67 protein-coding genes (1 of these 67 running past the window's edge) are annotated in these 55763 nt (G+C 56.4%); 22 read left to right on the top strand and 45 right to left on the bottom strand.

What is annotated here, in order from left to right; all coding sequences use genetic code 11:
* On the top strand, positions 1-209 hold the 3' end of the coding sequence (locus HQL76_08960; protein MBF0109292.1) for a Fic family protein. Its footprint begins 907 nt before the window's first position; only the last 209 of its 1116 coding nucleotides appear in the window; the start codon falls outside the window, past its left edge; the stop codon is at positions 207-209.
* A gap of 550 nt (positions 210-759) precedes the next feature.
* On the opposite strand, the gene HQL76_08955 is transcribed toward HQL76_08960, so the two are convergent.
* From HQL76_08955 to HQL76_08775, 37 genes are all read right to left on the bottom strand, one after another.
* Complete coding sequence (locus HQL76_08955; protein MBF0109291.1) at positions 760-1197, bottom strand: hypothetical protein; 438 nt, start codon at positions 1195-1197, stop codon at positions 760-762.
* A 614-nt stretch (positions 1198-1811) separates the two neighbouring features.
* Positions 1812-3512 carry a hypothetical protein gene (locus HQL76_08950; protein ID MBF0109290.1) on the bottom strand — a complete coding sequence of 567 codons (1701 nt, stop codon included), beginning with the start codon at positions 3510-3512 and terminating at the stop codon, positions 1812-1814.
* A gap of 18 nt (positions 3513-3530) precedes the next feature.
* Entirely contained in the window at positions 3531-3797 is a 267-nt protein-coding gene (locus HQL76_08945; protein MBF0109289.1) for a hypothetical protein, read from the bottom strand.
* Positions 3797-4261: a hypothetical protein gene (locus HQL76_08940; protein ID MBF0109288.1), complete on the bottom strand. Its 465-nt coding sequence runs from the start codon at positions 4259-4261 to the stop codon at positions 3797-3799. The genes HQL76_08945 and HQL76_08940 overlap by 1 nt, the downstream gene beginning before the upstream one ends.
* A 94-nt stretch (positions 4262-4355) precedes the next feature.
* Positions 4356-5867: an exo-alpha-sialidase gene (locus HQL76_08935; protein MBF0109287.1), complete on the bottom strand. Its 1512-nt coding sequence runs from the start codon at positions 5865-5867 to the stop codon at positions 4356-4358.
* A 144-nt stretch (positions 5868-6011) separates the two neighbouring features.
* Entirely contained in the window at positions 6012-6746 is a 735-nt protein-coding gene (locus HQL76_08930) for a hypothetical protein (GenBank protein ID MBF0109286.1), read from the bottom strand.
* Entirely contained in the window at positions 6740-6979 is a 240-nt protein-coding gene (locus tag HQL76_08925) for a hypothetical protein (GenBank protein MBF0109285.1), read from the bottom strand. The genes HQL76_08930 and HQL76_08925 overlap by 7 nt, the downstream gene beginning before the upstream one ends.
* A 179-nt stretch (positions 6980-7158) precedes the next feature.
* Entirely contained in the window at positions 7159-8592 is a 1434-nt protein-coding gene (locus HQL76_08920; protein MBF0109284.1) for a hypothetical protein, read from the bottom strand.
* Positions 8593-8609: 17 nt separating this feature from the next.
* The gene (locus tag HQL76_08915; protein MBF0109283.1) at positions 8610-8756 is read right to left on the bottom strand and encodes a hypothetical protein; all 147 of its coding nucleotides are present in this window, start codon (positions 8754-8756) and stop codon (positions 8610-8612) included.
* A gap of 5 nt (positions 8757-8761) precedes the next feature.
* Positions 8762-9712: a hypothetical protein gene (locus tag HQL76_08910; GenBank protein ID MBF0109282.1), complete on the bottom strand. Its 951-nt coding sequence runs from the start codon at positions 9710-9712 to the stop codon at positions 8762-8764.
* Positions 9712-10632, bottom strand: coding sequence for a hypothetical protein (locus HQL76_08905; protein MBF0109281.1), 921 nt, complete (start codon positions 10630-10632; stop codon positions 9712-9714). Before HQL76_08905 ends, HQL76_08910 begins: the two co-directional genes overlap by 1 nt.
* Complete coding sequence (locus HQL76_08900) at positions 10632-11660, bottom strand: hypothetical protein (protein MBF0109280.1); 1029 nt, start codon at positions 11658-11660, stop codon at positions 10632-10634. Before HQL76_08900 ends, HQL76_08905 begins: the two co-directional genes overlap by 1 nt.
* Before the next feature lie 779 nt (positions 11661-12439).
* Entirely contained in the window at positions 12440-12955 is a 516-nt protein-coding gene (locus HQL76_08895) for an HNH endonuclease (protein MBF0109279.1), read from the bottom strand.
* 119 nt (positions 12956-13074) lie between these two features.
* Positions 13075-13725 (bottom strand): RloB domain-containing protein, encoded by a 651-nt coding sequence (locus HQL76_08890; GenBank protein MBF0109278.1) that lies wholly within the window; start codon positions 13723-13725, stop codon positions 13075-13077.
* Positions 13726-13747: 22 nt separating this feature from the next.
* Complete coding sequence (locus tag HQL76_08885; protein MBF0109277.1) at positions 13748-15082, bottom strand: ATP-binding protein; 1335 nt, start codon at positions 15080-15082, stop codon at positions 13748-13750.
* A 162-nt stretch (positions 15083-15244) separates the two neighbouring features.
* Positions 15245-16372: a hypothetical protein gene (locus HQL76_08880; protein MBF0109276.1), complete on the bottom strand. Its 1128-nt coding sequence runs from the start codon at positions 16370-16372 to the stop codon at positions 15245-15247.
* Between the two features lie 218 nt (positions 16373-16590).
* Complete coding sequence (locus HQL76_08875; GenBank protein ID MBF0109275.1) at positions 16591-17211, bottom strand: hypothetical protein; 621 nt, start codon at positions 17209-17211, stop codon at positions 16591-16593.
* Positions 17141-18742 carry a methyltransferase domain-containing protein gene (locus tag HQL76_08870; protein MBF0109274.1) on the bottom strand — a complete coding sequence of 534 codons (1602 nt, stop codon included), beginning with the start codon at positions 18740-18742 and terminating at the stop codon, positions 17141-17143. Before HQL76_08870 ends, HQL76_08875 begins: the two co-directional genes overlap by 71 nt.
* The gene (locus HQL76_08865; protein ID MBF0109273.1) at positions 18739-19065 is read right to left on the bottom strand and encodes a hypothetical protein; all 327 of its coding nucleotides are present in this window, start codon (positions 19063-19065) and stop codon (positions 18739-18741) included. Before HQL76_08865 ends, HQL76_08870 begins: the two co-directional genes overlap by 4 nt.
* Complete coding sequence (locus HQL76_08860) at positions 19065-19289, bottom strand: hypothetical protein (GenBank protein MBF0109272.1); 225 nt, start codon at positions 19287-19289, stop codon at positions 19065-19067. The genes HQL76_08865 and HQL76_08860 overlap by 1 nt, the downstream gene beginning before the upstream one ends.
* Positions 19290-19368: 79 nt before the next feature.
* Positions 19369-19545, bottom strand: a complete 177-nt coding sequence (locus HQL76_08855; GenBank protein MBF0109271.1) for a hypothetical protein — start codon at positions 19543-19545, stop codon at positions 19369-19371.
* Positions 19546-19580: 35 nt separating this feature from the next.
* On the bottom strand, positions 19581-19949 hold the full coding sequence (locus HQL76_08850) for a hypothetical protein (GenBank protein ID MBF0109270.1): 369 nt from the start codon (positions 19947-19949) through the stop codon (positions 19581-19583).
* A 107-nt stretch (positions 19950-20056) separates the two neighbouring features.
* Complete coding sequence (locus HQL76_08845; GenBank protein ID MBF0109269.1) at positions 20057-21007, bottom strand: hypothetical protein; 951 nt, start codon at positions 21005-21007, stop codon at positions 20057-20059.
* 16 nt (positions 21008-21023) lie between these two features.
* Positions 21024-22058, bottom strand: coding sequence for a hypothetical protein (locus HQL76_08840; protein MBF0109268.1), 1035 nt, complete (start codon positions 22056-22058; stop codon positions 21024-21026).
* Between the two features lie 4 nt (positions 22059-22062).
* Positions 22063-22428, bottom strand: a complete 366-nt coding sequence (locus HQL76_08835; protein MBF0109267.1) for a hypothetical protein — start codon at positions 22426-22428, stop codon at positions 22063-22065.
* Positions 22429-22543: 115 nt separating this feature from the next.
* Positions 22544-23152 carry a hypothetical protein gene (locus HQL76_08830; GenBank protein MBF0109266.1) on the bottom strand — a complete coding sequence of 203 codons (609 nt, stop codon included), beginning with the start codon at positions 23150-23152 and terminating at the stop codon, positions 22544-22546.
* 11 nt (positions 23153-23163) lie between these two features.
* A complete protein-coding gene (locus tag HQL76_08825) occupies positions 23164-23403 on the bottom strand; it encodes a hypothetical protein (protein ID MBF0109265.1) in 240 nt (79 codons plus the stop codon).
* Between the two features lie 154 nt (positions 23404-23557).
* Entirely contained in the window at positions 23558-25612 is a 2055-nt protein-coding gene (locus HQL76_08820) for a hypothetical protein (GenBank protein MBF0109264.1), read from the bottom strand.
* Positions 25609-25929 carry a hypothetical protein gene (locus HQL76_08815; protein ID MBF0109263.1) on the bottom strand — a complete coding sequence of 107 codons (321 nt, stop codon included), beginning with the start codon at positions 25927-25929 and terminating at the stop codon, positions 25609-25611. The genes HQL76_08820 and HQL76_08815 overlap by 4 nt, the downstream gene beginning before the upstream one ends.
* Positions 25907-26149, bottom strand: a complete 243-nt coding sequence (locus HQL76_08810) for a hypothetical protein (GenBank protein MBF0109262.1) — start codon at positions 26147-26149, stop codon at positions 25907-25909. The genes HQL76_08815 and HQL76_08810 overlap by 23 nt, the downstream gene beginning before the upstream one ends.
* 63 nt (positions 26150-26212) lie before the next feature.
* Positions 26213-27664 carry a terminase gene (locus HQL76_08805; GenBank protein MBF0109261.1) on the bottom strand — a complete coding sequence of 484 codons (1452 nt, stop codon included), beginning with the start codon at positions 27662-27664 and terminating at the stop codon, positions 26213-26215.
* The gene (locus HQL76_08800; GenBank protein MBF0109260.1) at positions 27642-27863 is read right to left on the bottom strand and encodes a hypothetical protein; all 222 of its coding nucleotides are present in this window, start codon (positions 27861-27863) and stop codon (positions 27642-27644) included. The genes HQL76_08805 and HQL76_08800 overlap by 23 nt, the downstream gene beginning before the upstream one ends.
* Before the next feature lie 190 nt (positions 27864-28053).
* A complete protein-coding gene (locus HQL76_08795) occupies positions 28054-28422 on the bottom strand; it encodes a hypothetical protein (protein ID MBF0109259.1) in 369 nt (122 codons plus the stop codon).
* A 277-nt stretch (positions 28423-28699) separates the two neighbouring features.
* Complete coding sequence (locus HQL76_08790) at positions 28700-29254, bottom strand: hypothetical protein (GenBank protein ID MBF0109258.1); 555 nt, start codon at positions 29252-29254, stop codon at positions 28700-28702.
* A 35-nt stretch (positions 29255-29289) separates the two neighbouring features.
* Positions 29290-29709 (bottom strand): hypothetical protein, encoded by a 420-nt coding sequence (locus HQL76_08785; GenBank protein MBF0109257.1) that lies wholly within the window; start codon positions 29707-29709, stop codon positions 29290-29292.
* Between the two features lie 166 nt (positions 29710-29875).
* The gene (locus HQL76_08780; protein ID MBF0109256.1) at positions 29876-31180 is read right to left on the bottom strand and encodes a hypothetical protein; all 1305 of its coding nucleotides are present in this window, start codon (positions 31178-31180) and stop codon (positions 29876-29878) included.
* A 177-nt stretch (positions 31181-31357) separates the two neighbouring features.
* Positions 31358-32026: a hypothetical protein gene (locus HQL76_08775; protein ID MBF0109255.1), complete on the bottom strand. Its 669-nt coding sequence runs from the start codon at positions 32024-32026 to the stop codon at positions 31358-31360.
* A gap of 209 nt (positions 32027-32235) precedes the next feature.
* Between HQL76_08775 and HQL76_08770 the strand changes: the two genes are divergently transcribed.
* From HQL76_08770 to lpxA, 17 genes are all read left to right on the top strand, one after another.
* Positions 32236-32445, top strand: a complete 210-nt coding sequence (locus HQL76_08770) for a hypothetical protein (protein ID MBF0109254.1) — start codon at positions 32236-32238, stop codon at positions 32443-32445.
* Entirely contained in the window at positions 32445-32717 is a 273-nt protein-coding gene (locus tag HQL76_08765) for a type II toxin-antitoxin system RelE/ParE family toxin (GenBank protein MBF0109253.1), read from the top strand. Before HQL76_08770 ends, HQL76_08765 begins: the two co-directional genes overlap by 1 nt.
* A 227-nt stretch (positions 32718-32944) precedes the next feature.
* Positions 32945-33742 (top strand): 30S ribosomal protein S2, encoded by a 798-nt coding sequence (gene rpsB, locus HQL76_08760; GenBank protein MBF0109252.1) that lies wholly within the window; start codon positions 32945-32947, stop codon positions 33740-33742.
* 79 nt (positions 33743-33821) lie between these two features.
* The gene (locus HQL76_08755) at positions 33822-34733 is read left to right on the top strand and encodes an elongation factor Ts (GenBank protein MBF0109251.1); all 912 of its coding nucleotides are present in this window, start codon (positions 33822-33824) and stop codon (positions 34731-34733) included.
* 10 nt (positions 34734-34743) lie between these two features.
* The gene (locus HQL76_08750) at positions 34744-35466 is read left to right on the top strand and encodes a UMP kinase (protein ID MBF0109250.1); all 723 of its coding nucleotides are present in this window, start codon (positions 34744-34746) and stop codon (positions 35464-35466) included.
* Positions 35459-36016, top strand: coding sequence for a ribosome recycling factor (gene frr, locus HQL76_08745; GenBank protein MBF0109249.1), 558 nt, complete (start codon positions 35459-35461; stop codon positions 36014-36016). The genes HQL76_08750 and frr overlap by 8 nt, the downstream gene beginning before the upstream one ends.
* Positions 36017-36232: 216 nt before the next feature.
* Positions 36233-36952, top strand: coding sequence for an isoprenyl transferase (locus HQL76_08740; protein ID MBF0109248.1), 720 nt, complete (start codon positions 36233-36235; stop codon positions 36950-36952).
* Positions 36953-36961: 9 nt separating this feature from the next.
* Positions 36962-37333, top strand: a complete 372-nt coding sequence (locus HQL76_08735) for a phosphatidate cytidylyltransferase (GenBank protein ID MBF0109247.1) — start codon at positions 36962-36964, stop codon at positions 37331-37333.
* Positions 37260-37745 (top strand): phosphatidate cytidylyltransferase, encoded by a 486-nt coding sequence (locus tag HQL76_08730; protein ID MBF0109246.1) that lies wholly within the window; start codon positions 37260-37262, stop codon positions 37743-37745. Before HQL76_08735 ends, HQL76_08730 begins: the two co-directional genes overlap by 74 nt.
* A 28-nt stretch (positions 37746-37773) precedes the next feature.
* Positions 37774-38997 carry a 1-deoxy-D-xylulose-5-phosphate reductoisomerase gene (locus HQL76_08725; protein MBF0109245.1) on the top strand — a complete coding sequence of 408 codons (1224 nt, stop codon included), beginning with the start codon at positions 37774-37776 and terminating at the stop codon, positions 38995-38997.
* Positions 38994-40079, top strand: coding sequence for an RIP metalloprotease RseP (gene rseP / locus HQL76_08720; GenBank protein MBF0109244.1), 1086 nt, complete (start codon positions 38994-38996; stop codon positions 40077-40079). Before HQL76_08725 ends, rseP begins: the two co-directional genes overlap by 4 nt.
* Before the next feature lie 48 nt (positions 40080-40127).
* Positions 40128-40397 carry a DUF4160 domain-containing protein gene (locus HQL76_08715; GenBank protein MBF0109243.1) on the top strand — a complete coding sequence of 90 codons (270 nt, stop codon included), beginning with the start codon at positions 40128-40130 and terminating at the stop codon, positions 40395-40397.
* A gap of 7 nt (positions 40398-40404) precedes the next feature.
* Positions 40405-40818 carry a DUF2442 domain-containing protein gene (locus HQL76_08710; protein MBF0109242.1) on the top strand — a complete coding sequence of 138 codons (414 nt, stop codon included), beginning with the start codon at positions 40405-40407 and terminating at the stop codon, positions 40816-40818.
* Positions 40819-40949: 131 nt separating this feature from the next.
* Entirely contained in the window at positions 40950-43250 is a 2301-nt protein-coding gene (gene bamA / locus HQL76_08705) for an outer membrane protein assembly factor BamA (protein ID MBF0109241.1), read from the top strand.
* A gap of 53 nt (positions 43251-43303) precedes the next feature.
* Complete coding sequence (locus tag HQL76_08700; GenBank protein ID MBF0109240.1) at positions 43304-43834, top strand: OmpH family outer membrane protein; 531 nt, start codon at positions 43304-43306, stop codon at positions 43832-43834.
* Positions 43835-43838: 4 nt separating this feature from the next.
* The gene (fabZ, locus tag HQL76_08695; protein MBF0109239.1) at positions 43839-44306 is read left to right on the top strand and encodes a 3-hydroxyacyl-ACP dehydratase FabZ; all 468 of its coding nucleotides are present in this window, start codon (positions 43839-43841) and stop codon (positions 44304-44306) included.
* Entirely contained in the window at positions 44293-45084 is a 792-nt protein-coding gene (gene lpxA, locus HQL76_08690; protein MBF0109238.1) for an acyl-ACP--UDP-N-acetylglucosamine O-acyltransferase, read from the top strand. The genes fabZ and lpxA overlap by 14 nt, the downstream gene beginning before the upstream one ends.
* A gap of 63 nt (positions 45085-45147) precedes the next feature.
* On the opposite strand, the gene HQL76_08685 is transcribed toward lpxA, so the two are convergent.
* Positions 45148-45582 carry a PIN domain-containing protein gene (locus HQL76_08685; GenBank protein ID MBF0109237.1) on the bottom strand — a complete coding sequence of 145 codons (435 nt, stop codon included), beginning with the start codon at positions 45580-45582 and terminating at the stop codon, positions 45148-45150.
* A complete protein-coding gene (locus HQL76_08680; GenBank protein MBF0109236.1) occupies positions 45572-45820 on the bottom strand; it encodes a type II toxin-antitoxin system prevent-host-death family antitoxin in 249 nt (82 codons plus the stop codon). The genes HQL76_08685 and HQL76_08680 overlap by 11 nt, the downstream gene beginning before the upstream one ends.
* A gap of 155 nt (positions 45821-45975) precedes the next feature.
* Here HQL76_08680 and lpxI point away from each other — a divergent pair, with 155 nt between their 5' ends.
* The 3 genes from lpxI to trxA are packed head-to-tail and all read left to right on the top strand — an operon-like array spanning position 45976 to position 48514.
* A complete protein-coding gene (lpxI, locus tag HQL76_08675) occupies positions 45976-46887 on the top strand; it encodes a UDP-2,3-diacylglucosamine diphosphatase LpxI (GenBank protein MBF0109235.1) in 912 nt (303 codons plus the stop codon).
* 35 nt (positions 46888-46922) lie between these two features.
* Positions 46923-48155 carry a lipid-A-disaccharide synthase gene (gene lpxB, locus HQL76_08670; GenBank protein MBF0109234.1) on the top strand — a complete coding sequence of 411 codons (1233 nt, stop codon included), beginning with the start codon at positions 46923-46925 and terminating at the stop codon, positions 48153-48155.
* Positions 48155-48514: a thioredoxin gene (trxA, locus tag HQL76_08665; protein MBF0109233.1), complete on the top strand. Its 360-nt coding sequence runs from the start codon at positions 48155-48157 to the stop codon at positions 48512-48514. Before lpxB ends, trxA begins: the two co-directional genes overlap by 1 nt.
* 49 nt (positions 48515-48563) lie before the next feature.
* Here the strand turns inward: trxA and HQL76_08660 are convergent, their stop codons facing one another.
* From HQL76_08660 to HQL76_08635, 6 genes are all read right to left on the bottom strand, one after another.
* A complete protein-coding gene (locus HQL76_08660) occupies positions 48564-49403 on the bottom strand; it encodes a tyrosine-type recombinase/integrase (protein MBF0109232.1) in 840 nt (279 codons plus the stop codon).
* A 636-nt stretch (positions 49404-50039) separates the two neighbouring features.
* Complete coding sequence (locus HQL76_08655; protein MBF0109231.1) at positions 50040-51077, bottom strand: peptidoglycan DD-metalloendopeptidase family protein; 1038 nt, start codon at positions 51075-51077, stop codon at positions 50040-50042.
* Positions 51078-51233: 156 nt separating this feature from the next.
* Complete coding sequence (locus HQL76_08650; GenBank protein MBF0109230.1) at positions 51234-51893, bottom strand: flagellar motor protein MotB; 660 nt, start codon at positions 51891-51893, stop codon at positions 51234-51236.
* A gap of 139 nt (positions 51894-52032) precedes the next feature.
* On the bottom strand, positions 52033-52785 hold the full coding sequence (locus HQL76_08645) for a MotA/TolQ/ExbB proton channel family protein (GenBank protein ID MBF0109229.1): 753 nt from the start codon (positions 52783-52785) through the stop codon (positions 52033-52035).
* 75 nt (positions 52786-52860) lie between these two features.
* On the bottom strand, positions 52861-53049 hold the full coding sequence (locus tag HQL76_08640; protein MBF0109228.1) for a hypothetical protein: 189 nt from the start codon (positions 53047-53049) through the stop codon (positions 52861-52863).
* A gap of 5 nt (positions 53050-53054) precedes the next feature.
* Positions 53055-54152 carry an SDR family NAD(P)-dependent oxidoreductase gene (locus tag HQL76_08635; protein MBF0109227.1) on the bottom strand — a complete coding sequence of 366 codons (1098 nt, stop codon included), beginning with the start codon at positions 54150-54152 and terminating at the stop codon, positions 53055-53057.
* Between the two features lie 305 nt (positions 54153-54457).
* Between HQL76_08635 and HQL76_08630 the strand changes: the two genes are divergently transcribed.
* The gene (locus tag HQL76_08630; protein ID MBF0109226.1) at positions 54458-55618 is read left to right on the top strand and encodes an iron-containing alcohol dehydrogenase; all 1161 of its coding nucleotides are present in this window, start codon (positions 54458-54460) and stop codon (positions 55616-55618) included.
* Positions 55619-55763 lie beyond the last annotated feature (145 nt).

Genomic DNA, 55763 nt, shown 5'->3' with positions numbered 1-55763 from the left:
CGACCATGCCGTTGAACGAGCGGCAGGTGAAGTTGCTCAACCGGTTGCTCGATGGCTTTCAGGGGAAGCTCACCAGCAGCAAATGGGCCGCCATCGCCAAGTGCTCGTCCGATACGGCGCTGCGCGATATCAATGAATTGATTGCGCTTGGAGTTCTACGCAAAATGGCCAGTGGCGGGCGAAGCACGGCTTACGAACTTGCCGATTGAGGGGGAGAAAAACCGGCCAACACCAAGGCGAAGAGGGCCAAGCAGAAAGCCAGCCGCGGAAAGAACCGCCGTTGAGGTTTCGATAGCGGAATGCCCCCCAAACGGGGGCGATGGTTCCGGATCAAACCTCTTGCCTGTCCTTGTTCAAGGCCCCATCACCTCGAATAGAATTATGATATACAATGTAGTCGCAGGGGCGATGAATTTCGCTGGACACTGAGACGGATGTTCACGAACATCAGAGAAAAAAGTGCAGCTTCGTTGGTCGGCAGAACCCAAATTTTCATGAATCGGGCAAATGCCATTGAAACTTCACCCTTTGGATGTGTTCTTTTCTTAGAGATGTCGCAATGCAAGACCTGATCCCACTTGTTTCTACGTATAGCCACTAAGGTCGATGGCTTGGGCCAGGAGTGATTCCAAATTGTCGTCCAGCACCTTCTCGTTCATGTTTTTTCTTTCTATAAATGATGAGATATGGTTTCTCAATAACGTCTTTAACATTTCCGGATTCTTCTCGGTTCCGTCTCTGATTTCGACTGTCCCAATATCAATGATCTCCATCCCAAACAGCCATGGCACTTTTTTCCTTCTGACATTCTTGGCAATGAGATTGAGGGTAACCGTTCAGACCCCCCCTGGATTTTTTCCCCTCTCCCTCTGGGAGAGGGGCAGGGGTGAGGGAACCGGCGCTTTGATCAACGGTAATTCCATAGAAAGATCTCGTCACGAAATCAAGCAATTGGAATGGCTCTTCAAGGATCACCACAGCCCTTTGAATGATGGAGTTTCTGTTTCCCCTCACCCCGACCCTCTTCCGGAGGGAGAGGGGGTCTGAACGGTTACGATTGAGGATTGTCCCGTTTTTATCAAACCCCTGATAGACGCCATCTTCAACATCAACGCCTTCTATGGAACATTCTGCATCCTTGACGGTTTTGTAAAATGAAAGATCGCCATCCTCGTTTACAATGATGGGGGGTTCCATCAGAAACGATCCCAGAAAGATTTGTCACCTTTTTTTGTTTCCCACGGGCGATGCCGATTTATTTCCTGCCTTTCAATAGTTTCCCCTGTTTCAGCACATGGAGGGGTCAAGTCTTGCATCATGACATGATTCCATGGAGTCGTTGTACGCCGTTGATGGGTCGGGTCTTGTAAATTATAGAGATGTTGAAGAGCATCCTGTTTTCCTTGAGCAAGGGTTGTGATCTCCGACGTGGATTTTGACAATTTGCCGTCCGATTCTTAGGAGGGATGTGACACAGTTTTTCCTTTCAACCCATTTTGGCGGAAATGTTTTCTGTATTCAACAGAAAACATGATTCCATTATACATGGCATCATGATGAAAGAACTCGGCGATCTCAACCTTCCGGACTCCATCCAGTGGATTGACCGAAGGGAATGGTTTTCCTTCTTGGCCATGGAGACTGCCTGAACCCGCTCCCTGGCCGGCGGACCGGAGCCAGCCGCAACACGCTCAAACCGTTTGGGGACATGATACGAATCTGAAAATTGGTAAATCTCGAACCCGGATCATGTCCCCTGATTTTGTTCCTCAATGTTTTCCAGGAGGTATACGGTTCCAGGGTTGCCTGGGTCAGGAGCGGCGTACCGAGGCCAGTCTTGCTTGAATGTTGTGGGTGGCGTCTTCGATGGAGGGGACGACTTTTTTGTAGGGGTTGAGTTTGGTGGTGGCGAGGGTTGCGGGTTGAAACTGGGGCAATCCCAGTTCCTTGCGGACGATGGCGGCACGTTGGCTTTCGGGGGTTGCCTTGGTTTCCAGGACCCCAACCTTGGCCATGTCGCCGAACAGGTCGATGGCGCCGGCCATCTGGGTTTTTTTCATGTCCATTTCTGCCTGGAGCCGGGTTTGTTCCTGGGCCTGGCGTCCGCGGATCTCTTCCAGGGTCGTGGCCTGCCCGAGGGCTTGCTCGGCGCGAAGTTTTTCCAGGGTCGTGGCTTGTTGAAGAGACTGGTTGGCGCGGAATTGTTCCAGGGCCATCGCCTGTTCCGAATCAAGCGATTTCAGGCGTACCTGTTGTTCCTCCTGACGGTCGAAGGACCATTGTTTTTCCTTGAGTTCCTCTTCCCGCCGCCACTTTTCCAGTTCCCACGCCTGAGCGGTCTGTTGCTGGGCCAGCGCCTGTTGCATGGCCCCCTGTTGGCTGGCGGATTCCTGGTTCATCTGGAATTGTTGCCGGGCGAGATCCAGGTTCAGGCCACTTTGAAGGCGGGCGATGTCCATGTCCACCAATCCTTTTTGCCGGGCCACCGCGACGTCGGTTTGGGCACGCAGACCGATTTCGTTCAGGGACTGCTGACTGGCCCGGTCCTGAAGGGCCAACTGATGTGTCGCTCCCATCTGTTCCAGCCCCCATTGATTCTGCATGCTGGCGATTCCCGATTCCAGGTTGGCAATCGCCGCGGATTGTTCCGAGGCCAGTTGCGCTTCCAGACGCCCCCGGGCGATCCCTTCGGCGATGCCCTGACGCGATGAGCCAAAATGGCCCATCATGACCGCCTCTCCCGACAGTTGCGGCAGCATTTCCTGTGAAAACGCCAGGCGTTGGGCATCGGCCTGTGTGTTTAGTTGGGTACCGAGGGCCTGCCGCGAATCCTGAAACTGCTGCGCCATTTCGGCACGCAACGCCCTTTGCATCAGGTCATGATCGACCGTGTCGGACACAACGGCGGAAGAGGCGGAGGACGGAGCGAAGGATGGCACCGGCAGGGTCGAAGCATTGTCAATCGGGCCGGTGGCAGGGGATGGGATACTGTTGCGGCGCATTTCTTCTCCGGGCGCCGCCAGTCGATGACCCAGAAGATCCTGCGCCTGCCGGGCGGTCTTGTCGTAGGAGCCTTCCCATTCCGGGGTGTCTCCGGGAAGGTTCGACACACCCAATTCCCCGGCCAGTGTCTTGTAGGCGCCGCTGCCCCCGTATCGGACCTCATGGAACAGCAACGAACGGGCGTCGGGGTCGTCGCCAAGTCTCTGTTCCAGCGTTTGCCGGGTGGTTGCGGCTTCGTTTTGCAACTGTTGCCGGATTTGGTTGAAATCTTGTTCCCGTGCCGCGGAGGATTGACCGTCGTTGCCCAGCTTCCCCAGCGATTTCAGGGTTTCCAGATGTTCCAGTTGCGCCTGGGCTGCTAGATGGCGGTTGTACAAGGTCCGGCCTTCCTCGTCCTGGCTCTTGTTCCAGTAGGAATCGATGGCATCCTTTAGTTTCGTCATGCCATCACGGGTTTCCTTGCCTCTTTGTGGATTCGAGGGACCACGGGTCAGGATGTTTTTGGGCATGTGATGGGTTCTCCCTGATTACAGTTTGATCCATTGGCCGTTGATGCGACCGTAAAAACCGGCTCCAGAGCCGGGATTCCAATGGGTGCCGTCGGCGCAGACCAGATTGCCGTCTTCGCATTTGCCTGGTTCCTCGTGCAAAACGACAAGTTTGGTGATTGTTTTGGCTTCGCGGGCGGCGTTGGCGATGCGGTTGAGTTCCTGGTAGGCCCAGGAAGCGAGGTGTTCGGGTTGACTGGGAGGAAGGTTGACGCCATAGACGGCGCCAAGGTTGGCGGTCTTCATCAATATTTTCCTTGAGGTTCGAATTCCAGGGCATAGCCCAGAAGATTCCAGGACAGGTCGGTGGTGCTTTGAAAGCGGATGCTGATGAATCGACCGGTCACGGCAAGATCGGTGCTGTTCTGACAGGCCTCGGCGAAATGGGCATGGGTGGCGGGATTGAACTCGTGGGCCGATTTCCAGGTGATGGCGTCTCCCAGTTTCTTCTGGAATCCCAGTTGGATTGCGATCGCTCCGCTCGCTTCGAGTTCCGGCCACAGATCGTTCAACTGATACTGGCCCGGTCCCATCCCGCCGATGGGGAGGCTGTCGCGGGTCAGGGTGGCGGTCAGGGGGGTGCCGTCGGCGGTTTCGCCGGCATCGCAAAGATAGATTTTCTGATCGGTCGGCGAGGCCATGAGCAGATCGGGTTCGGTGCGTCGGTAACGATCGCCGCTGCCGTAGGCCGAAAAATCGATGGATCCCATGATCAAAAGTCTCCGAAAAAATATTATGGATGGGTCCGGGAAGGGGAAACCCCTTCCCGGTGGGGTCTGGGGCAAAGCCCCAGGACGTTTATTCTCAGTGGCGACCGCACTTTTCATAGACCAACGTATATCCATGCATGGCCCAGGCGCAGTCGAGGTCGATGATGAAACGGATGGCGATATACCGTCCGGTTACCCGAACCGGGGCATGATCGGCGGTAAAGGGGTTGAGGACGACGGGTGGATGCCAGGTGACCGCCTCGTCGAGGGTCATCTGGGTACCCATTTGCAGGGTGACTTCGGTATTCATCGAGCAGTCGGGCCAGACTTCAAGGACGGTGATGATTTCTTCGGGTCCTTCGGGGGTCAGGCCGGTCCGTTCCAGCACTGAAGCGATGGAGGTCCCATTGCCTGTTTCACCGGCATCCATCAGGTAGAAATGGTTGCCGACGCCGGCGGCGATGTGGTCGGGTTCGATTCGGTTGAGCCGCGGGGCATGGTGAATGACCAGGGTATCGCCACTGATAAAACGCACCTTGCCCACCGTGGCGCTGATTCCGAGGGATGCGACGACGGCAATTCGACCATTGGCCCAGAGGGGTTGAATATCGGCGGGTGTTTTCCAAAGGGTGGCGGTGAAGATGTCTTCCCCTTGGCTCCAGGTGTTGCCATTGTCGCGGGAATGGATGTGGCGGATGGTGTGCAGTTCGCCCAGATAGACGAACAGATGAAGATTGCCGTTGGGGTCCTTGAGCAATCCCGGGGGGGACCAGAGGTCGAACACGAAGGGGGCGGCCAGGATGGTGCGGGATTGCCATGTTTTGCCGCCATTGTTCGAAAGCAGGGCAGTGAGGGTTTGGCCGTTGACGCAGGCGATGACCAGATGGCCATGGCCCGAGGCGATCAGACTGGCCGCGACCGCCTGTCCGGGATTCCAGGATTGATCCCAGGGGTCCCAGGTGGCGCCGTCATCGCGGGAGTGGGTCAGGAAGGTTTGCCGCTGATCGGCGATGATCGCCTCCGCCAGGATATGGAGGGTTCCCCTGCCGTCGATGGCCAATCGCAGATGGACGGCCCAGCCAAGATGGGGCAGGGGGGTTGCCACCTGCACCGGCGTGGCCCAGGTGGACCCGCCATCGGGGGAACGAACAAGAAAAAGGGTACCCATGTCATCGTCACGCAGCAGGAGGTATAACCGGATGGCGGCGCGGTCGGTGACGGCATCAATTTGACGGGAACAGGGACCCAGGGTCGGGGCGGGAGACTGGATCGACCAGGTGTCCCCTTCGTCGAACGAGCGGGCATGCCGGGGGGCATGGTCGGCATCGACGTAGAACAGATGGACTGTTCCTGCGGCATCGACGAGGAGCGCCGAGGCATGGCGATAGAATTCCACCCCTCCGGCAACCACCGGGACATCATTCCACGAGGCCCCCCGATCGGTGGATTGGGCGACATGGATGGCCCCCCCCTGAACCACTCTGGAGACATAAAGATTGCCTTCCCCATCGACCGCCACGGCGCATCCGCCGCACAGGCAACCTCCCGGTCCCGCCACATCGACCGCCTGACCCCAGGCGGCAACGGTGAAGTCAATGGCTCCCAAGCGAGTCCTCCAGATTCTTTTTTATCGATGAACGGATCGCCCCATGGTGGCCCAGGGGTGATTCGGATACGGTGATGACGGACGATGAGGAGCGCCTTGGCTCCCGGGGAGGGAACAACGGATGTGGCCCGATGTTCGTGCGAATCAGGGCAAATACTGGGGCAGATAAATGCGAATCAGCAGGGTGGAGACGGCTGTGATGGCGGATGCGAGAATGGCGATGATCATACCCTTGCGAAAATCGTGCTTCCTGTCTTCAGTGCGTTCTTGACGTCGCCTTCCCTCACGCGCCAGGAATGCGATGGTGATAGGATCTTCCTGGAGTGTTTGCAGTGATTTTCTGAGATCCTTTGCAATATCCAGGGTGTCGTGGTACGTCCTGATCGCTTCGGACCATCGGGCCGCAGCTTCGAATTCCTTGGCCTTGACATAGGCTGTCTTGCAATCCTGTTTGAGCCGATGAATGTTTTTGATGTTTTCGACCTTGTCCTTGAAGTCGGCAACCACTTCGTCGGCCAGAAGGATATAATCCAGAAGGCCCGCGAGAACCTCGTCTTCCTCAAGGATGCTGTTGATGGCGATTTTGTAGGAATCCAGGGTGGCGCGCTTGATATGGGATTCGTAGGCTTTGCGAATTTCGGCGACGGAATCGTCTGCTGTGGTGCCACAGGTCAACCCACGTGCAATGTGATGCAGGCAGGAAAACATTTCATTGGCAACATTTGCGGGACGAACCCCATTTTTTTCTGCGGTGGCGATACGGAAAACGACCTGAAACCGATCCCAATAATCATCGACCAGATCGGCCAGAGCTTCCTGGACGACCGGAGTTTGAAGCCGGGAGATGATGTGGGTACGGCGGGAATCCTGATCTACCATTGATCAAGGATGTCCATGGTGCGGCGATCCATTTCTTCCGCACTGATTTCCTTGCCGCTTTGAACATACCCTCTGCTTTGGAAAAGATCGGGTTGGTCTTTCTCAAAATGCGTTTGGAGAAACCGTTGAATCATGGACCGGCTGATGATCGGACCGTCACGATACCTTGTTTCCTGCCCGTTTTCGGAAACGTTTCCGGAAAAGAAACCGATTTTTGTGGAGGATGAAGGCATGAGAAACGATCCCCTCATGAAACGATTTAGACACGATTTAGATACGATTTAGATACGATTTAGCAAAATCCTACAGGCGGATCATGTTCGCGTCAAAGGATTTCATGACGTGTCAAGGGAATCCTTGCAATAACCAGTCCTGTTCTGTTTGTGTGTTGAAGTGGGTTATCGATCGCGGGTCACACTTCCGACATCGACGACACGTTGGGCAGGTCACGGATGCCCCAGGTGTTGTGGGCGTAGTTGTAGGTGAGGGCGAGCGAGCACCAGGAGGAGGCGCGTTCGGGGAAGCAGAACCAGACCTCGCGTTCGCTGCGGTTGACGCTGACGAAGGCGCGTTGGCCGTTATCGGGGTCGATTTGTTGTTCGAGCCAGGCGCGGTTGCGTCCGGTGAGGAGGCTTTGGGCGTTGTGGCCGTCGAACATGTAGATGTCGTCGCGGCTCATGCAATAATGTTGTCCCTCGACCATGGCGACGCAGTTGGCGGCGAGGAGTCCCACCGATTTGACCACGGGGGCGACTTTCCAGACATAGGGGGGGCCGACATAGGTCAGGGACCAGATCTGGTCATCCTTGTAGGCGATGAACTGGTCGCGCAGCGGCATTCCTTCGACCAGGGCCGATCCTGTTTCGTCGATGACCGTTTCTCCGGCCAGTCTGGTGGCATCGCCCACATCCCAGGTTTCAGGGACCTGCCCCGGCTCGGTGGGATGGCTCCAGCGGATGACCTGGGGAAAGGCGATTCCCCCCTTGGTGGGAAAAATACCGATGAGGAACGACTTGAAAAACCGCAGGCTGCGAATGGTCATGCCCGCAGGCCAGTTGGCAAGATTGGCCAGGCGGGTGGTGTGGGACAGGGGATTCCACATTTGCGGGGCATCGATGCCGTTGTTGAGATAGCCGACCCCGCCGAGGGCATCGCCGTTCCATCCCAGGTTGGGTTCGGCGTTGTAGGCGCTCTGGGTTTGGGTGCAGCCAATGGCGGTGACATCACCGACGAAGTCGGCGTTGGCTTCGAGGGTGAGCAGGGGATTGGTGATCGAGGTGGCGGAGATGGTTTCGGTGAAGGTTCCGTTGGCGTTGCGGGCGGTTCCGGCGATTCCCCCCACCTTGGGGGTCAGGGTGCCGGCGGAATAGCCGGAAATGGTGAACGATACCGTATAGGACCGTCCTTCCTTGATGTTGACATTCTGCGACAGGGCGCTGGCGCCGGTTTGCGAGCCGTTGCACTGGGCCTTGTCGGTTCCGGTGTTGATGGACCAACCCGTGCCCAGGGTCCACCAGGGTTTGGTGGCATCATAGTCGGTCATGGATCCGTCGTAGACCATGTCGGCGCCGGTCGCGGTACGGGTCACTTCGTGATGGGTGCCGTCCTTGACGGTGAAGACTGCGGCGGTACCGCAATAACAGAGTTGATCGTACATGGTGCGCAGAAAATTCGGGGCGGTACCGAGGGTGCCCAGGACCGCTTTGTATCCTTGCACCTTGCGGGCGGCCCCTCCGGTGAACTTGACGTTGATGCCCGAAGAGAAGGCGTTCGGCGGGAGGGTGTGGGCGGGTTTGTCGCTGATGATGCCGAACTGGTCCAGTTGTGTGACGGTGAAGAGGGGCATGGTGAAAGCTCCTGGAATTAAAGTTGCGAACTCCATCGGGTTTCCGCCGAATAACATCCGACAATCCCCGCGGGACTGCCCTCGATGGGAATGGCGTCGCCGACCAGGGTGAATGTTGCCGCAGGGATGTCGGGCAGGGAGGAGATGATGCCGTAATAGGGCATGGGGGTTATTCCTTTCGGGCAAGAATGTTGACGCTGGAGGCATTCAACAGGGCCATGTAGGTACGTCCGTTCCAGGTCAGGGTATCTCCCAGGCACAGGCTTCCCGATTGCACCCCCCAGACATCGCAGACGCTGGACAGGTTGCCGTGGTAACCGGAAACGCCGCCATTGGAGGCTTGATCCCATTCGATGCCGGTCAGGATCAAGGGGTACATCACCACCGCCATGGTGGCCGAATCGACGAGGGAGTGTTCACAGGTGCCGGTATTGAGGGAATCGGCGATGCCGTGACCACCGGGAACGCCAAGGGCGAGGGCGCAACCGGTTTCCAGGAGTCCCGTGGAGCGGCGTTTGCATCGGATGGGGCTGAAGCCGGTATCGTAGCTGCCATACCAGGCCAGATTGGTCCAGCCCCAGGGACCGACGGCGTTGGCGGCGCTGCACCAGGGCATGGCGCGGGTATGTTCGAACAGACCCGACGGACCCGAAAAGGTGCTGCCGCCGACCAGACCCGAGGCGGTGATCCCCAACATCATCATGAAGCGGGCGCTGGCGAAAAGGTATAGAATGCCGCTGCCGTTGGGGTCGAATCGTTGGGCGTAGATGCCTGTGCCGGAGAGATAGGCCAGTCCGGTTCCCGCATGGGTTGATGCATCCCAGGTTTCGTATCCGTGGCAAATGTTGATCGATGCGCCCGAATCGAGGAGGGAGCCGACTTTGGCATATTTGGTTCCGGCGTTGTCGGCCCAGGGGGCTTTCAGCACCTGATAGTCGCCGCCCGGCTGGGCATCGTGAACGCTCCATCCGGCGGGGATGGTGGTGACGAGTTCCGATCGGGCGACATTGCATTGGGATGACAGGTTGGCAAGATTTGCCTCGCCGGTCAGGAGCTTGACCATGTCGGCGACAAAATTGGCGTAGGTGGCTCCGGGATTGTAGGCATATTTACAGTACATCAGGCTTTCCTTGTACAATATTTGACCCCGATGCTGTTGCTCAAAGCGATGTAGGTGTTGCCGCCGGCGAGGAATTCGTCGAATACGGCGAACACCCCGGTCGGGATCATCCATACGTCGCAGAGCGCGGAAAAATTGCCGAAAATGCCGGGAAACGCGGTGGTTCCCCGGTTCCACCGGGTCATGATCAACGGCAGGAGTGGAATGTATTCACCCCCCTGGCCATCGGTGATAAGTCCTGTTTCGCTGAACGCGCCGACATAACTGACACAGGTGCTGGCCAGGGTCGAGATGGCCGAAGCCCCGGTGCCGTCGGTGGTGGAACGGCGTTTGATCCGCGGCGGATAGAGATCGCCGGAGCCGTTGGCAAGACTGAAGTTGACGAATGAACAGGGGGGATATCCTGCCGCGACGGTATCCCAGGCCATGGTTCGGCTGCGTTCGAGAAGACCGCTGGGAGAGTTACCGGTCGAACTGCCGAGGGTTCCGGCCATGTTGGAAAACAGGAGGGCATGCCGTGCCGACGATGACAGGTAGATCTTGGCGCTCGATGTGCTGATCCTCTGGCAGTAGGTGGTGTTGTCGGAATAGTAGGCCAGATTGGTGCCGGTATGGGCAGTGGCATTCCAGGTTTCGTAAACCTTGCCAAAGATGTATCCGGTGGTATTGGTATCGAGCACCAGGTATTTGCAGGTGGCGGCATCGTCGGCGAAGGGGGCCTTGAGGCATTTGGCATTGGTGCCGGCGGCGTTGTCGTGAAGGCTCCAGCCGGCGGCGACGGTCGTCACCAGTTGCGAGGCGGCGGTATCGCAATCGCTCGACAGGTTGGCAAGCGAGGTTTCGCCAGTCAGCAGTTTGACCACGTCGGAAAGAATATTGGCTTTGGTGGCGGCGGCTTTGTAGACGTAACGGCACCACATCAGGCGGCACCTCCGGTGTTGCTCATTTCGGTGGGATGAGCGTTGGCGCGATGGGCGAGCATCACCCGGGCCTTGGCGAGGGCGGCTTCCTGTTGAAATTTTTGCAGACTTTCGTTGTCCTTGAGATGATAGGCGACGCGAAAGGAGGCCTCGGCGATGAACCAGTCGGCGGCATGGCGGAGCCAGGCGTTGGAGTTTCCGGTGGCCAGGGTCGAGAAGGGGGCTTCGCGATGGTAGCCGACGCTGAACAATTCAAAATCGGCGGATGGCACGGGATAGAGGATCAGATCGCGTCCGCGGATGGCGTAGTGGGTTGGCGTTCCGGCGCTTTCGGTATTGAGTTTGCTCCACAGGTATTTGTAGGTGCCGCGCAGGAGTTCGGCGGTTGGCGCGGTACTGCCGGAAGCGCCCCAGTAGATGCCGCCGTGTTCATAGACCCGCAACAGTTTGGCGTCTCCCTCTCCCCAGACCGACACATTGTCGATGGATCCGATAAAATCGGCATCGGCGGAGAATTCGAGCCGCGGGGTGGTTCCCGCCCCGGCCATGATTCTTTCTTCATAATGACCATTGCCGGAGCGAGTGGTTCCGGAGGTGGCGGCGATTTTTGGGGTAAGGGTTCCCGCCGTCATTGCCGACAGGGTGAAGCGCAGGGTGTAATAACTGTTCTGCGTGACCGAAATATCCTGTTCCAGATCGGAAGTGGTTGATTGGGAACCATCGGAGGTGGCCTTGCCTCCCGAGATGGTCCAACCGGTTCCTTTGGTCCAGCCGGTATCGCTGGAGAAGGAACCATTGGTGGTCAGTTCGCTCGCCCCCAGGGCATCCATGGAAACCCGGGTCGTTCCGGCGCGAACGGTCGTCTTGACCTCGCGGATCAAAAACCATGGAAGAAAATCTCCCCCTTCCAACGCCTGGGTCTGGGACAGGTTGAGTTCATCCTCGATGATGGTGTCAAGGTCGCTGCGATTGCCAAAACGTGATCCAATCAGGGAAATGGCATTCCCTTTCGTCAGTCCGACGGTCATGGACGATCTCCTGTGTGGTGTATGTGTTGATGCCGGAATGGTGATCCTTGGGGGACAACGACGATCGACGATGGACGTGTCAATGGATGAACCATCGGACCAGGCGTGTAATCGTTCAGACCCCTTCCCGTATTAAAATTATTGAAAGAAAAAAGGGGTCTGGGGGATTGCCCCCAGGGTTTTGTTTTTGACTTTGTTTTTCCACGCGCCATTTCACCCGAAGCAAGATTCCCGCGTGGTTTTTGCGGGAATCTTGCATAGACGCGCCCTTTGGCCTGCCCTTCTTCGCGGTTTTTGCGAAGGAAGACAAACCCCTTGCGTGTTGAAAGGCCTGAAAACTTGCAATGTGTCCTGGTCTTTTCGCAAAAACCGCGAAAAGACTTGAGCAAGGGGGCGCGTCTTGCGCGAATTTCCGCAAAAAACGCGGAAATTCGCTTCGGGTGAAATGGCGCGTGAAAACAAAGTCAAAACAAAAAGAAAAGTCAAAACCCTGGGGGAAATCTCCCAGACCCCTTTTTTCTTTCAATAATTTTAATACGGGGAGGGGTCTGAATAGTTACCCAGGCGTTGATGCGCAGCCGCCTGGCCCGATGGCAGAAAATGGGCGCATTCAGGAATGAGTCTCCTGCAAAAAGTCTGGGGAAAATTTGGACAACATATTGATATAGTTCAGAAAATCCGCATTTCGAGTCTGAAAATAAAGTCTAGCAATTTCAATCAGTTACGGACTTTTTGCAGGGGACTCAGGAATGGTTGACCTGTGCAAGTCGCTGGAAACATCAAGGTAAATTTTTTTCATTGTCTTTAGAAAATGATTCTATGAAGTCTATTCCTATGTTGGTGATTCTGTATATGTCTGGGCTTGACTTCATTTCCATCAGGTAAACACCACCTTGAGTCACAGTCCTTGACAGAAAACCAGATTCAAGAAGCCTTTTAATCAGTAAAATTAAGTATGGTGGAAACTGTATGCCAGTGTTTTTATTGTCTCTGATTAAGTACGTCTCGTAAAGAAAGTCAATTTCGAATTGCGAGTATTTATCGTGCGCTTTCCTGAGATTATTTTTGTAAATGGCCAATGATTTTCTGTCAATCTCATTCTTATGTACTCGACGGTGGCAATTTGGGCAGAGGGCAATCAGATTCTCATATTCATGCTTCTGGCATTTTTCCCAAGGCACGATATGGTGAACATCTACATCGATATGCCGACAAGTCGGAATTGCGCACCGATGCCCAGCTTCGACAAGAACTTTACGTTTTATTTCAGTTGGTATTTCTGGTCTTCCGTTCATGCTTGAGCACCAAATAGGCAATAGGTTGATTGACGATTGATAATGATAATTGCATGGTTCCTTTTCCAGAAATAATAAATCTGGTACCTCGTGCGCATGGAGTTAATCAGGCGGTCCGATCAGATGGATGCGGTGGTTGCGTTGATGAAGGCCTTGATGGACTCGATGACTCGATAAACATGGGTGCCCGTGGATTTGGGCCAGGCAGCGTCGGGGCAAAGATCTGATTTTTTGGCTATGGCGATGGCCTTATCAACTGCGTTCATGTAATCGTCGCACGTTATTTTTCCCTTTTCATAGGATTTTCCAAGGGCTTTGCTCAACGAGTCTTCGAGATGGCGTTGTTCGACCGGTCCTCCGGGTGGGCGTTGACGATGGCATAACAGCCAGATCTCGAAACTGGGATTGCTTATGGCAAGACGATATTTTTTCCTCTTCGCTTCCGTGGCAATACTGTCCAGATCGTTTCCGCCTCTGCTCTCGGCATCCAGTACCAGCCAGAATTCATCATCTTTCTTTATGTCGTTCTTCTGGATGTAGGTATCGATTCTTCCAAGTATCTGTTTTGGTGAAGACCTCTGCTTGCCACCGGCTCCAAGAATGGCAATCTTTATTTTTCTGTTTCCATTTGTAAATTTTTCCTTGAAACAATTAAAATACAATGGTTCCGTTTCACTTCCTTCCGTTGCAATGACAAAGAGTCGTGAATCCCGTGTGCTCGACCCGGTCCGACCCTTTAATCTTTTTCTTGATGTCAGTGATTTGGGCACAAAAAAGCGATCCCTTGTGTGTCTACCAACCCAGGGCGGAAGGGTCACCGATGAAAGGGATGGCGCCAAACCGACCCTGGAGGTAACCCCGGGCAATATTGATGTCCGGTCGGGCTTTAAAACTGGTCAAGGGATAGAGTTGTGATCTTCCCTTGGCATCTTTCTCGACAAACCATATCTCATCGCGGCGCAATAAGTCAAGATCAAGAAGATTGCTTTCATGCGTGGTGAAGATTAGCTGATTCCTGTCGCATCCGATGATCTTGAGAAAATGCTCAATGAATGCACGGGAAAGGCTGGGGTGGAGGGTGCGGTCCAACTCGTCGATGACATAAACGTTTTCCATCGCTTCTTCTGCAAACAGCAGGGGAAGCAATTGAATCAGACGGCGTGTTCCGGCAGATTCATCACTCAATTTAAAAAACACGGGATCGTCACCAGGGACCTCATGGAGTGTTTGCATTCTTATCGATCGAATTTTGTCCTTCGAAAAATAATGCAGCAAGCCCCCATGATCGGAACTGTCTTCGAGTATTATTTCTTCCTGATCAACATCTTTCCCGAACTCGAAAGTGTGTAGAAGAAAATCTAATTTTTGTGATGGCTTTCCAGATCTTTCTTCCGTATGAATACCATTGATGCCCGTATCGAAAGACTTCATCGACTCGCCGACAAAATTTCGAAAGCGTTCATTTTCCAACGCAAGAAGTGCGACCGGAAGAATGGGCGCACCAGCCTCCCAAATATTCAATGAATGATTGAACCAGTCATGGACCGGGGATAGATAATCCAGATTATCGTTGATTGCCCTTGTGAGGAACAACTGGTTTCCCCGGACGCTCTGGGTCAGAAATTTAAGGAAACTCCGACCCTTTGTATTACCGCGTTGCAAGGTCCTGCCAATGTTGAATTCGCTATTCCCCTGTCCATCGACCCGGCGTTCGAACAATTTGACTTCGTGTCGGTTCGCGGGTTTTGAAAAAAGCCATTCTTCAAAGATTTGTTTTTCGTCGCATTGGAAACCGTAGGTATATATGGTTTCTTTTGTTGAAAAAACAAATTCGAACCGGGTTGGTTTTTGTCGCAGGTCAACATCCAGGCGAAAGGGAGTCACGGGGATGGCCTGACCAGGTTCGGTGGTTCCCTTGGTGATGATGGTCTTGGCGCATTGCATCGCCTGGACAAGCCGTGATTTGCCGTGGGCATTGGCGCCATACAACGCCGCAATCCGCAAGGCGTTGAATTTGTCGGCGGGGCACAGATGTTCGGGATGATTTTTATCCTTGGTCGCCACCAGGTTCAACTCCGCCTCGTCGGCGAAGCAGAACAGGTTTGTGACTGAAAAGCGCAGGAGCATTGGGATTCCTTGGTGTGGATCGCCGGTCACAAAATGGATGATTTGGAGTCATTTCCTCCTGATTCTAGCAAATTTGACAAGAACCCTGCCAGGAAGTTCGAATCATGAGGAAACAAACGCACCAGACCGGAGTGCGGGAAGGACCCTTTTGACTTGGGACGGTCATTCGGCAACGGTGCGGACGTTCTTGCCATTGAATTGGTGTTGGTCGTTGCGCATGCTGAGGAGCAGGTCTTTGACATACGGCCAACTGGCAAGTGCAACCGTGGCCGCCCCTTTCTCGTTGGGATGGGTTTCATTCGGAATGATCAAATGTTCCATTCGCTTTTTCAGTATTACGCCGTCTTTGCCGTCCGCTCCCAAAACGAGTGGATACAGATCACCATAAGCGATTCCTGATAACTTGAAAAAGTCATGGCACTGATTAGAGAAATGATAAGTAGGATCATCAATCCTCTCCTCTGGATTAAAAAAACCGGTGGTTAATACAAGCAGAGGAATCTTTCGTTGATCGGTCCATTTTTTCAGGCGTATAAACAAAGCCTGTCCCAAGCGGACTGCATCGGCGGGGGTCACATTGGCCATTCGGTTGACTGCACCACCAATAACCATTCTTTCCGATTTTCGATCTGCGACATTCTGATTGAACGTTACAAGGAAATTGCGAACGAACTGTAAAGCATGCGACCTTTCCAATATCCATTGTAGTACATCACTATAAACAGTGCTTTTGTTTAATATAGACTTAATTTTCTCATAATATGATATTTCAACGGTTGATCGAACCAGTTCAAACCCATCTGTATCGGCAAGAAAATACATCCTGTTGCGAAAACTGCGGCCTATATCATCAACATTCAAGTAGACGATGAGTGCATCAGGGTTGATCATATCTCCGAACGTCTCAACAAAACCAAGATGTGAATCTGTTCCCGACCCACCCACGCCGCCGTTCAAGAATTGAACGACTCCCCGACCATATTCAGTATCTGCTCGATTTTGGAGATGCTGAACATAGGTATCTTCTTCATTGAGTAGCCAGCCAAAGGTAAATGAATCGCCAATCACCAGGATTTTTCGGTTACTGTGTGCTAACGTCTTGCTTCTCAGGCCGAAGGGGCCGGTATGGTAGATGACTGTTCGGTCGCCAAACTGATGTTGGGCATTATGGAAAGCCCGATTTAACATCAATCCATTTTCGTTGCGTTCCAGCCATGTACCAGAACGATTTTGTGGCGCGGCAAAACGTATCATCACCTCGGCGACGAAGAGGAAAAGAAACAAGGACAAGAAGAAAGTGATTATCCAATAAATTCTATTGCGATTAATTGTATTCCGTGTTGACATTATGATGTCCAAAATTAAAATGATGATTAATTGAAGAAATTTCCTCCTGATTCTAACAAAAATGACAAGAACCCTGCCAGGAAGTTCGAATCATGAGGCGGTGAACGCACCAGACCAGGGAGACGGAAGGATCTTCCTGGCCTGGGCGTTTGCCGGGATGGTCATTCGGCAACGATGCGGACGTTCATGCCATCGAAGTGGCGTTGATCGTCGTGCATGCCGATGCGGGCTTTTTCCTTTTCCGCCAGTTCCAGCCACAATCCGGCGCGGTTGGGATCGACGCGGGCCGCGGCTTCGTGGATCAATACTTCCGGGGCGTGGACCAGCCAGGGGTTGGTCGTGGTGTTGGTCGCCAGGGATCCTCCCGACTTGAAATGAATCAAACGAAAACTGGTGGCGGTGTCGGGAACGGGAAACAAATGAATGGTCGCCCCGAGAAGGGCAAAGTGGGTTACCGTTCCTCGGTCCATGGTTTGGGCATTGAGGTTTTCGTAGGTGTCGCGCTGCAAGCCGATCCAGGGATTGGCACGGGTGCTGTCGTAACGGAACAGCCCCCCCTGGTTGCCAAGACGGAGAAATCCCGCCGGCAGCGCCAGGGTCGCGGCTTCCGCCAAAACACTCAGGGAATCATCGATGGCAAGGAGAAACCAGGGCAATACCGCGTTCCACTCCAGGGAGGTCTGCGCCATTTCCAGTTCCATTCGGATCCGTTCATCCCAGCCCGGCACATGATCCAGTCCGGTTCGGAGTCGAATCAGTTCGATGGCCTCGTTTCTGTTCATGAAGTTCTCCCAGAAGAAAAAGGATCGCCGCCGTGACCCGGTCGGGACGGATCGCCGCGGAGCACCATGCGGCGCCGGTTTCCGGGTCGCGGTGGCAACGCTCCCAGTCATAGTGCAGCCGGTGACAGGGATGGCAGGTCACCTCCGCCGGGGGTTTCAGGTTGACGGTCCGCTGCCAGTGGCTGGAGATGTTTTCGACCGAAGAGTGGGACAAAAACAATACCTTGCCAACCTCCTCCAGCCCCAGGGCATTCATCACCCCCGTCTCGGGACCGACCACCACATCCGCGCATTGGGCAAAGCTCAAGGTTTTCCGTATGTCCCAGCGACCGCTGCGACGATGGACGCGGCGTTCGTTGCGCCATCCTTCCTCCAGGACACGGCAAAACTCATCGCCCACCAGTATGAAATGGAGGGTGGGCTTTTCGAGAAGCAGCGCCGCCAGGACATGATCGACAAATGGCCACGCCTTGTGGAGCGACGATCCGGCCAGAACCCAGAGAATGACCGGACCCCGACCCAGTCCCCGGCGCATCCGTTGCGCCTGCCGCCGTTCCTTGTCCGAGGGGTGAAAACGAAGATTGGATCCCGGTGGTACGCCGGCGATGGCATGGATCACGGTCATTTGATTGTGGTTGAAAAACAGATGACGCGCCCGGTCGGGCCACCGGTCGTTGACGCGGTGGGGCAAGGTCAGCAAGGTCCCTTCGACCGATTCGGACAGGTTGATCACCCGGTCGAAGCGTTGTTCCAGGGCGCGCCAATAATCTCCCAGGCAGGCGTTTGGCACCTGCTCGGGATCCTGCAACCACCAGCCGTCGATGTGGGGATCGTGTGCCAGGATGTCCCGCCCCCGACCGGTGGTATTGACCCAAACCTCGTATCCCTGGTTCTTGAGTCCCGGAAATACCGACGAGGCCTGCAGAATATCGCCATAGCCGCCGTAACGGATCACCAGGGCCCGTTTCTTCCCTGAAAGTGAAGGGGCGGCGGCCCAGCCTGGGTGTCGTGTTTTCCGAAAGACCTGAAGAAAAGAATATTCGTTACCGGCGCTACGAACTTCGTTAAGCGCTACCACGGCCCCGGATCCACCCTCCGAGGTCAGGCGGCGCATCAGGTTCAGGGTATCCTGTTCATTGAAGTTGCGCCGATGGGCCGGGTTGCAACCTGGTTGTCCGACGCGGGGATAATGGTCCTCGTGGGGCAGGTACAACACCAGATGGCCCCCAGGTTTGATCACCCGCCACCATTCGGCAAGGATGGCCTCGGTGCGCGAGGCGGGAAAATCCTCCAGGGCATGCGATGAATAGATGTAGTCGAGGCTGTCATCGGCAAAAAAGGCAAGGTTGGCGATGTCTCGGGCCAATGCCGCGCCATGGGGGGAAAGCGTCCGATCGATTCCCAGGGCTTTGGGCCAGATCCGTTCCGGACCGCATCCCAGGTCCGCTCCGATCCCGCGGGTGAAAGGGACGACAAAGTAACGGATCTTGGCGGTTTCACTGATCGAGGGGGTCAGGGGATTCCAGGTCATGACTGCTCCATGATGCGGCGATGGATTCTTTGGATCAATTCTTCCTTTCCCGATCGTCCGGGATGCAGCGTGTATTCGTCGCGGGCGATGCGTCGCAGCTCGGACCAGGAAAGACGCGACAGTGCGCGCACGGTGTTGGCGGCGGCGTTGGCGGTCAGTTCATGACGGGCCAGGTCGGGATCATGGAGAATTCTTTGCCAGATCGGTCCGGCAGGGGCGGCAATGGCCTGTCCACGATGATTGAACACCCATTTTCCCTGAACGAAGGCAATTCCGGGGGCCCCCCATACTTCGCCATAGGGGCGGGACCGGTCGAGGAGCATCACCACAGATCCTCCCGACCTCCAAGTTCCGCAGCGGGGGCGCCATCCTCATGGTAATGGCGGCGGTCGGGGAAGGACGACATCGGGTGGACGTTGCCTTGCCAATCGGTGTACTTCGGGTTCATCGGTTTTTTCCAGCAACCGTCGCGGGTGATCCGATTCGAATTCGGTGTCGCTTCGGCGGAGGGTGTCTCGGGGGACAGGGAGGCGATCAGGTGCATCATGAGGGAGACTCCTGCTTCGTGGTGGGTGATCCCCCTCTCGCCTGGGGTGGAATGCCTCGGTCGAGAGGGGGGGCTTTCGTCAACGGATGGTCAATTCCTTCGTGCCATCCCGACTGCGGATCGTCCTGGGACCAATCCCCAGAGGACGACCACCGGGGGCTTCGTCTCCGGAGTCAAGGTCAAGCGGCTCTTGCCGTTCCAGGCCCGTGGCGGCGGGAAGATCCTCGCCGGGCCAGGCATGACTGTCGTCGATCATGGAAGAAACTCCTTTTGGGGGACATGGGGATACAATCAGGCGGTCTGGACGGCGTCGGGGGTCACTTCGTATTCATAGACGATGATTGCCTTGCCCGTGGCGTCCGCTTTGGATTTGACCGAAAATCGACCCAGGGCGGTCATGCTGGCGTCCAGGGTTGCCGAGGCGGCGGTGGCTCCGGCGGCACTGGTGCCCAGGGTGATGGCGCCGATGGAGGAGGTGCCGGAATAAAGGTCGAAGCCGTGATCGGTGGTGGTGCCGGCGGTGGTGACGACGGAATGGACTTTCTTCAAACGGGCTTTCTGGAAAGAGGCAAAACGGGCGTATTCGGTTGTGGCCCCGCCGCCGACTTCTCCGGCGCAATGTTCACGGCGTACCTGAAAATCGGGATCGCTGTAGGACATGAGGTCGATCTCCTCGATGGAAGAAAAAAGTGTCGATGGGTCCGGGAAGGGGGTTCCCCTTCCCGGCGTAGGTTGTGAGGCTTACGATTTCAGGGTTTTTTTGTCGTTCAAGCCGCCGAATCCCACATCAGGATGCGGGCCTGGGCCGCCTGGGAATGGCAAATGCCAAAGCCGCCCAGGTAGTACCAGGCAATGCCCCGGTCGCGACCAAAATCACCCGGAATCTTGCCGCGAATCTCCTCGGGAACGCCGACCGCCTCGGCAACGGTATCCCGACCGAGAAAATAAACGGCATCGTTGCCGTTGGACCAGGCGCTCCCCGCCGTGGTCCCGGTCCCCTTGGCGATACCGTTCTGTTCGATGAAACGGACCCCTTCGTAGCGACCGATTTCACCGTTCATGATCATCTTGAACCCCGATTCGATGTATTGATGCAGGGATTCCAGATCCTTCTTCAGTTGACGAAAGGTCGCGGGCCGTCCCAGGGCGTAATAATCGCCGTTGTCATAGGCGGGAATCGAACGCTCCTTCATCAGATCGACGATCGCCTGCACATGGCCCTTGCCAAAGGCGACATTGTTGGTCTCCGTGGCGGTGCCGTTGGTGGTCAGGGTGACGGTCGATGTGGAGGTCCCTGAGGTCAGGCGCAGCGGGGTGATGGCGAACTGGGCATGAGCGGCGGCGTCGAGGGTACGGTTGGCATCATGCTTGAGCACCTGGTGGATGACCTCGGTCACCGGATGTTCCGAAAGATTGTCGAGTTTCTCGGTGAAGGGGACGCTGTTGCCATATTCCTGGACGGTGAGGGTCCCCTGGGAGATGGAAAACTTGGTTTCCGGCATGGTGCTGGTCTCGACCAGCGTTCCCCCCTGGGCCGCCACGTCGCCATAGACGTTCCAGTGGAAGGTGTCGCCGCGATTCTTGCCAAAGGCCTCCTTGATGTCGCAGAACTGGCGAAACTTGGAGAGCGGTTGCACGGCAAAGCGCAATTTTTCCGACAGGTTGTCGGCATACATGTATCCGCCGTCGGCGGATACGCTCCATACTTGTCCAGCCATGTGTTTGATCCTCCATTCATGTCAGGCCCCGCGCCTGTTTCATCTGCCGGATCTTGTCGGCATAGGTCGGCGGCGCCGGGGCATCGGTTCCCGAGGAAACCTTGCGGTGAATTCCCATGGGTGCCTGTTTGTTCGTTGCCTCACGCTTGTCCATGAGCCGCTGTCCGGTATCGCTGGTCCGGCTAAGCCTGGCCGTGGTCAACTGGAGCAACCATTGGTTGATGGCCTCGGTGGCGTGATCAAAATAATCCCGCGTCGGCAGGCCGGGTTGGGCCTCCATCGTCTCCATGACGATGTTCGCATGCATGCCCGACAATCGGGCATCGCGGGCAATGTGCGGCTGCGCGTCGATGAGACGTTGCTTTTCACTCCGAACCTCCTGCCGCAGAAAGACATATTCCGCCAGTTGCTCCGGATCGACCGGGGCAATGGCTGGCCGCGGCTGTTCCGGTTCGCTCTGCTGGAGGTATTCTTCCATCTCCTGGATCGACGTGGTTTCCGTGGCCGACTCCCGTCCCTGGGATGGGGGTGGGGTCGGTGCGACGGCCAGTGAAGGATGTCCCGATGGGACCAGGGATGATTCCCTCTGTTTGAGCCGTTTGAAGATCGAGGCCGCCGCTCCAAGTCGCTTGCGTGCGGCGGCCTCGATCTGATAGCCGCGGACCACCGTGTCGAGCGGCAGCAGTTCGGTTTTGCCATCGATGGTGACCGGCACCCGTTCGTCGGATCGGACCGGCATTGTTTCCGCATGCCCATCCCTGGTTCCGGGGGGCATGGATCCGTTTTGCGACGGGGTTTCCTTGTCGCTTTCATCGGATCGGTCGGCGGCAGCGGCTTCCGGGAAGGTTGGCTCCGGTCTTGCCGGCGTTTCGTTCCGTTCATGATTGCGTCGGGCGATCCGGTTCAGGGCTTCCAGACGTTCATCGACCGGTGGCGTCTCTTCGGGGGGATGGGGGGCGGCTGGGGACGGGGTTTCCGTATCCCAGGGCGGGGTTTCAGGGCGTTCCGGTTCCGTTTCAGCGTCCAGGGGGATGGCTGATGTGTCGCTCATGGGGTCACTCCTCCAGTGTCAATCCGTTCAGGTTGATTTCCGCCTCTTCGCCATCCCGGATCGCTTCATCGATCCAGGTGATGAAGGATCGGGCGCGCCAGATGCGGTTTTGCAATTGCCGGACACTGCCGGTCTCTTCATGATGGACCTGTTCCAGAAGATCTCGCGCCTCCTGAATTTCCTGGGCGGCCCGACCCAGGAGATAACGGCCAACATCGGATGTGAAAAATTTCTGGCATTGCAATCCAAGATCGACCTCCGCCAGCCAGATGCGCCGGCTGTCCTCCTGGACCAGCGCATCCATCAGCCGTCCCGCTCTGGCATTGGCAACCCATTCGTTCGCAATCGTTTTTTCTGTTTTTCGCGCCATGTTTTTTCCGAATGTTGGAAGTGAAAACGAAAACAGCCGGGCGCATGGGTTGCGTCCGGCTGTCGAGAATGCTGACTAAAATTGATTGATTTGCTTACGAAGAAACTGTGCGTCGCTACCGTGCGAGTAACGTCACAAGAATGGAAATCAAGGCGAGTGCAATTGTCCACCGTGCATACAAATCGGAAGTCCGTTTGGTGTCGATCTGTTTGTTCAATTCGATACGGACACTGTCCGATAATGCGACGATAGGGGCCAGTTTGTTGCAAGCTTCCTTGGTGGGACCCAGGAGTTTCTCGCGATTGTCCTTCAGGTCATCAATATCTTCCGGGTTTTTGACGACGGACTTGAGCAGGCTGTGCGCCTCATGGAAACGTGACAGATGCTTGGCGTAGTCTGGCCAGACCGCGGGGATGGACACTTCTTCGTAGTCATTCTGAAACGTTCTGAATTTGTCCAGAAGATAAAGCAGTACCGCTTCAACGGCATCATAATGGGCCCGTTGACAGTGACGTAGGGCACGGAAATACTGTTCGCGCTGTTCCTTGGGCGAGGATGCCAGAAGCCCTTTGAGAAGATGATTGCCGGCATACCGGAGTTCGTTGATGGCGGGAATGATGATATTCCCGCTCATTTGTTCGGCCAACTTGATTTCTATTTCCGCGTTACGAAACAGTTCCGAAATGGTGTTCAGCAGGTCTTCCGGATTTCGTCCTTCGTCCATGGTCTGGTCAATCATCCGCGAAGGGAAAACTGATGATCCCGCAACGATTTCCTGAGGTCCTCAATATCCTTGGCTGTCGTATAGCGACCAAATTGAAGGCTCAGGTTGCCCCGAGACAGGGTCGCTACCAGACGGCGTTCCATTTCCTGCGCTTGTTTCAAGGGATCGATACGGGGGCGGGATTTTAATTGGCGGACATCAAAGGAATCCTTGATCAAAGACAACACTGCACGCAACCGACGCATGAACACGCCACAATCTCCTGAGTGAGGGGGATCCTTCTGACCCGATGAACCCTTCACCTGTACATTACGGAGTCGAAATTGTCAAGATTTTCCTGAATTGGAAATTTATTTTGCGACATGTCTTTCGATTTTCCGAACCATTATAGACCATGACTTTCGATCATCCCAGGTTTCGACGCAACCCCTGGGTCGTTCCCGTGGCGAGGGCGGCCTGGATGCGCAGGCGTTCGAGGTGGGCTTTGGTGGCCAGTTCTGTTTTCTTCAGGGCGTCGGTGCGCATTTTTTCCTCGCGTCGGGTTTGCAGTCGGGCCGCTTCGATCTGGCGTTGCAGATGGAGGGCTTCCCGTTGGACGTTGACCTTGTCCTGTTCCACCTCCACCAGGGGATCGGGCAGGGGTTCGGAGGGGGGGGTGTTGAGTTGGGGATAGAAGCGGATGCCATCCTTGTATCCCAGAAGACCGAACACTTCGGCGATCAACTGTCGGGCATCGGGGGCCATCCCCAGAAGATCGGAGACGGTACGCGCCCCGAGGAGGAATCGTTCCAGACGGTTGTGGACGTTGGTGGCGCCGACGCCGACGTTGATGCGGACGGTCAATTCCTGTTCCAGCAGGCGGTCGATGATGGGATGGAAGCCAAAACGTTGCACCAGGGGGGAACGCCGTCCCGCCATGGCGAGGATGAATGTGTCGGTCTCGAAGCGTTGTTCCAGTTGGACCAGTTGTCGCAGCACCGGTTCCGCCCAGGTTTCGACAAATACCCGCAACAGGTATTCGGTCGTCAGGTTGGCGTCGGCGGACAGGATGTTCATCCCGCCGACGGTTTCGTTGAGTTGCCGGTTGACGTTGACGCTCCCCTGGTCGAAGGTGCCGATGGCCGAATCAAAGTCGGCGTTGAGCAACTGTTGTTCCTCGTAGGCGCTGGCGGTGATGTCGGGGGTGTGATGGACGACGACATCCGATTCGGGGTTGGTCATCATCGTGACCGATCCGGGAATGTTGCGGGTCAGGCTTTTCAGATCGACGCCGCTGCCGCGCCGGGCGAAGTAGCGTTTGTTCAGAACCAGTTGCACATTGTCGAATCTTTGATTCTGCACCTCGTTGATCGCCGATTGGATGTCCTGGGCCAGTTCCACCAATCCCGAGGGGTAGGGACGATGGGCCTCGATGATGCAGGTACCCATCACGAACGGGCGGCCATGGGGATAGACCTCGGTCACGGGGACCGGATCGCTCAGGAGGGTCTTGGCGCCGAGCGTGAAAAAGACCCAATCGTGGTCGGCGTGACGGATAAAATTTTCATGAACGTTGACGATGGCAAACCCATCGGCGCCGGACCGTTGTTTTGTGGCGACCCGTTCCTGGCGTTGCTGTTGGATGCTGTCGTTGAAGGATTCCGTTTCCGCCACGGCTGCCAGCAGTTCTTTTTCGTCGAGTGACCGCCACTGTGTACCCATTCGTTTCTTGATGTCGTCGATGCGCATGGGGATGATGTGGATGACGAACGGCGAGGAATGGATGGGATCGCGCCAGTCCGATGCCGGATCGAGGCGGATGTTTTCCGGTTCCAGCAGTTCGATTCGCGGACGGTCAACGATCGGGACCCGTTCCAGGTAGCGTTCGGTCATCGGCGCACCCTGGGGCGTGTGAATCGCCAGTCCGGTCATCGGATCGGTGAGGACCTTTTCGACCTCGCGGAGTTCTTCGACATAGTCCCAGGTCTGCTTGGAAACGCAGATTCCATGGACCATGGCATCCTGAAAGGCGCCGATGACCGTCTGAAACCAGGGAATATCCTTTTCCAGACGATGCTGGAGAATTTCCTTGAATACTTCGGCGCTCGCCAGTTGTCGCGGGTCGGAATCGTCGCGCGGTTCCAGATTGACCAGTTCGGCGTTCTGGAAAAAGGCGGCGGCGGCGTGGGCCTCGTTGCGGCGGATGGCGTTGCGCGTCTTGGGGCGAAACAGGGTCGAGCGCCTTTTGTACATTTCCGAATGATATTTCGATCCTTCGGGATGGTGCGAACGAAAATTGGCCAGGTTGCGTCGCCATTGCCGGCGCAGATTGCGTTCCATCCATTCCCGGCTTTCTTCGTAGGCTTCCTGGGAAAGTTTGCGCCAGGTGGCGTCGTCGATCGTTTCGTGGTCCGGAGAATCCATCGATGGTTCCGTTTCCCAGGGGTCCTGGTTTTGCGGGCGGGTTGGGGTTTCGTTCATGCGTGTACATCTCCCATGGCTTCTCCGGTGATGAAACGGGGCAGTTCGTCGAGGCGATCCCCATCGGCCCTTCCCCGGGCCAGCCGGTAGCGTTCCAGGATTTCGCCGCCGGCGTGGACGACCTGTTTGAAAAGGGGATCCGGGTCGAGTGCCGACAGGGGAATGTCGAATCCCCATCGTCCTGAAAGATCAAGATTGCGGATGCGTGCCAGTCCTCCGGTGATGGCGACGGCCCAGCGATAGCCGGGATAGGCGTTCCACAGGGTTTCGCCGATCTGGGCCGCGAATCGTTGTTCAGGGGTTTCCGGTTTGATCATGGCCGTTCTCCTTGTCGTGGGACATGCAGTGCAGCGCATCGACGAGCCGCCGAAGGGCCGCGCCTGCCGCCATCATGGGGGGTGGCTGGGGGGACGGCCTTTGGGGATGACTGAAACGGCGTCCATTGGAAAATTCATAGGCGGTGGCGGGCTGGATGTCCTTTTCACGGGCAAGGTCAACCATCGTTTCCCAATCGCTTTTCGTGGCGTTGCCATTCATCGTTCGTTTCTCCAAGGAAAAGGGGGCACCATTGGGGCGATTCCGTTCTTTAGCGTCGGATGATCACAAGGTTCCGACATCCTCCGGGTAACATGCCGCCTCGTCTTCGTGAAGGGGGGCGATGATGCGGGAGAAGGTCAATGCCAGGGCATCGCCACAATCGGGAGAGGAAAGGCCGCGCCGTTTCATCATCTCTTTTTTTTCCAGGCGGATCTGCTGCATCGGGGAGAATCCATATTCCACCGCGGACAGTTCACCCAGCAATTCCGGATCGTCGGGAAGCTCCATGCCGTTGACCAGCGCCTCGCGCATGCGTCCCCACATTTCGGCCCGCTGATTGAAATATTTTTGCGGCGCCATCGCACTGCCGCCGGCGTTGATTTCAATGATGTCGAATCCCTGTTGCCGCAATTGATCGACCACCGATCCGCCAACGCCGACGCCATCGACGAAGACGGCCTGGGGACGCCATTGTCGGATGACCTGGGCGGCCCGGGCACTGGTCTGGGTGGTGTCGAGACCACGCATTTTGATCAATGGCAGCAGTTTCCTTCCCTGACGCAGGGCAAAGACCGTCTGGTCCTCGCCGAACCGGGCGACATCGATGCCCAGCAGGCGGGGTTGGCTTTCATATCCTTCTGCCTTGATGTGACGGCACCGCTCGATCGCCGCTCCCGGAATGAACTGGTTGGAGCCCGAACGGGGAAACAATCCCCGTACCCGCACCCGGGCAAAATCGGAATCTTCGCCGTAGTCGTCGATCCATTGTTGAATCTGTTGTTTGTTGGTGAGGCGGCAGGTGCGCGAATCGATCTGGCGGGTGATCCATCGATGTTTGAAGCGGCCAAAACAGGCGTGAAATCGACCGCTTGCCAGGGTTGGATTGCCGAAACAACACCACAATATTTCCGTGTTGGCATCGGTCATCGCCCCTTCCGCCACTTCCCACACCGAATCGGGAATGGCCGAGGCCTCGTCAAAAAACAAGGCAACCCGTTTTCCTTCATTGTGCAGGCCGGCGAAGGCTTCGGTGTTGCGTTCACTCCATGGGACCATGTCGATGCGCCAGGTTTTTTCAAACCGGGCATCGGCGGCAAACAGGGCGGTGGCAGTCATTCGGAACAGGTCGCCACCCAGGCACAGACGTCGCCATTTGGCCAGTTCGGCCCAGGTTTTCGTTTTCAACTGGTTTTCGGTATTGGCTGTCACGACCCCCTTCGTCTCCTCGAAGGTCATGATCGACCAAAGCATGAGCCACGCCACCAATGCCGATTTGCCAATCCCGTGGCCGCTCGCTACCGCCACCCGTACCGGTGCAAGATTGCCGGTCCCGAGTGCCGTGGTGATCGATTGCAAAACATCTTTTTGCCATGGGTCGGGGCCTTCATGCTCCGTGAGTTCACCGGTTCCCCATGGAAAACACAAGGAGACGAACCGGAAGGGATCTCGGGAACAAGAGGCCAGAAGCTCCGCCAATTGTTGTTGCAGTTCCTCAGGTGTCTCCAGATGTTTCATGATTCCTCCGGCGTGCCGACATCAGACGGGTGGCAAAATCAATCTCGCCTTTGTGTTCCACGCGATCGACGAACATCGATAAATGTTTGCCGATGAGTTCAGTCGCCCGGACCGCCGCGGTGAACTGACCCGCGGTCGCGGCCTCCTCGCGCAGGCGCATCAGTTCTTCCAGGATTCTCTCGGGATCGATGGCGCTCATGGCTTGCGGTCCCGCGAGATCATTCCGATGGTCAGCAATGCCGCCAGGAGGGTGCAAATAATGGTGACAACCGTCAGAAAGGAGTCAATCATGAACATGTTTCCCGGTATCGAAGGAAAAAACAGGTCTTGGGAAAGCGCCCCAAGGATTTTGATCGAAGGTGATTTTTTTCCGGATGCATTCTGTACGTTCAGTTTTCCCGACCGCGACGTTGCCGATCGCGGCTTTCGTGGATGTCCAGTTTATCGAGGATCGCGTCCAGTTTGGTCGCGGCAACCGCCTGGGCCTGTTCCAGGGCGCCAAAGCGATCGTGCAGCACCCGGATGTCCTTGTCGAAGGCCGTGATTTGGCGTTCATGGCCGCTGATGCGTTCGCGGTATTCTCCCGCCTCCATGGTGATGTCGATGATCAGGCTGCCCAGCGCCAGAAGCATGGCCCCGACACCCGACAGACTCCATCGAACCCAGGAGGGAACGCCCAGATTGTTCTGGCTGTCGCGAAAATCGGCATACTGCGATTCAAGGAGGGAGCGGATTTTGGCAATGTCGTCGTTGCTCATGGTGGCGGTCCATTTCTTTCATGCGTTTGATCGGTGCGGGGTTGTGTACGAGGACTAAAGGCTCCCGGAAAATCCGGGAACAGGGGGCAGGATCGATGATGAAAGGGATAACGACCGGTGTTTCCGCCAAAGAAGCGGGGGCGGACCATTGCCGCGACGGAAAGGATCCGGAAGACAGGCTTGAAGGGTGCGAATACAATGATCCATCGTTGGTGTGACTTTAGCGTGTTTTGCGGGGGGTTGCAATAGAAAAATTCTTACCTTGCAAAATATCTTCTTATGAAAGATTTCTTCTCAAGGTTTCGAGTGCTTTTGATTCCAGGGTGTTCAACGTGGTCTCAAGTGTTTCGAAGCGTTCCTTCCAGGTGTCACGCCATGTTTTTTCATCGACTCCGAGGATGCGGGCGAAGCCGCGACCGGAGCGGGGACGACGGATGCCGGTTCCCTGGCAGGCGGGACAGGAACGGAAGGGATGATTTTTGTCGCGGGTGCGGATGACGGTTCGGCCATCGATTTCGTGACCGCCGCACCGGTGACACAATCCGGGATCGACCCAGTCGCGCAGGGCCAGTTCGATCAGTCGTCGCACACGGCGAGGATCCTGGGTTTTCCATTCGTCGGGCCAGAGTTCGCGCATGGCCCTCCAGACCAGCTCTTCCCAATAATGGTTCTCTCCGGTCCATTTGACACGAATCATCAGGGATTGCAGCGGTTGACGGGGCATGGCTCCGGCCACGTCATCCCAGGTCAGGGTGGGATTGCCTCCTGCGACGGTATGTTCATATCGGGTGATGCGGGTGGAAAGACGGGTCAAGGCGCGTTTGGGATTCATGGGGGCTCCTGGGGAAAACGGTTCGATGAAATCGTTCACAGGGCGACGCCGGAGGCGGCAATGTTGGTGCATGGGCGCTGGTGGGTGGTTCGGCGGCGTATTGGAGGTTTTATTGCCTGAGGAATGCAGCCGTCCTCTTTCGGAAACCGGAAGGTTGGTTTTTCGATCCGCTGGTGATGCCATCCGGTGACCTGATAGAAACGACGGTCGTTGATCTTGTATTCCGTGAGAAGTTTCTGCGCCTTGAGTTCGTCGATCCATTGACAGAGAAGGTCGATGCCAATGTCGTCACCGGGGAAGATTTGCATTTTAAGTCGTTTGGGGGTGGCGGGACAGATACCCGAATCGTCACAGAAATTCCAGATGCCGATGAAAAGAAGACGTGCGGGATAGGAACAGGCGACAATCTGATCGCTGGTCCAGAATTCGGGTTTGATCGTGCGAATGCGTGACATTTGTTTTTCTCCAGCAGTGTGGTCTCAAGGGATCATCCTGGTTGAGCCGGGCGGATGCGATCCATTGAACAATGTCTGGGAAAAACTGACAAGATGAAGAATTTCAGTAACTTTTCCGTGGATCCCAAGGATTCGGGAAGGAACGGGGGCCCCGAGGTTTTTGTGTTCAGGGGGTCTGGGCGGCGAGACGGGATGAGAGCTCTTCGTATTTTTTGTGCATCTCAAGGTTTTCGAAAGGCACGACCTCCGGCACCTGCAATCCCATGAGGGTATCGAAACCTTGCTGGCTGGCCTGAAGCAGGTCCATGAGTTGACTGCCGATGCGCACCGTGCGATAGGTGTTTTTTGCGACCTCCAGGTCCTTGATCGACCGGGAGCGCGCCTGTTCCACCTTGATCCGTTGCTCGTGCAGATGTTGCAGATAGAGTCGGGCGGTCTTCAGGGTCAGAAGTTGGGCGGCCAGATTTTTTTCATAGAGTGTCCGATGGTGGGGTTGTTGGCTGTGTTGCATTTCTTGTCGGGTTTCGGCGGTCAGTTGCGTGGTTTCGTCGGTGATGTTCATGATTCCGGCGATGTAGCGCCGTTCCACATGATCGATGTAGCGCCGCTGCATGTGTACGACACATTCCAGCAGGACCATGTGCATGCCGTAATAACGGCGTGCCGCCTGAAGATTTTCTCCTGATTCCCGCGTCAGGGTCATCAATTGCTGGGTGATCTGCTTGAGAATGTCGAATACAGCGGCCATCTGGAGGATGTCTTCGGAATCGATGCGGGCCAGCAGGACATCGAGTTGTTCGGGGGAAAGGGTGATGCCGATGTGCTGCAATCTTGTTTGCAGCGCCTCTTTTTTACGGTTGATGTCGCGTTTGAGGTGCAGAATTTCCGTTTGGGTGTTTTTGATGTTCCGGTCCAGATCTTCCTGGGTCGTTTTGACCAGATGCTTGACGGGAGCGGTGATCCGGGCTTCCTTGTCCCGCAGAATCGATTCTTCAAGATCGGTGATGCGTTGGCGATGATGATTGATTTCGGTGATCGATGCGTCGATTCCGGGGTCGGCGAGAATGGCCAGGAGTTCATCGAGAAGTTCATCGAACTCCTGGCGAACGGAATTCTTGTCCGCGCCGAGGAGGCTCGATTCGGGGGCCTGTTCCCAGGTTTCGTGGGTGGCCAGGGCCCGGTCGAGTTTGCCGAGCGCCTCTTCCCAGACCCGGTCGAAACGTTCCTGGTCGGGATCACGGGGTTGGTGCCCCATCCATTCCCTGGCGCGGGTGACCGCCTTGTCCTTCAGTTCTCCAGTGGCATCGAGCGCTTTTTTTCCGACATCGGTGGTATCGTTCAGGACTTCCTGGCCCGCTTTCCGGGTTGCATCCCAGGCGTTTTGCACCTTGTTTTCCCACTCGGCATGGGCCTCAAGCGCCAGGAATGCGGTCCAGGCCATGACGATGGCGCGAAAAAGAAGAAAAATCATGCGGATCGCTTTCTGTCCCGCGCTGGAGGGTTGGTCGATGTCTTAAGAAGGGTTAACAAACTCCGTTTTCCGATCGATGTCAATGCCTGTCCCGGACGCAAAACAAGCGATTGCGGGACATGGGAATGGCCGGAATCGGGGATGTTTTCGGCATGGGGGGGCGGGACGCCCCCGGTTTCAGCCGAAGGCGATGAGCGCGGGGTCGGTGGCGAAATCGGTGGTGGCCTCACGCAGGAGTTCCTGAAAAAAAAGGCATTCGGCGCATTTTTTCAATTTTTTCTCTCCGGCAAGGGGACGGCCATCCTTGCACAGGGTTTCGTCGATGAAGGCACAGAAACGCCCACCATTGCGTCCACCGAGATAACCGTCAAACTGGGTGGAAATTCCGGCGGCGCAGTAATGTTCCTTGCCGCATTGGTTGACCTCCCAACAATTGCGCCGGGAGGAATGGCTGTTTTTTGGGGTGCCCGCGGGAACTTCAAGAATGCGCTGGACCGTCTGGGCCATCTGCAATCGTTTCAGGGAAGAAGACTCGGCGAGGGCATCGAGACGGGCGATTTTTTCGAAGATGGAGACGCCGTTTTCGAGCCATACCATCACGTTGCCCGCTTCGGAGGACAGGACCATGGCGCGTGAGTAGAGTTCGTTTCCATCGGCATCGAATCGGACATAACACCGTTGCCCCTGGGTGAGGTCGCCCCGGAGGGACAGGGTTGCGGTTCGACCGCTCAGGCGTTCGAGCATTCCCTCAAGAGTTTGCGCCCCCTTGACGGTCATGCGGACGGAGTACCTTTGTTTCAGTGTGATTTCTGCGCCCAATTGGAGGGGATTCGTTGTGGTATTCATCTTGAGGTTACCATGGCCCGAAAGTTGAATCGATCATGATATCCATGTGTAACATTGGTGAATGTCTTCATTCAAATTTGTTCTTTTATTAGATGATCAGCCATATTTATGGTCCTGGGGGGGCAGTTATTTTGTGACCGATGGGTTTCAGGTTCCTGAATGGTCCATTTTGGCATATTATTGTTGCGAATCGAAACAAGGAGTCCAATATGCCAGTGAATGTCAGAATTTCCGATGAATTGGTTGCCGAGGCCAAACGTTACGGACAGATCTTTCATCGATCGCTGCCCAGGCAGATCGAATATTGGTCCCGGATTGGCAAAATCGTCGAAGATAATCCCGATCTCTCCTATTCCATGATCAAGGACATCCTTCTTGCCCGGGAATTGCAGGAGTTTGAGGAATATAAATTCGAGTGATGCGTATTCTTCAAAGCCGTCTTTTCAAGAATGCGGTCAAACGGTTGCATGTGAACCAGAAATGCGACTTGGATGAAGCTGTGCGTGCCATTGCCGCCGATCCAGCCATGGGTGATGCCAAGGTGGGCGATTTGGCTGGAGTTCGGGTTTTCAAATTCAAAATGACCAATCAGTTGACGTTGCTTGCTTATGAATACGAAGAGGAGAATGGGGCGCTCAAACTGTTGGCCTTGGGAAGTCATGAGAACTTCTACCGGAATCTGAAGCGATAGCACTTCGACGGCGCCTGCTCTGAAAAAAAGGGGATGACGGCTTGATTGTTTGGCAACCGGTGGCTATACTCATTGGGTTTAAGTGAAGCGGACTAACCGACACACGGCGGTGTTTGTCGGTCCCGGTGCCTCATGTTTTCGGGCTTTCAGGAGCCGCATGGGGTTGGACCTTGTCGTCAAAACCAACCCGCCGGTGGACCAACCGAAATCAAGACAGGAGATCGACCGTGGCAAAATTTTCCGTTCGGGAACTGCTGGACGCCGGGTTCCATTTTGGTCACCAGACCAAGCGTTGGAATCCCAAGATGGCCCCCTATATTTTTTCGTCGCGCAATGGGATTCACATCATCGATCTGCATCAGACCGTCCGTCTGTTGCGGGATGCGTTTGTCTTTGTCAGGAACGAGGTGAGCCGGGGCGGGGTGGTCCTGTTTGTCGGCACCAAACGGCAGGCGGTGGACATGATTTCCGAGGTTGCCGAGAAGACGGGGCAATATTATGTCAACCATCGCTGGCTTGGCGGGACGCTGACCAACTGGAAGACGATCCAGGGATCGATCCGCCGCCTCAAGGACATCGAAAAAATGAAGACCGACGGCACCTTCGATGCCTTGACCAAGAAGGAGGTCCAGGGTTACGAACGTTCCCGCATGAAAATGGAACGTTCCCTGGGCGGCATCAAGGAGATGAACCGTTTGCCGAGTCTGATCGTCGTCGTCGATACCAACAAGGAATCCATCGCCGTCAAGGAGGCCAACAAGCTGGGGATTCCCGTGGTGGCCCTGGTCGATACCAACTGTCACCCCGATCACATCGACTGGATCGTTCCCGGAAACGATGATGCCATCCGCTCCCTGAAACTGTTCCTGACCAAGATGGGCGAGGCGATTCTCGAAGGGATCCAGGTCCGCGGTGACAATCCTGTCTATGAACGCGAGGAGGATACCTCCATTCAACTGACTCCGACCCACTCCAAGCTGATCGAAGAGGCGGACCAGGACGAGGAGATGATCGAGGAACGCTGACGGATACCGGTGTTGCCGGCGTGTCAGGGATGGTGGTGTGTGTCATTATTGCTCACGGTGCGATCAAGGATGGATGACGATGTCTGTAAGCGCAAATCTGGTTAAGGAACTTCGCGAGAAGACGGGCGTTGGGATGATGGATTGCAAGAAGGCCCTGGCGGAAACGGGCGGCAATCTGGAGGCGGCGATCGACTGGCTGCGCAAGAAGGGGCTTTCCGCCGCCGCCAAGAAGGCGGGGCGGGTGGCTGCCGAGGGCAAGGTGGTGGCTGCCTCCGGGGGGACAGCCGGGGTTCTGCTGGAAGTCAATTCCGAGACCGATTTTGCCGCCAAGAATGAAAAATTCATTGCCTTCGCCCAGACCGCCGCCGAACTGGCCCTGGGAGAAAGGATCCAGGAGATCGATATCCTGGCCCAACGGCCCTATCCCGCGACCGGACGGACGGTGGCGGAAGAGTTGACGCACCAGATCTCGACCATCGGCGAAAACATGAACCTTCGGCGCGTGGCGTTGCTGGAGGTGGCCCGGGGATGCGTCGCGACCTACATTCACATGCAGGGCAAGATCGGTGTTTTGGTCGCGGTGGAAGGGGAGGGCGATACGGAAAAGCTGCTCGATCTGGGACGCAAGCTGGCGATGCATGTTGCCGCGTCGGCCCCGCCCTATCTGGACCGGACCACGGTTCCCCAGGAGGATTTGCAACGGGAACGCGGCATCCTGATCGAACAGGCGCGCGCCTCGGGAAAGCCGGACAATATCATCGAAAAGATGGTTGAGGGGCGCCTGTCCAAGTTCTATGCGGAAAATTGCCTCCTGGAACAGCCGTTCATCATGGAACCCGATGTGAAGGTGGGCAAACTGGTCGAACAGACGGCCAAACAGATGAAGACCGCCCTGAAAGTCGTTGGCTTCAAGCGGTTCGTGCTGGGGGATGGTCTCCAGAAACGGGAGGATGATTTTGCCGGGGAAGTCGCCAAGGCGGCCCAAGGGTGAGGACAGTGCCTTGACCAGACTCGATTTTCCCAGAATTCTGCTCAAACTGTCGGGTGAGGCGTTGATGCGTGGCGGAGACGCCATCGACGCTGGTTTTTTGCGACAACTGGCCATTGATCTCAAGGCGGTCCACGATGCGGGGGTTGAGGTTGCCGTTGTCGTTGGCGGCGGCAACATTTTTCGCGGGTTGGCGGGGAGTTCCCGGGGAATGGAGCGGACCACCGCCGATCAGATGGGGATGCTCGCTACGGTGATCAACGCGCTGGCCCTTCAGAGCGCCTTTCAGGAACAGGGATTGGATACGCGGGTGCAGTCGGCCCTTTTCATGCCCCAGGTGGCCGAACTCTATACCCGAGCGGGCGCCGTGGAACACCTGGAGCGGGGACGGGTGGTGATTTTCGCCGCGGGGACCGGCAATCCCTTATTTACCACCGATACCGCCGCCAGCCTCCGGGCCGCCGAGATCGGCGCTTCCTGCCTCATGAAAGCCACCAAGGTGGACGGGGTCTATGCCGAAGATCCGGTTCGCAATCCCCAGGCCGAGCGGTTTGATCGGCTTTCCTATGACGAGGTATGGAATCGCAACCTGGGGGTCATGGACATGACGGCGATCACCCTCTGTCGTGACAACCGGATTCCCATCCTGGTGTTTTCAATTTTCCAACCGGGGGCCCTTTTGCGGGCGGTGCGTCGGGAAGGGAGCCATACATTGATCGGGGAACATCATGGTTGATCCGCTGTTGCAGTCCCTGGAAACACGAATGAAAAAGGCCCTGGCCACCCTGAAGGAGGAGTTGGCGGGGGTGCGTACCGGAAGGGCTTCTTCCGCATTGTTGGAACATATCCCCGTGGAGGCCTATGGTTCGACCGTGCCGCTCAACCAACTGGCGGCCATCAACGTTCCCGAACCCCGCCTGATCACGGTGCAACCTTGGGATAAAAGCACCACCAAAGTGATCGAAAAGGCGATCATGGAATCGGAACTGGGGCTCAATCCCATGAATGACGGTACGTTGATCCGGGTTCCCCTGCCGGAATTGACCGAGGAACGACGCAAGGAACTGGTCAAGGTGATTCACAAGCAGGGAGAGCAGGGCAAGGTGGCCATGCGCAATGTCCGTCGCGATGGCATGGACCAGGCCAAGAAAATGGAGAAGGCCAAGAAGATTTCCGTGGATGAGCTGCGCCAGATCGAAAAGAAAATTCAGGATCGTACCGATGCATACATCAAGGAAATCGATCAGGCCGTGGCCCAGAAGGAAGCCGACATCATGCGGATTTGATGAGGTTGGATTCCGGTTCGGGGGTTTATGCCCTGGATAAAGAACAAATCATCATTAGTGAAAAGGGGGGTGGGGACTGTTTCCGGGGCTCGGGGTGATGATCGAGACCGGAATGGCCACCGATTCCCAATCCGCCTCTTCAGGCCGTCTCCGCCATGCGTGACAAGACCTTGGCGGCGGTATCGGGCGGCATCGAAAGAATTGGAAACATCGTTCATGTCATTTCCTGCAACGGACAAGGTTCCACGACACATCGCCATCGTCATGGATGGCAACCGACGTTGGGCCAGATCGCGGTTTTTGCCACGTCTCGAAGGGCATCGCCAGGGGGTCAAGGCGGTTCGGCGGACTGTGGAGGCCTGCCTTGAGTTTGGGGTCCCGATTTTGACGCTGTACACGTTTTCCTCGGAAAACTGGAACCGGCCCCAGGACGAGGTGTCCGCCTTGATGAACCTTCTGGCCATCCACCTGCGCAAGGAGATGGATGAGCTGATCCAGGAGGGGGTGCGTTTTCAGGCGTTGGGGCGGATTGCCATGTTGCCGCGCAACATCCAGGAACTCGTGAGGGAACTGGAGGAGCGGACGCGAGCCAATGACCGTCTTCTGTTCAACATTGCCTTGAACTATGGCGGGCGTCAGGAGTTGGTGGACGCGGCGATTCGCATTGCCCGGGAGGTGCGGGAGGGGCGGTTGCGCATCGAGGAGATCGACGAGGACCTCTTCTCTCGACAATTGACGACCGCCGGCATGGCCGATCCCGATCTTTTGATCCGCACGGGGGGGGAACAGAGGATCAGCAATTTTCTCCTGTGGCAACTGGCCTATTCCGAAATGGTATTCCTTCCGGTGTTCTGGCCCGAATTCGATGCCAACCATCTGCGTCTGGCGATCGAGGAATTCGGGCGAAGGGAACGCCGGTTCGGCGCCTCGGCGTAAATGTCGGTCATGGCGCGTCGTATTCTCTCCGCGGTTGTTTTGATTCCACCCCTGCTGTTGCTGCTGCTTTACGGCTCCCCGGAATGGTTGTTTGTCCTGTTGCTGCCGGTTAGCGCCATTCTTCTCCATGAATGGCATGCGATGTCGGAGTATTCTTCCGCATCGGACTTGTTTCTGGCCATTGTTGCGGCATGCTTTTTGTTGGCGGGCCGGTTTCCGGGATGGGCGGTCCCTCTGGAACTGTTGTTGGTGCTCTTCCTGATGGTATTGCTGGTTTTTTCGATGCCACGGTACCAGGGGGGGGGGGGTGACGACGTTGCGCATCGGGTATCAGGTGATGGGGGTGGTGTATTGCGTGGTGCCGCTGACCTTGCTGCTTGAATTGCACCGTCATTCGGGTGGCCGGGCGATTTTGTTGTTGTTGGTGGTGATCTGGGCGACCGATACGGGGGCGATGTTGTTGGGCAAATGGCTGGGCCGGCGACGGTTCGCGGTTCGCATCAGTCCGGGAAAGACGGTGGCGGGGTTTGTCGGCGGACTGGTCCTGGGAAGTGCCGCGGCAGTGGTGTCGGTTGGATGGACGGGCCTGCCGTGGACGGGCGGGGAAGCGGTGGTGGCGGGATTGATCCTTTCCTTTGTCGGGCAGATGGGTGATCTGGCCGAATCGATGTTCAAACGGGAGGCGGGGGTGAAGGATTCGGGCCGATTGATTCCAGGACATGGCGGTCTGTTGGATCGATTGGACAGTTTGTTGTTTGCAACGCCTGTGTTTTTTGTCATGATCCGGTATTGAGCGGGGCGTTCGTGGCAGGGAGATCCCCTTGACGGTCAAGAATATTTCATTGCTGGGTTCCACCGGGTCCATCGGCGTCAATGCCCTGGATGTGATTGCACGGCATCCCGACCGGTTTCGCCTGGTCGCCTTGGCGGCGGGGGGAAATCTTGAGCGGTTGGTGGCGCAGGCGCGGCGATTCCGGCCAGAACTGGTGGCTCTTCATGATGTTTCGCGGTATGCCCTGTTGCGGGAGGCGTTGCGGGGACTTGGGATCGACATTGTGCCGGGGTTGGAAGGGGTGGTGGCGGCTGCGACCTGGCCGAAGGCCGACCTGGTGGTCTCGGCCATCGTCGGGGCTGCCGGGCTTGAACCGGGATTGGCGGCGATTCGCGCCGGCAAGGACCTGGCCCTGGCCAACAAGGAATCCCTGGTCATGGCCGGGGAGATGTTTATGCGCGCGGTCGCATCCGCCGGGGTGCGCCTGTTGCCGGTCGATTCGGAACACAGCGCCATTTTTCAGGTCCTCCATAATGGCGCCTCCCTTCATGAGGCGGGACGTCTTGCAAGGTACCGGGAGACGGTGGAGCGACTGATCCTGACCGCTTCGGGGGGACCGTTTCGTGGCTGGAAGCGGGAGGCGTTGCAATCGGTAACGAAGGAACAGGCCCTGGCCCATCCGAACTGGTCGATGGGCCGAAAGATCAGCATCGATTCCGCCACGATCATGAACAAGGGGTTGGAGGTGATCGAGGCCTTTTTTCTCTTTGGCCTGCCGCCGGAACGGATCGAGGTCATCGTCCATCCCGAGAGCATCGTTCATTCCATGGTGACCTATCGCGACGGTTCGGTCCTGGCGCAGATGGGGGTTCCCGACATGCGTACCCCGATCGCGGTCGCCCTGGCGTGGCCGGAACGGATCGCGACCGATGTCCCCGCTTTGGACCTTGTGGGACGAGGCGTGCTTGAATTTCTGGGTCCACCCGATTCCCGCGATTTTCCCTGCCTGGGACTCGCCTATGAAGCCCTGGCAATGGGGGGCGGGGCGCCGGCGGTTTTGAATGCGGCCAACGAGGTGGCGGTTGCCGCCTTCCTCGAAGGACGGACGGGGTTCATGCACATTCCCGAAATGATCGCCTGGTCCTTGCACCATGGCGGCGACATTCCGGCTCCGGAAACGTTGGCGGACATCATCGAACTGGATCGCCTGACCCGCATTCGGGTGCGGGAGCGATTCTTTCCTACCGAACGGATGGCGGGCGGATCATGTTGAATACCGTGTTCTGGGCGATCGTCGTCCTGGGAGTGCTGATTTTTGTCCATGAACTGGGTCATTTTCTCGTGGCTCGTTTTTTTGGTGTCCAGGTGCAGGTGTTTTCCCTGGGATTCGGCCCGCGGATCTGGGGGTGGCGTGGCAAAACGGGGACGCTCTATCAACTGTCGGCGGTCCCCCTGGGCGGTTATGTCAAGATGCTGGGTGAATCGGGGATGATCGATGATGATGAGGCGGAGATTCCCGAATCAATGTGGGCGCACTCCTTCGGCGGACAAAACGTCTATCGCCGGTTTGCCATCGTTTTTGCCGGTCCATTCTTTAATTTTCTGTTTGCGGTGCTGGCGTTGGCGGTGGCGTTCATGGTGGGGGTCGGGGAAACCCTTCCGGTGGTCGGTTCGATCTCCGAGGGGATGCCGGCGGCGAAGGCGGGGATTGTGGTGGGGGACCGGATTGTCGCCTTGAACGGGGTGGAGGTGACCCGGTGGGAGGAGATGAGCCGTCGCATCAAGGAATTGGGGGGGGAGGGGCTGCTGCTGACCATCGAGCGTGACGACCGGCGCTTCGAAGTGACCGTCGTGCCGCAGGTGAAGGAGGTGCGCAATCTGTTCGGTGAAACGGTACGCCATCCATTGATCGGCATTGGACCGGGTGATGCCCATGAAGAGGTGCGTTATCCGTTTTTCGCGGCGGTGGCCAAGGGGGTGAAACAGACCTGGATGATCATGGACCTGACGGTGACGAGTATCTGGAAATTGATCACCCGGGTGGTCCCGGCCGATCAGATCGGCGGCCCGTTGATGATTGCCGAAATGGCGGGAAAAACAGCCAGTCAGGGGACGACCAGTCTGTTGTTTTTCATGGCCCTGATCAGCGTCAATCTGGGAATTCTCAACCTGTTGCCGGTGCCGATTCTCGATGGGGGGCATCTGTTTTTCTTCATCATCGAGGCGATCAAGGGGGGGCCGGTGACCGAGGCGGTACAGGCGGTGGCCAATCGGGTGGGGTTGGCGTTGCTGGTGTTGCTCATGGTGTGGGCGATGAAAAACGATCTGACACGGCTCTTTGCCAACGATTTTTGAATGGGTCGGTACGCGAATGCAGGGCGTGTTGACATGGAGCGGCGCGATATGCCCGTGATTTCGATGTTTTACGGGCTGATCATCCGTATGTTCTTTTTCGATGCCAGACAGCATCACGTTCCCCATATCCATGTGGAATATGGCGATGTGAACGCTGTTTTCAGTATTGACGACGGGGAAATTCTGGCGGGAGAAATGCCACGCCAGAAGGTTCGTCTTGTCCAGGCGTGGATTGAGCTCCATCGCGACGAATTGATGGCCGATTGGAAACTGGCCATGGAAGGAAACCCGGTGTTTCCCATCGACCCGTTGAAGTGAGGCACCCATGAACAATCCGAAAGTCGTTGCCGTGAAACCCGAGGAGACTGCTTCCCTGGTTCTGGCCTTTGCCAATGGCGAATACAGGCGGTTCGACGTGTCTCCTTATCTGGACAAGGGTATTTTCCGCGAACTGCGCGATCCCGGTTACTTTCGGCGGGTTCGGGCTGTGTCCGGCTATGTGGCTTGGCCCCACGATCAGGATTTCAGCTGGGACACGCTCTATCTGGAAAGCGTTCCCGTGGAAGAACCGGTGGAGATGTCGCATGACATGAATCAGTCCGACTTCTCGGCGGAAGCATTGTTGAAAGAACTGGATGAAATCGTGGCCATGTCTCCGCCCCTTCCTCCCGGCGCGCCCACTTCCGAGGAGTTGATCCGGCAGGATCGGGACGTGGTTCATGATCCTTATCGTTCATGAAAGGGACATATTGCCCGAAGGATCTCATGTCCCGAGAGGATGTCGCGCGGTATCTTGCCATTGGATGGCAATGAGGTTATGTTTGGTCACGACTTGATCGGCACGTACCCTTATTGGTTGAAGAAAAGAAAATGGCCCATATCCGGACTTCCTTCGTCAAAGTGGCGTTTCTTGGCTTCCTGCTGGCCATGCTTGCAGCCGTTCCCATCGTGGCGCATGCGGGCAATGCGGGCAATGTAATCCGCGGGGTGGTGGTCGAAGGGGCGGGGCGGGTCGAGACGGAGACGGTCAAGAGCCATCTGGAACTGGGCGAGGGGGACCGGTTCGATGCCGCGAAGGTTCGCAAGAGCATCCAGGCCCTGTTCGATACCGGATTTTTCAAGGATGTCGCCATCGACCGGCGGGGGGACGATCTGGTGGTTCGGGTCTCCGAGAATCCCATGGTCAATGAGGTCTCCTTCGAGGGCAACGAAGTCTTCAGCAAGGAAGAACTGGAAAAACTTGTCCAGGTCAAACCATCCTCCATCTACAATCGCGCCAGGACCGAACGGGACCTGGCTGCCCTGCGGCAGGGCTACCGGATCAAGGGACTTTTCCTCGCCAAAATCGACCTTCTGATCAATCCTGCCGACGGCAATCAGGTCAATCTGGTCTATCGCATCGACGAAGGGGAAAAATCCAAGGTCGCCAAGATCAATATCGTCGGCAACAGCCAACTTTCCGACAAGGTGCTCCTCAAAAGCCTCATGATCAAGGAAAGCGGCTGGTTTTCATGGTTCACCGAGGATGACACCTACGACCGTGAAAAACTTCTGTTCGATCAATCGCAACTGCGCAAGACCTATCTCGACGAAGGGTTTATCCGTGTTCAGGTCGATTCCTCGGTCGCGGAATTGACTCCCGACCGTGGCGCGTTTGTCGTGACCCATACCGTTCATGAAGGAAAACGTTACACCTTCGGGCCGGTGGAGATCAGCGGCGACTTCGATGAACTTCCCAACTCGGCCTTGTTGGAAGAGCTGAAATTCCAGCCCGGAGAATGGTATTCCAAATCCAAACTCATGGCCTCGGTGGAAAACCTGACCGACCGTATCGGGGATTTTGGCTATGCCTTTCTCAATATTCAGCCCGATACCAAAATTGATGACGAATCATTGGTGGTTTCGGTCCATTTCAAGGTGCAGAAGGGGCAACGGGTCTATCTCAACCGGATCGAGGTGTCGGGAAACGACCGGACCCGCGACGAGGTGATCCGCAGGGAAATCCGGATGACCGAGGGGGACCTGTTTTCCGCCTCGAAGCTGCGGCGCTCCAAGGTTCGGTTGAAACAGTTGAACTTTTTCGAAAACATTGAAATCCTCACCCCGCCGGCCCAGGGACGGGAAAAGGTGGACATCCATGTCAAGGTGGAGGAAAAACCGACCGGTACCTTTTCCATCGGCGGCGGTTATTCCAGCACCGAGAATTTCCTCGGGACGGCAAGCATCACCCAGAACAATTTCCTGGGCCGGGGGCAACGGCTGGTGTTGTCCTTCATGCTGTCGGGGATCACTCAGGATTACAGCCTGGGATTTACCGAACCCTATTTCCTTGGCAAGAATCTGTCCGCCGGTTTCGACATTTTCAACAAGAAGACCGATCAACGTTCGGTCTCCTCCTACAAGCAGGATTCCTATGGCGGCAGTGTCCGGCTGGGTTTCCCGATTTCGGAGAATCTGCGCAGCAATCTGAGTTACGGCTTCACCCACACCGACATCGAAGAGGTGGCTGCCGGGGCCTCGGCGGCAATTCTGGCGATGGTGGCCAAGAGTCCCTACGATCAATCGATGGTCAGTCATGCGTTCGTTTGGGATGATGTCGATGATCCGGTCTTTCCGACGGAGGGGAGAAAACACCGTTTGATCACCGATTATTCCGGCCTGGGGGGGGATGTCACCTTTGCCCGCCTGACCTCGGATAATGAATATTATCATCCCTTCACGTTCGATGATGCCTGGGTGGGGCATGTGCGTGGGCGCTTCGGGATCATGGACGGCATGGGCGAAGAGGTGCCCATCTTCGAACGTTATCAATTGGGTGGTGTCTCTTCGGTCCGCGGGTTCAAACGGGGTGGACTGGGGCCGAGGACGGTCGAAGGGGATGCCTATGGCGGTCTTCACTTCGAGCAACTCAACACCGAACTGCTGTTCCCGATTCTTGACCTGAAAGAGAAGGGGGTGCGTGGTTTGCTGTTCGTGGACACGGCCTATGTCGGCGATTGGGACCTGCCGGCGAACGTTCAATACTCGGGTGGCATCAGGGTATCGACCGGGGTGGGGATCAACTGGAACTCTCCCTTTGGTCCGCTGAAGGTGATCGTGGGAACTCCGATAGTGAAAGAAGAATTTGACGAGTCGCGAATTTTCGATTTTACCATGGGGACGACGCTGTAATGGGCGCTATTTTGAAACAGAATGGTCGAAAACAGGGACGCTGGAGGCGGACCATGGCTGGAATGGGCAGGTTGATGGCAGTGGCGGTCTTTGCAGTGGGTCTCCTGGGATCGTGGCCGGCACGGGCGGAACAGTATTCGTTTGCCTATGTCGATGTCCCCAGGGCCATGGCCTCTTCCGACGCCGCCAAGCGGGCGCGGGAACTCCTGGAAAAAAAACTCGCTTCCAAGCAGAGGGAAGTGGATGCCATGGAACAGAAGATCAAATCGTTGAAGGATGACCTGGAAAAAAGAAAGGGGCTGATGACTCCCGAGGCGCGGGCGGAAACCTCGGAGAGTGTCCGCAACAAGTTTCGCGAGTATCAACGCCTTGTCGAGGACAATCAGTCGGTGATCGACCGGGAGAACGGACGCTGGACCAAGAAAATAAGCGAGGCGATGCGTGAAGTGATCGAGGAAATCGGTCGGGAGCGGGGTTATACCATCATCTTTGGCAAGGGGCAGGTGTTGTATGCCAGCTCGGCCATCGACATCACCGATCAAGTGCTGAAAATGCTCAATAAACGGACAACCAGTTGGTTTTAGTGACGTGAACCTGGACAAACCTGAAAATATTCTCAAACTGTTGCCGCACCGGTATCCCTTTCTTCTTGTGGATCGGGTGATCGAATTCGTTCCTGGGGCAAGGCTGGTCGCCATCAAGAATGTTTCTTTCAACGAGCCGCATTTTCAAGGGCATTTCCCGGAGAATCCTGTCATGCCGGGGGTCTTGATTCTTGAGGCCATGGCCCAGGCGGGGGCGTTGTTCGCGGGATATACCGATCCTGATTCGGTGAAAGGGCGGCTTGTCTATTTCATGACCATTGACCGGGTTCGTTTTCGCAAACCGGTCATTCCTGGGGATCAATTGCGGCTGGTGTTGACCTTGGCCAAAAGGCGCAGAGACATCTGGCGTTTTGAAGGAAAGGCCTATACCGGCGGTGATTTGGCGGCGGAGGCATTGTTGATGGCGATGACCCGCGATGCCGGGAGTGCGACCAGCCATGACGCAACCTGAAGCGGTTGAGATTCATCCCACGGCCGTCGTCGCCGCCTCGACCCGGCTGGGAAAAGGGGTGCGGATTGGCCCGTATGCGGTGGTTGGCGCCGATGTGGTGTTGCTGGATGCGGTTGAAGTGGGGCCGCATGCGGTGATTGATGGACACACGACCATTGGTTCGGGGACCCGTATTTTCAGTTTTGCCTCGGTGGGGCTGGATCCGCAGGATGTCCATTATCGTGGAGAGCCGACCCGGGTCGAGATTGGCGAGCGGTGTCAGGTTCGCGAATTCGTCAGCATTCATCGGGGAACCGAGTCGGGGGGGGGGCTGACCCGGGTTGGTGATGATTGCATGTTGATGGCCTATACCCATGTTGCCCATGATTGCCGGGTGGGGGATCGGGTGGTGATGGCCAATGGGGCAACCCTGGCGGGACATGTGGAAATTCAGGACCATGCGGTCATTGGTGGTCTGACAGCCATTCATCAGTTTGCCCGGGTGGGGCGCAATGCCTTCATTGGCGGGGCCTCGGCGGTTTCCATGGATGTGGTCCCCTTTTTGTCGGCGGCGGGAAACCGGGCGCGTCTGACGGGGGTGAATGTGGTTGGCTTGCGTCGGAGTGGCTTTTCCGAAGAGACCATCTCTGCCATTCGCCAGGCCCATCGGGTGGTGTTTCGTTCCAACCTGCGCCTGGAGCAGGCGATCGAGGAGTTGGAAAAGGAGCTGTCCTCGCTCCCTGAAGTTCAATGTATGCTGGAGTTTCTTCAGACGGGTCAACGCGGCTTTTGTCGCTGAAAAAAGATTGAAAGAAAAAAAGGGTCTGGGGAATTGTGCCAGAGAATCAGGCTATCTGTAAAGCTATTGAATGTCAATATTCCCTAGAAAAGGGTTGTGAAATCTGACACCCTCCAGCACGCGCCCATGCTGGAAATTCTCACTGATCACGATCCCGCAACCGGCTTCTTTGGCGCAGGCCCACAGCATGGCGTCCCAGAAAGAAATGCCATGGTTTTGCACTGCACGGAGTGCCTTGGTAATCGTGGATGGTCCGGCGGATTGCACCTGGAATAACGTCAGCCAGTCCCGCACCTGATCGGAGGCTTCCGCAACGGGCATTTTGCCTTTGGCGGTTGCCGCGCGGAAAAATTCTCCCAGAGATTGGAGCATCAACACGCAGTTCTCCGTGACTGCCTGATTCAGCAACGATGAGGCAATGGCGTGTTTTTTGTCTGCCTCGCGATCCAGAGCATAGAGAAGGATGTTGGTGTCGAGGGTGTACCGTTCACCGTTCATGGAGTTCATTCCGGGAAACCGGTTTTCCTCCCAGGGCATAGCCCTGTTGCATCCGCATCCGGGTGCGTTCGCGGGCCGCCTGCTGTTCTTCGCTCAACACCCGTTCACGGCGCAAGGGCATCAGACGAGCGATGGGCTGTCCGCGCCGGGTGATGATGACCTCCTCGCCAGCTTCCACCGCTTTGATGTAACGGGCTAAATGCTGGTTGGCTTCACGCAGGCTGATTCGTTGTTCCATGTCTGCACCGATTGTCATCTAGAGGAGCCTCCATGTAGGATATCCTACCTTCGTAGAGATGTGTAGCATTTTTCGACGGGGGCAGGCATGGACAATGGCCGACTTCCAGGGCTAGAATCGACCGAGGCCGCCATGAAGGAGCCGAAATCCACTGAATGTCAACACGCCCTGGAAATGGTCCTGCCTTGTCGTCCAATCATGAACCGCCCCTCGGATTGATCGCCGGCAACGGCGTCCTGCCCCTTCTGTTCATCAAGAAAATCGTCACCGAATCTTCCAGAACGGTCGTGGTCGCGGCCCATCGTGGCGAGACCGATCCCAGGGTCCAGGACCAGGTATCGGACCTGTTGTGGGTCACTCTGGGGCAGTTCAAGAAGATCATCCGGTTTTTCAAGGACCGGGGGGTCCGTGAACTGGTGCTGGCCGGGGGGATTTCCAAGACGGCCATTTGGAAGGTTCGCCCCGACACCATGGCCCTGAAACTTGTCTGGCGCTTGAAACACCTTCATGATGATCACCTGCTGCGGGCGATCGCCGTCGAATTGGAACGGTGTGGTTTGCAGGTTCGTTCAGTGACCGATTATCTGCCCCAATTGTTGGCCCCGGTGGGTGTATTGAGCCGGAAGGTTCCCGATGAGGCAGTGTGGGAGGACATACGGATCGGCTGGCGGGCCGCCAAGGTTTTGGGCGGGCTTGACATTGGTCAGGGGGTTGTCGTCAAGAAAAAAGTGGTGGTGGCGGTCGAGGCGATGGAAGGAACCGATGCGATGCTCCGCAGGGCCGGCGAACTGGTGGCGGGCGCCAGAAACAGCTGGGCCGGGCGCGGCGCCGTGGTCCTGGTGAAAACATGCAAACCGGGACAGGACCTACGTCTGGACCTGCCCACGGTGGGACCCGGGACGATCACGGGGATGCAGACGGCGGGGGTCTCGGTATTGGCCATCGAGGGGGGCAGGACATTGTTGCTCGATCCGGAACAAACCTTGGCGATGGTGGACCAGAATGGACAGATTTTCGTTTCTTGTGATGAGGCCATGATGACTCCAGAGACCGGGGGGACTGTTTGATCCATGGAACGCGACGTTTTGGGAACAAGGCCATCATGACCGCGAAGGGGCGGAAGATCCTTCTGATTGCGGGAGAGGCTTCGGGAGATCTTCTGGGGGCCGACCTGATGGCGGCAATCCGCGAGCGGATTCCCGAGGTGTCGTTCATGGGGATCGGCGGACCGGGGATGCGATCCCAGGGGATGACGGGACCGTTCGACAGCAACCATTTGTCGGTGATCGGCGTGGTCGAGGTGGTGCGCCGACTGCCTGATCTGCTTCGGGCATTTGACTATCTGCTGCGGCTCATGGATCGGGAACGGCCTGATCTGGTGGTGACCATCGACCTTCCCGATTTTAATTTTCTGGTGGCCCGTCGCGCCAGGGCTAGAGATATTCCGGTATTGCACTATGTTTCCCCCCAGGTATGGGCCTGGCGTCGTGGACGGGCGAAACGACTGCATCGTTTCATCGACCATCTGCTGCTTCTTTTTCCCTTCGAACAAGCGATTTACGCTGAAACACCGCTTCCGGTGACGTTCGTGGGGCATCCATTGGTCGGGAGGGCATTGCCCTGGTCGATGCGCCCCGAGGGGGCGGCGGGCCGGGCACGGGTGCGTCAATCCTTGGGCATCGGCACCGACGAGTCGTGCGTGGTGCTGCTGCCGGGGAGCCGGCGGGGAGAGATTGGACGCCTGTTCGGCCCCATGATTCGATCCTGTTTTCTTCTCCGGCGCACGTATCCGGACATGCGTTTTGTGGTGGCGTGTGCGCCAACCGTGTCGGAAGACGAACTGGAACGGCATTGGCCGGAAGATATTGACCCGACCTTCAAGCGAGAGGTTCCCATCAGGAGCGGCGCCACGTATGATCTGGTGGCCAGTGCCGACGCGGCATTGGTCACATCGGGGACCGCCACCCTGGAAACCGCCTTGATCGGAACACCTCAAGTCGTCTGTTATCGGGTCAGTCCCATGACCTACCCTATTGGCAGGCTACTCGTCCGGATTCCGTTTTTTTCGCTTGTCAATCTTGTCGCGGGGTGGGCGGTGGTGCGGGAACGGTTGCAGCATGAGGTCGTCCCGGAGATTTTATGCGCCGATCTCGATGGGGTGTTGCATGATCCCGGAATCCGCATGAAAATCAAGGAAGGGTACGGGGTTGTTCGAGAAAAGCTGACACGATCGGCAACGGATCCGTTTACGGTGGTCGAAGCCATGCTCGAAAAAAGGTCTGGGGCGTACAGGGTTCCGGAAAACGACAATCACAGTCTGGCAGGAGACGCTTGATGGCGACGATCACCTTGAACAAGGAAAATTTCGAAGAGACGGTCAATGGCAACGATGTGGTCATCATTGACTTTTGGGCCTCCTGGTGTGGTCCGTGCAAGGCATTTGCCCCGATTTTCGAGAAGGTTTCGAACCGTTATCCAAATGTGGTTTTTGGCAAGGTGGAAACCGACGATCAGCAGGAACTGGCCCACGCCTTCCAGATTCGTTCGATCCCGACCCTGATGATCTTTCGGGAAAAGATCATCATCTTTTCCCAGCCGGGCATGCTGCCGGAACCGCAGTTCGTGGAATTGATCGAGAAGGCGTTGATGCTGGACATGGAACAGGTGCGTCAGGAAATTGCAGAGAAAAACTGATTGGCCACCGGGAAGGGGAAACCCCTTCCCGGACCCATCCGTCATCATTTTACAGGACGCCGGTTCCCGACAGGGAGGTGGCGCTTTGCAGGGAGATTCCAGCCGCCGAGGCACTGGCGATCAATCCGGAGCGCAGGCTGAAGCCACTGAAGTTGGCCGGATCCAGGCCGATCGATTGTACCCGCTCCTTGACGATCAGGGCGACGCCATGTCCCGTCAATGGTTTTCCCGAACGACGTCCATGGCGGTTGATCCCTTGGAAGACCGACCCCTCCGCGATTTCAGCCGTCTGCAACCAATCTTCAAGGGAATGCACCGGACACACCTCGCCCCGGGCCAATGGCAACCCCACCCGTCCCTTGCTCAGATGAATCTCGATTCCGTTTTCTCGACGATACAGGTCCTTGGCATCGAGGGTGATCAGGTCGGAACGTCGCAGTCCGGCGGCAAAGCCGACGAGGATCAACGCCTTGTCGCGCTTGTCCTTGAGGCGGTCCCCCATTTGCAGACAGATGGCAATGATTTTTTCTCGGGTCAGTGGAGCGACCTGGCGCTGATCCTGACCATGTTTTTGTTTGATCCCCTTGAGCACTGCATGGACCAGTTCTGTTTTGGTGGGATCGGTCAGTCCCTGGGCGGTATGCGCCTTGCCGATGGAAACCTTCCATCGGGCGAGGGTGGCGAATTTGTGCGAATCGGCATGGGCCACAAGATAGGAGGCGATCATTTTGGCCGAGGAGGGGACCTCTCCGCCCCAATCCATGAACCGCCGCAGATCGCCCCAATAGGCGGCTCGGGTGTTGTCGGCCAGTGACGCCCCCTGTTGATAGGCTTTGACCTGGGGTGGTAGCTCGTGAACATCTGAAGGTGGAATCGGAAAGGCACCCATGTAGTACTCCATGTTGTTAGTCGGAATTCTTTCTTTGAAGAGTTGCTTTGAGACGTTGGTCTAAGTGTTTGTGATCGGTGGGCCGAAAGTCAAACTGTTGACTCTTTTGGCCAGGTTCTTCATGAAAAGTGTAGCTCTTTTGACATCGGGGCCGGATCCATGAACTTCAAGCAGCACTCTTTTGTAAGAATTTTCTTTTTTAGCAGCGGTCTCACTCAAGGATCCGAGCCCCGACGAGGAGGTCAATGCAATGTGGGGGCCATTATCTCGTTATCGGGATTTCCGCATGGTTGAAGTCGCTGGATCCTATTGAAATGGCTGTTATTCAATGCAATTCTGATTATGAATGCCAGGGGAGGATCGGGCGGTAATGACGAATGAAGGCTTGATAAGGATGCGGGATCGGTGGAACGTTGGAGACGGGGAACGAAGGTCAGACTTCCTGATCCCTTCCAGATAATGCTGGCTTTTTTGTCCACGAGACCGGAAGCGGCGGTGGCACTAAATCTAGCAAAATTGATAGGTAAATCAAAGTGCATGTTGCTCAAAAAGTGCCGTTAACGAATCCTGCGGGATCAGGAACTCTGAAGGTGGATCATCAGGGGATAAAAGATGAGTCAGGTTTGGCTTGGACCGTCAGGGTGGTTTGTAGCCCCCCTGGGTCAGGGCAATGCGCAGGGGCAGGGGGAGTTCGCTGGTTTCGGGGCGGCGGTTGATGTGGTCGATGAGCGACTGCCAGGCAACCTGTTTTTCGCGAAACAGGGGGGCAAGGTTGTTGGCATTCCAATCGAGGAACCCGGTGGGATCGAGGATACGGTGGACAAAATGGATTTCGTAATGCAGATGCGGGCCACTGGAGAGTCCTGAAGTTCCCGAATAGCCGATCAAATCGCCCTTTTTGACGAAATCGCCGTTTTTTACCGTAATCTTGTCCAGGTGGGCATAACTCGTCTTGAAGCCATGATTATGATGGATGATGACCAGGTTGCCATAGCTGTTCATTTTTTCGAATCCGGCAAACTCGACGACACCGTCCGCCGTGGTATGGGTCGGTGTGTTCATTGGCGCGAACAGGTCGATTCCCGGATGAAACTTTTGTTTGCGTTTGGAATGGGAGCGATCACCGAAGGGGCTGTTGATCCCCTTGAATTCGATCGGGGAACCGTTGGGAATCGACTCCAGGATGATGCGTTCGAAACCGGGAAAAGGGAGGATGGGGGCGGACCGGGATGGGGCAGTCGCGGCGTGAAGGGGAGGGGGGGGATGTTTTTTCTTGTTGCCGAGGGTTTCTTTCCGCGGTTTTTGTCGATCGTTTTTGTATTCCGGTTCTTTTTCCCGGGGCGGGTTTCCAAAATGATTTTTAGTATCGAACAATCCGTCCAGGGAGGCTACCTCGGGGGCCAATTCGGGGATGACCCGGTGTGTCGGGGCCGGTTTGCGGAAGGGATCACCGTTTGCGCCTGGATCGGGAAAGGAAATCGGTGGAACAGTTTCATCAGGGGGTGATGTGGTGCCGCGGATGGGTTGTGACTGCGGATGATCGGGGGGAACATTGTAGAAGGTCCCGAGGGTGAAGCACAGCGCAATGAGAAGGGCGCCAATCCAGAACAGCCCGATTCGATACTGTTGCTGCCCGTTGACGGTTCGGATGGTGACGGTCAGGTGATTCCGCATGGTGACTCTGGACGGGATGGTTGCAATAATAATTCTTTTTTTATTTCCTGGACTCCAATCTTATCGGATGGGGTGAGGGAATCATGAAGAAAAATGTGAAAAAAAAAGGGGTTCCCTGCTACGGCGGGAACCCCTTTTTTCTGTTCCTGTCCCGGATCAGTGTCGTCCCATGATGGTTTCCTTGGAGATTGTGATTTCGAGGCGGTGATTGCGTTTTCGGCCATCGGGTGTTTCATTGTCTGATTTGGGCGCTACCTGTCCCATGCCGCGCACCTGGAGCTTGCCAGGATTGACCTCTCCTTCGGTCGCCAGGAAATGGACGACGGCAGCCGCTTCCGAGGCGGATTGTTCCCAGTTGCTGGCGAATCGGGAGGGGGGAGGCTGGTTGCTTGTGTGCCCTTCGACCCGAACCATGTTGGGAATGTCGCGGACCAGGACGGCAATCTGGGCCAGAATCGATTTGGCCTCGGGAAGCAGGATGGACCCCTCCTTGGCGAAAAGGTTGTCCCGACTCATGTTGATCACGAATCCCGCTTCGGTTTCGACCATCTCCGCCTCCCCCCGATCAACGACGGGGGCCATGAGAACCTCAAGGCGCTCCTTGAGTTTGACCATGATCAGTTCCTGCTGGAATTCCATGGCGATGATGTCTTCACCCGTCGGCAGGGTGTTGATGACCTCGACCCGCTGTACGCCGAAGGCATCCTTCAACGATCCCGCCGCGGCCTTGAACTTGGGTTTATCGACCGTGGACATCGAAACCAGGAGGATGAAAAAGGTCAAAAGAAGCGACATCAGATCCCCGAAGGTCAACAACCATGCGGGGGCTCCTTTTTTACACGGGGGACATTCGTCTGCCATTACCAGCCCCTTTCATTCCAGCGCTGGAGGTACAAGCCAATGTGGGACCACCGCCCCGGCTTCGAAGGGGCGGTGGTGGACGAAAAAGACAAAATCAGTCAAAATTCCGTTGCGATGGAGGAACCGGGGCCACCAGGGAATACTGAAGCATCCGCGGATTGATCCCCTTTTGAATGCCGACCAGGCCGTCGATGATCATTTTACGCACGACCTGTTCTTTCTGGCTGTAGGCCTTGAGCTTGATGGCGATGGGAACGGCCACCAGGTTGGCCAGAAAGGCGCCATAGAAGGTGGTGATCAGGGCGACAGCCATGGCAGGTCCGATTTTCGATGGGTCGCTCATGTCGGCCAGCATCTGCACCAGGCCGATGAGGGTGCCGATCATTCCGAAGGCGGGAGCCGACTCGCCCATTCCCTCGTAAATGGCGATCCAACCCGAATGGCGTTCGTTCAGGTAACTCAATTCCTTGCTGAGGACGGAACTGACAAAATCGGGGTCGGCGCCATCGACGCACAGATTGATGCCCATTTGCAGAAAACTGTCATCGACCTTGATTTTCTCCAGGGCAAGAAGACCATCCTTGCGCGAAAGATTGGCCAGTTCGTTCAGTTTGGCAACATATTCCTCGGGGTTTCTCGGGTCGTTGATGATCGACTTCATGAAAATACCGAACGAGCCCAAAACATCCTGCATGGAATGTTTGATGAACATCGTACACAGGGTGCCGCCGAAGACGATGATAACGCTCGGCACATCGACAAAAAGCATGAAAGAACCACCCATCAGGATGGCCCAGCCGATCAGGCCGAAACCCGCCAAAAGTCCAATGATTGTAGCTATATCCATGACGGTACCGGAGTCTTATAAGAAGTTGTATTCAAGCAGCCTTCCCGAACGAATCCTGCTGTTTCCGATGGCGGCTCAGTGTTTTCGTTCCCGTTTTTGATGCGCGGCGTCCTGTTTTCTTTTCTTTCCTTTTTTGAGAAAGAGGTGGCCGGCGAACAGGATGGCAAGGACGAGCAGGACAATGATCACGGTCAGGATTCGTTGTCCTTCGTCCACGTTTTCGAGGTAACCTTGCGATGCCAGATAGAGGCGTGTTTCATTCATGTCTTCTAACCCTCTCGATGGGTTTGGATGCGTGACTGGTGAAGGAAACCTGGGCGGTCATGGATGGTCGAAGGGGGAATGGAATGCATTCGCCGCCCACCATCCACATGGAGGATTTCGCCGGTGACCGTTGGTGACTTCAGAAAGTAATGCAAGGCTTGGACCACCGCCATGGGCTGGGGCTTTGAGGCGTACTGATTGGGATGTTCCTGGCTGAGTTCTTCCGCGGCATGGGGGGCGAACACAAGATGGAGTCCTGGCGCGATGGCGTTGACGCGCACCCAGGGTCCAAGATCGGCGGCGAGTGCCCGGGTTGCCATGGCCATTCCCGCCCTGGCGGCACTGAAGGCGGAGTGCCCTTTCATGGGATATTCCCCGAACAGGTCGAGAATATGAATGATGTTTCCGTTTTCGCGACCGACCATGGCGGATCCGAATTTGAGAGAGAGCCAAAGGGGTCCATGCAGGTTGTGGCGCATGGTTGCATTCAGTTCTTCCCAGGAGGGATGTTCAACGCCGGTTGGCAATAATTTCGAGGCGTTGTTGATCAGCAGACCGGGAATACCACCCAGTTCCTTATCGGCCAGGTCCAGGGCATTCTGAATTTTTTCTTGATCGCCAAGGTCCAGGTTCAGGGAGCAGGCGCTGCCGCCGGAGTTGTGGATGGTCTGGACGAGGTCCGCCACCTTTTCCCGGTCTTTTTCCCAGGCGATCGCGACCCGGTAACCCTGCCGGGCCAGTTCCCGGGCGATTTCTCCTCCCAACAGGCTTTCTCCGTCGGCGACGAAGGCACTGAGGACCGTTCCGGATGAAATGGATGTGGCTTTCGCTTTCGAGAACGCGGATGGGGTGGTATCCGTTCTTGTGGAACGGATCGTTTCACCGGAATCTTCCGCGAAGGAGGAGGGGGCGGACTGGAGCGAGGGAGCGGACGGTGCGTGGAAGGTTTCCTTCAGAAACTTCCGGACATCGAACGGCATGGGGCGTCCGGCGCGATGCTCGATGAAAAAATAGACGACGAAGAAGGGAATGAGAAAGATCAGAAACGGCAGCCCCAGGGCCAGGCCGACCGCGAGGCGCAATCCTTTGATAAAATGGTTCATCGAGCGGTCTCCTGGCAGGGGGGTTGAATGATCGTTCATCACTACAGCAAAGCCTGGATCATCTGTCCAGTGGTGTTGCACGAGATTGGGGCATGGGTTGTCGGGGTGGGGGTGTTGTCGATGGGGTGGTCCGGGATTTTTCGGACGTTGTGATGCAGGGGCATTGGGATTTATGCTTGGCGGGGGTGGTTGGTCCGATCCGAGGCATGGGCAGGATTTTTTTCAGGCTGGGGACCGGGAATTTGCCGGGGTATTGTTTATCGTTGTCAGGGGGGGATTGCATGGGATGTTCCCGGATCAGGACAGTGTTTCCGATACCGCGTCTGTTGGCCAATACCGATCTGTTCGCCGGTCCTCGGGCGTTGATGGCCCTCAGGGGGATCGGATCGGCGCGGACGTTGTTGTTGACGGGCGGATCGCTGGCGCCCCATCTGCGCCATGAAATCAAACGCATGCTTCTGGCCGAGCAGGTGGTGGAGGTGATCCGGCCTGGAGGGGGGGATCCCGATTGGGACGGGGTTGAAGGGGTGATGGGCCGGTTATCGGGGGGGATGCCCGATCTGATCGTGGCGGTCGGCGGCGGGGCGGTGATGGATCTGGCCCGCCTGGTCATGCTGCGGATCGGCTGGCCCGAAGGGGAAGGGGAGCGGTTGTATCGTCCCTTCGCGGCTCCTCCCTTGAAGGACAATCTGCGCCTGTGTGCCATTCCCACGACCGCGGGTTCGGGGGCGGAGGCCTCCTCTTCCGCTTTGGTGATCGATCGCGCCACCGGGACCAAAAAAGCCGTGGTCACTCATGATTTTCTGTTCGACGTGGTGTTGCTCGATCCCCGTTTCCTTTCCGGTATTCCCCGTCCGGTGATGATGGCGGGGGTCATCGATGCCATGACCCATGCGGTGGAGGGGTTTGTGTCCAATGTGGACAATCCGATGGCCGATCTTCTCGCCGAATCGGCGCTCGAGCGTTTGGGCCGGTTGGGGCTTTGTTGGCTTGAGGATGCGGAGGATGGGGCTGTTGTCCAGGAGCTGCAATTTGCCGCCTGTCTGGCGGGGATGGTGCAAAACCAGTGTGGGGTGGGCATTTGTCACTCTCTGGCCCATCAACTGGCCCGTTTTGGCGTGGGGCACGGCGAGGCCAACGGTGTGTTTCTTTCGCGGGTTCTGGAGTTCAACTCTGGTGAGGACAAGGTTGCCAGGAGACTCGAAACCCTGGAATCCCGGATCGGGTTTTCCATTGCGCAAAGGGTCGGGGATTTTCAGCGGGCGGGTGGACTGGCGGTGGATCTGGCCGCATTGACCCGTCGTGACGGTATCGATTTGTCTACTGTCGATCCGTGCGTTTTGGCCCAGGATGCCCTGGTGGATATCTGCACCCGGTTTAATCCCCGGGCGGTGACCCGGGAGGAGCTGGTTTCCTTCTGGCAGACGTCCATGGTCCCTCATGCCAATCCCAGGGGGAGTGTTTAAAATTATTGAAAGAAAAAAGGGGTCTGGGGGATTGCCCCCAGGGTTTTGACTTTGTTTTTGATTTTGATTTTGTTTTTCCACGCGCCCTTTCACCCGAAGCGAATTTCCGCAGTTTTTGCGGAAATTCGCGCAGGCGCGCGCCTTG

Source organism: Magnetococcales bacterium (assembly GCA_015228815.1).
Classification (GTDB): Bacteria; Pseudomonadota; Magnetococcia; order Magnetococcales; family UBA8363; genus UBA8363.
Note: the sequence above shows the minus strand (reverse complement) of the source record. Positions and strands in the feature narration are given on the sequence as shown.

Bases quoted from the DNA above. Each gene is read 5' to 3' on its own strand.
- HQL76_08955 (MBF0109291.1), bottom strand. From the start codon at position 1,197: ATGGAACCCCCCATCATTGTAAACGAGGATGGCGATCTTTCATTTTAC.
- HQL76_08950 (MBF0109290.1), bottom strand. From the start codon at position 3,512: ATGCCCAAAAACATCCTGACCCGTGGTCCCTCGAATCCACAAAGAGGC.
- HQL76_08945 (MBF0109289.1), bottom strand. From the start codon at position 3,797: ATGAAGACCGCCAACCTTGGCGCCGTCTATGGCGTCAACCTTCCTCCC.
- HQL76_08940 (MBF0109288.1), bottom strand. From the start codon at position 4,261: ATGGGATCCATCGATTTTTCGGCCTACGGCAGCGGCGATCGTTACCGA.
- HQL76_08930 (MBF0109286.1), bottom strand. From the start codon at position 6,746: ATGGTAGATCAGGATTCCCGCCGTACCCACATCATCTCCCGGCTTCAA.
- HQL76_08925 (MBF0109285.1), bottom strand. From the start codon at position 6,979: ATGCCTTCATCCTCCACAAAAATCGGTTTCTTTTCCGGAAACGTTTCC.
- HQL76_08920 (MBF0109284.1), bottom strand. From the start codon at position 8,592: ATGCCCCTCTTCACCGTCACACAACTGGACCAGTTCGGCATCATCAGC.
- HQL76_08915 (MBF0109283.1), bottom strand. From the start codon at position 8,756: ATGCCCTATTACGGCATCATCTCCTCCCTGCCCGACATCCCTGCGGCA.
- HQL76_08910 (MBF0109282.1), bottom strand. From the start codon at position 9,712: ATGTACTGTAAATATGCCTACAATCCCGGAGCCACCTACGCCAATTTT.
- HQL76_08905 (MBF0109281.1), bottom strand. From the start codon at position 10,632: ATGTGGTGCCGTTACGTCTACAAAGCCGCCGCCACCAAAGCCAATATT.
- HQL76_08900 (MBF0109280.1), bottom strand. From the start codon at position 11,660: ATGACCGTCGGACTGACGAAAGGGAATGCCATTTCCCTGATTGGATCA.
- HQL76_08895 (MBF0109279.1), bottom strand. From the start codon at position 12,955: ATGAACGGAAGACCAGAAATACCAACTGAAATAAAACGTAAAGTTCTT.
- HQL76_08885 (MBF0109277.1), bottom strand. From the start codon at position 15,082: ATGCTCCTGCGCTTTTCAGTCACAAACCTGTTCTGCTTCGCCGACGAG.
- HQL76_08875 (MBF0109275.1), bottom strand. From the start codon at position 17,211: ATGAACAGAAACGAGGCCATCGAACTGATTCGACTCCGAACCGGACTG.
- HQL76_08870 (MBF0109274.1), bottom strand. From the start codon at position 18,742: ATGACCTGGAATCCCCTGACCCCCTCGATCAGTGAAACCGCCAAGATC.
- HQL76_08865 (MBF0109273.1), bottom strand. From the start codon at position 19,065: ATGCTCCTCGACCGGTCCCGCCCCTATGGCGAAGTATGGGGGGCCCCC.
- HQL76_08860 (MBF0109272.1), bottom strand. From the start codon at position 19,289: ATGATGCACCTGATCGCCTCCCTGTCCCCCGAGACACCCTCCGCCGAA.
- HQL76_08855 (MBF0109271.1), bottom strand. From the start codon at position 19,545: ATGATCGACGACAGTCATGCCTGGCCCGGCGAGGATCTTCCCGCCGCC.
- HQL76_08850 (MBF0109270.1), bottom strand. From the start codon at position 19,949: ATGTCCTACAGCGATCCCGATTTTCAGGTACGCCGTGAACATTGCGCC.
- HQL76_08845 (MBF0109269.1), bottom strand. From the start codon at position 21,007: ATGGCTGGACAAGTATGGAGCGTATCCGCCGACGGCGGATACATGTAT.
- HQL76_08840 (MBF0109268.1), bottom strand. From the start codon at position 22,058: ATGAGCGACACATCAGCCATCCCCCTGGACGCTGAAACGGAACCGGAA.
- HQL76_08835 (MBF0109267.1), bottom strand. From the start codon at position 22,428: ATGGCGCGAAAAACAGAAAAAACGATTGCGAACGAATGGGTTGCCAAT.
- HQL76_08830 (MBF0109266.1), bottom strand. From the start codon at position 23,152: ATGGACGAAGGACGAAATCCGGAAGACCTGCTGAACACCATTTCGGAA.
- HQL76_08820 (MBF0109264.1), bottom strand. From the start codon at position 25,612: ATGAACGAAACCCCAACCCGCCCGCAAAACCAGGACCCCTGGGAAACG.
- HQL76_08815 (MBF0109263.1), bottom strand. From the start codon at position 25,929: ATGATCAAACCGGAAACCCCTGAACAACGATTCGCGGCCCAGATCGGC.
- HQL76_08810 (MBF0109262.1), bottom strand. From the start codon at position 26,149: ATGAATGGCAACGCCACGAAAAGCGATTGGGAAACGATGGTTGACCTT.
- HQL76_08805 (MBF0109261.1), bottom strand. From the start codon at position 27,664: ATGAAACATCTGGAGACACCTGAGGAACTGCAACAACAATTGGCGGAG.
- HQL76_08800 (MBF0109260.1), bottom strand. From the start codon at position 27,863: ATGAGCGCCATCGATCCCGAGAGAATCCTGGAAGAACTGATGCGCCTG.
- HQL76_08795 (MBF0109259.1), bottom strand. From the start codon at position 28,422: ATGAGCAACGACGACATTGCCAAAATCCGCTCCCTCCTTGAATCGCAG.
- HQL76_08790 (MBF0109258.1), bottom strand. From the start codon at position 29,254: ATGAATCCCAAACGCGCCTTGACCCGTCTTTCCACCCGCATCACCCGA.
- HQL76_08785 (MBF0109257.1), bottom strand. From the start codon at position 29,709: ATGTCACGCATTCGCACGATCAAACCCGAATTCTGGACCAGCGATCAG.
- HQL76_08780 (MBF0109256.1), bottom strand. From the start codon at position 31,180: ATGATTTTTCTTCTTTTTCGCGCCATCGTCATGGCCTGGACCGCATTC.
- HQL76_08775 (MBF0109255.1), bottom strand. From the start codon at position 32,026: ATGAATACCACAACGAATCCCCTCCAATTGGGCGCAGAAATCACACTG.
- HQL76_08770 (MBF0109254.1), top strand. From the start codon at position 32,236: ATGCCAGTGAATGTCAGAATTTCCGATGAATTGGTTGCCGAGGCCAAA.
- HQL76_08765 (MBF0109253.1), top strand. From the start codon at position 32,445: ATGCGTATTCTTCAAAGCCGTCTTTTCAAGAATGCGGTCAAACGGTTG.
- HQL76_08755 (MBF0109251.1), top strand. From the start codon at position 33,822: ATGTCTGTAAGCGCAAATCTGGTTAAGGAACTTCGCGAGAAGACGGGC.
- frr (MBF0109249.1), top strand. From the start codon at position 35,459: ATGGTTGATCCGCTGTTGCAGTCCCTGGAAACACGAATGAAAAAGGCC.
- HQL76_08740 (MBF0109248.1), top strand. From the start codon at position 36,233: ATGTCATTTCCTGCAACGGACAAGGTTCCACGACACATCGCCATCGTC.
- HQL76_08735 (MBF0109247.1), top strand. From the start codon at position 36,962: ATGGCGCGTCGTATTCTCTCCGCGGTTGTTTTGATTCCACCCCTGCTG.
- HQL76_08715 (MBF0109243.1), top strand. From the start codon at position 40,128: ATGCCCGTGATTTCGATGTTTTACGGGCTGATCATCCGTATGTTCTTT.
- HQL76_08710 (MBF0109242.1), top strand. From the start codon at position 40,405: ATGAACAATCCGAAAGTCGTTGCCGTGAAACCCGAGGAGACTGCTTCC.
- bamA (MBF0109241.1), top strand. From the start codon at position 40,950: ATGGCCCATATCCGGACTTCCTTCGTCAAAGTGGCGTTTCTTGGCTTC.
- HQL76_08700 (MBF0109240.1), top strand. From the start codon at position 43,304: ATGGCTGGAATGGGCAGGTTGATGGCAGTGGCGGTCTTTGCAGTGGGT.
- lpxA (MBF0109238.1), top strand. From the start codon at position 44,293: ATGACGCAACCTGAAGCGGTTGAGATTCATCCCACGGCCGTCGTCGCC.
- HQL76_08685 (MBF0109237.1), bottom strand. From the start codon at position 45,582: ATGAACGGTGAACGGTACACCCTCGACACCAACATCCTTCTCTATGCT.
- HQL76_08680 (MBF0109236.1), bottom strand. From the start codon at position 45,820: ATGGAACAACGAATCAGCCTGCGTGAAGCCAACCAGCATTTAGCCCGT.
- lpxI (MBF0109235.1), top strand. From the start codon at position 45,976: ATGTCAACACGCCCTGGAAATGGTCCTGCCTTGTCGTCCAATCATGAA.
- lpxB (MBF0109234.1), top strand. From the start codon at position 46,923: ATGACCGCGAAGGGGCGGAAGATCCTTCTGATTGCGGGAGAGGCTTCG.
- trxA (MBF0109233.1), top strand. From the start codon at position 48,155: ATGGCGACGATCACCTTGAACAAGGAAAATTTCGAAGAGACGGTCAAT.
- HQL76_08660 (MBF0109232.1), bottom strand. From the start codon at position 49,403: ATGGGTGCCTTTCCGATTCCACCTTCAGATGTTCACGAGCTACCACCC.
- HQL76_08655 (MBF0109231.1), bottom strand. From the start codon at position 51,077: ATGCGGAATCACCTGACCGTCACCATCCGAACCGTCAACGGGCAGCAA.
- HQL76_08645 (MBF0109229.1), bottom strand. From the start codon at position 52,785: ATGGATATAGCTACAATCATTGGACTTTTGGCGGGTTTCGGCCTGATC.
- HQL76_08640 (MBF0109228.1), bottom strand. From the start codon at position 53,049: ATGAATGAAACACGCCTCTATCTGGCATCGCAAGGTTACCTCGAAAAC.
- HQL76_08635 (MBF0109227.1), bottom strand. From the start codon at position 54,152: ATGAACCATTTTATCAAAGGATTGCGCCTCGCGGTCGGCCTGGCCCTG.